Source organism: Ruminococcus sp. J1101004sp1_RTP21198st1_B9_RTP21198_201120, assembly GCF_040924245.1.
Classification (GTDB): domain Bacteria; phylum Bacillota; class Clostridia; order Lachnospirales; family Lachnospiraceae; genus Blautia_A; species Blautia_A faecis.
Genome location: NZ_JBCOMI010000030.1, coordinates 1 through 48977, shown reverse-complemented (window position 1 = coordinate 48977; position 48977 = coordinate 1). Strand labels below are relative to the sequence as shown.

Below are 48977 nucleotides of genomic sequence, written 5' to 3'. Positions count from 1 at the left end.
AAACGAAAGGGCAGTTAATGAAAAGTCTCCATACTGCTTTTTCGTTTGCACCACCTTCGATTCTTTCCTTAACGATTATACAGGCATTTGGGGCGTAAATTCCAGAATTAAGGTCAAAGGGCAGAAAACTGTCCTTTAATTTCCCGTTAAAAAACTGGTTACAGTCAAATGGAATCGTGTCTTTTGTTCCGGCCGTAACCCTTTGGTATAGGTTGTCACAGCAGAGGAGGGACATTTTAGGCACCAGCTGCACCAGTCCTTTTTTTAGGGCACGTTTTAACTCTTCATAGCAGGCATGAAACTCATCATCGTAATACCTGCTTTTGGAAACAATACTTGCAAAGGCAAGCATGGCAAGATATTCCTCCCCTGTGGAGCCCCCTTTTAAAACCCCGGGCATTTTTGTTGTATCTCCTCCGTCCGGATCTTTTTTCTTTCTGATCCCACAAAACCTTCCATTCCGGAAATTATAGGTCATGACACAAACTTCTTCATCCAGTGGATATTCCATACAAAAATACCGGATGGAATTTTCTACATTCTGGATCCCGGCAGCTCCCGCCTCCGGCTCTTTTTGTTCCTGCATGGCAATAAGCTTTAAAACAGCAGACAGAGTCGGCGGATGGAGTTTTGCTGATTTACCCTGGGTCCGCGTATTATACTGTGAACAATGGTCTGCTTCATAGCTGATTCTTTTTTTCTTAGTCTCTTCTAAAATCTGCTCAAATTTCTCCGGCAGTGCCAATTGATAGGTCCATGGCTCGTAAAAACAAATTTCCGGCATTTTCATTCCTCCCATAGGAAAAGCAGGGCATGGGAATCTGTTTCCCCATATCCTGCCCTTCTTTGTCCGTTATGCTGATTTCTTTTCCTGTTCCAGATAGGCTTCGTAAATTTTCCGGATCCGGAGCCCAAACATGGTATTGCGTTTACTCAGCGTATCATTCTTAATGGCGATTGCCATTGCTTTTTTACTTCCGACTATGATCACCTTCCGCTTTGCCCTTGTAACAGCTGTATAAAATAGGTTTTTACGGAGCATCCGGTAAAAACTGGTAAGCATCGGCAGAATCACAACCGGGTATTCATCCCCCTGAGCCTTATGGACTGTGATACAGTAGGCAAGATTTAACGGCCATATATCATCATCTGTATATTCCATGATTTTTCCATCCCCAAAATCTACGCGCATGACATTTTTTCCATCTGCCCTGTAGATATTTAAAACCTCTCCCACATCACCATTTGCTACTTCCTCGATATTTTTCAGCTGCATGACAAGATCCTTTTCCCGGTATAAGGTCGTTCCATTTTTGATTTCCGGATAGCCGTACCGTTTCGGGTTTACAATATCCCGAAGAACAGGGTTTAATGCATCTGCACCGGCCCTGGTATCTTTCCGGAGCGGGGAAATTACCTGGATTCCTTCTGCCTGGTTTTCATTTTTTTGGAGTTCCTCCCTATAAAGCTTTTGGATCAGCTCCGATGCCTCTGTATCATCAGCAGCCGGGTAAAACCGGAACGTATCATCAAATACCAGGTTGGTTTTTCTTTCATTGATTTTATCTGCATTCTGGATGATCGTGGATTTACCTTCCTGACGGAAGCTCTCTGTTAATACCGTGACAGGGATCACACCAGATTCGATCATTTCCTTAAATACATTGCCAGGCCCCACAGATTCCAGCTGGTCCTTGTCACCAAGAAATACCATTCGCGCACCATTCTGAACCCGCGACAAAAACTTATCCATGAGATACATGTCGATCATACTGCATTCATCCACAATGATAAGTTCCGCCTGGATGGAGCATTCCTTGCTCCACTCTTCCTCGCCGGCTTCTCCCTTTAAACCTACAGCCTTATGGATGGTCAGAGCCGGATAAGCAGTGCAGTCACTCATACGTCTTCTTGCACGTCCAGTTGGAGCACATAAAAGAATCTCTGCATTTTTGTTAAGTGCTTCCTGGACGGCCATGATAAAACGGATGATGGTCGTCTTACCGCGTCCCGGACCTCCGGTAATAATCGATACCGGATTTTGGAATGCTTCCAGAATTCCTGCTTTTTGTCTGGCATTTAAAAGGATTTTTTCTTTCTTCTGGATATCCCGGAGGATTGTTTCCACGTTTCTTCCCATTCCTTTTTGCAAGCTGAATTTCACAAGGGAAGCAGCTGCCCCAAGCTCTGCTTCAAAGCTTTTTTTCGCGTAGAAGCCTCCTGCATTACACACAAGGGTTCCATCTTCGCGGATCATTTCATTTCCCACATCACGGATGGTTCTTTCTGTTACCTGACCATCTGCACCTTTGTGGTTTAAAAGCCTGCCTGTCCGTGTCAGAACCTGCTCACAGGATAAATATAAGTGTCCTTCCCCCTCAGCCTCGGACATGACATGCAGGATAGCCGCTTTGATCCGCATGGGCTCATCCGGTTTAAAATTCTTTGCTTTTACTGCAATGGGATCCACGGTCAAAAAGCCAAACCCTGGGATTTCACATAAGCGAAACGGGGTGTCCTGAATGATAAGAGGGGCTGCATTTCCAAAATGCTCCTGAATCTGCGTCACCTTCCTTGGTGTCACCCCAAAGGGAGATAATGCTACCATCAGCCGCCGCAGCGTCTCACTGCTTTGATATCCTTCCAGGATTTCCACAAGCTTTTTCTTTGTAATCCCTTTGATTTCCAATAGCCTCTCTGGGTCTTTCTCCAGAATTTCAAAGGTTTTTTCCTTATAATGGTCTACGATCCGTTCTGCGAGTACCGGGCCAATCCCTTTTATAAAATCTGATGCCAGATACGCCTTAATCCCTTCTGTGTTTGTAGGAAGTACCACCTGAAAAGACGATACTTTGTACTGCATCCCAAACTTTCCATCTTTCCAGGTTCCGTTTAGTTCCACTTCAAGCCCCTCCTCTGTTGGAAGCTCATTTCCAACAGCTGTAAACATTCCGTACTGGCTGTTTTTCTGGGTACTTACTTTCTCTGGAAGGGCTTCTTCTGTCACATAGGAGGCAACCGTGTATCCATTGCCTTCATTGTAGTAGATACACCTAAGTGCTTTACATTTCATTTTTTACTACCTCATTTCCAGGAAATCCATAGATAAGTACCAGAAGATCTGACGGTATAACCATCGTTTTTTAACAGCTTCACCAGAGTTTCTCTCGGCCGCCCTGCATAGCCTTTAAAAAAGCCAATACGGTGGTACCCGTTTTTTTCAGGTACCGTACAGATCCCATCCTTATTAACCGCCAGCTCTGTTTTTTTCTCGTAACCTGCTTTCTTCCGGATTGCAGCAAGCCGTTCTTTTCCTTCCTTTTCATACCAAAGTAATGTTTCCTGGCTTATCAGTTCTGGTTCTTCCTTCGTATTTACCGGTTCTGTCCGCGTTTCATCCGGACTTTTTGGAACACTGCCGGACAATTCAGCATGTTCGCATACTTCACCGGGAGCTGATTCTTTTGTTTCAGCATGATGGCATTTTTGTTCATTCTCATTCGTATTCTCCTTCTTCTCATTTAGATATTTGTAACAGCAAATCCCTGCTGCAATTGGAAGGCCAATCGTCAGGCTCTGCACAATAACAGCCAGAAACACAGGCCATAAAAAAGGAGCCAGAAGCAGCCCCATAATTCCGGTAACCAGGCAGGCTTTTTTATGCACCCGGCACCATTTTTCTACCTGTTCCATTTTTCCTCCTTTACCATCAGCAAAAATCATCCATAGCTTCACCGCCTGCGTTCATGAACTGCTCGTCTACGCTATAACTGTCTTGCGAATGTTGGCGTGAAGGCTGTGCGTTCTGGGTTCTGTTTCCGGTCCGGTTTGTCTTATTCTGATTACTGTTTTGGTAATAAGACGAATTCTGGTAAGAGCTCCTCTGATTGAACCGCCCTGTAGCATTCGAACTGCTGTTTCTTGATGACTGTGAGGAACTGTTGCGACCGGTATGCCCCTTTTGACTCTCACCTTCGCCCTTACTGTCGGCAAACTCAATATCGCTCACAATAAGTCTCATTCCATATACTTTTTCTCCCCTGTCATTCGTATAGTTATCATTATGCATCTCGCCTTCTAAAGCGATCCTTTTTCCTTTTTGAAAATACTTGCCTAAAAACTCTGCTTTGGTTCCAAATGTAACACAGCTGAAGTAATCTGCATTTTGGTCACCTTCCTGTCCATATTTTCGGTTAACTGCAACCCTGAAATATGCTGCTGTCTTTTTTCCTTCTGAAGCAACCACTTTAGGGTTCTGTACCAGGCAACCGATAAGTATGATCTTATTCATATAAATGCTCCTTTTCTTTTGGATAGCAAAAAAGACATTCAGAATAACTTCCAAATGTCCGTTACCAGATTCTTTCTTTTCGTTTCACCAGTTCTTCTGGCCTCCTTTCTTTTCTGATTTTTTGTTTTTCCTCCTTTCCGGGTATTGATCCGTATTTGTTTTTTGCAACAAAAAAAGGCCACTTAGAATCCATTCTAAATGACCTTATCCATCACAAAAGGCAGGAACCATGTCCCTCATAATTTTTCTTTCGGGCTTCCCCGAAACAAGAACTTCTTACCTGTTTTTACAGGTACAAATACAAATCTCAAAGTCATAATAACACAAGATATAGTATGCGTCAACAATTCATTTTCTGTATTTTGTGTTATAAACAATATGTTTTTCATTTTTACCACAAGAGTCAAATTCTTGCCAAAAGTTCGGTTGGTATAAATACTATAACTTTACTTTTGGTAAAATCCTTCAGATTTCTTGTCATGATATAATCTGCATGAACAGATTCCTCCGTCGCACTCTGCACTGCAAATTCAAAAATCAGACTCAATTTACGAAATATCTCTTCAATCTGATCTGGTGTCAGCTGTTTTCTCATCACATACATCATGTTTGAAGTGGATTGCAGAACACATACCTTATTGTACGGATCCACAAAAACCAGATAGTAAAGCCTCAATCAATATCCGCAAAAATTTCTGCCAGCGCCATACTGATATTCGGGAATTCTTTTAATGTGATTACGGTATCTGCATTATAATGCGCTTCCTCTGGAACTTGACATACCCCTCAATACTCATACATCTGATATTGACCAACTGTTAGCCAAGTCTTCGAATGCATCAGAACATACTTTACACTTTTTATACCACTCAAGATCGTAACTGTCAGAAGAAGTATCGGCATTAAAAAAATTTCCATCTTATTGCCAAAATCATCTGCTGCTCCATTTCCAGCAAAGTGAACGGGAATAATCTCCGGTAAGAAAAAGAAGCTTATTATTGCAATCGTAATGCCAGCGATGCAAATTCCCCATGTTAATTTCCTGCTGCTTACACCATCCATAACAGTGTCCTCCTCTCATATGTTAGATACTGGTACTTACTCAAATCCCTCTAATAAGCTTATTTTTTGAGCAATTCTATAGCAACCCAGCATGTAGCTACTGTTTGCATCAGAAAAAAGAAATCACACACAAATTTCATTCCAAATTTCAGAGAAGAGCCTCCAATCAATCCAAAGCCTATGCAAGTCGCCCCTATGCTGAATATCAAAGCCAAAATAGAAATAAATATTCTATATTCTTTTTTCATATCCCGTTTTCCCCCCTATATTAAATTGTTGATTAAAATTTAAGGTTTCGTAGTTCTATTTTACATAAAGAATATGCTGCCTTGCCTCATCTGGTATGATATCTAATAAATATGTTTCATTAGAAGAAATTTTTTTAAGAAGTCTTTCCGGTAATTTTCCTTCCTTACCTTTTGCTATTGGCAAAAGTACCTCATACATAACCGTAGGAATTCCAATAGAATATTTTTCTCCCTCATATGCGAGTGAACCAAATGTCCAGTTTTCCTGTTTCTCTGGACGCAATTCAATAATTAACTCAACAATAGGCAAATAATGATATATTTGCAGGAAACTTAAATTAACTTCAATCTGTTCCATTCCACCCTCTGGGTCTTTTTCCGTTATCTCTATTCTCTTTCCTGTTACGGTCATTACAACTAAAGAGTTTTTTGGAGGTTTTCCATTTATCCTATCTATTGATTTTGCTTGAATATAACCACGTTCCATAGCATTTGAATCATAAGCGCTATAACCTTTTGATTCGAAAACACCATAATAACGGTTCGAATTGTTTATTGCTATTAGATCCGGTGATTTGTATGTAGTTTTACCATTAGCTGAAAAAAATCGATGTTTTTTTATGAGTGGATGTGAACTAAAGTTTGATATCATCGATAAGTGAACCATATACTCATAACCATATTTTTTCTTTCCCAGTACAGTGATAAGTATCATTCCAATCCAATAATTAATTGCACCAATTTCTGTACTATCCAAATAGACTTTTCTTGCAGGATCGAATAAAAGTTCTCCGTTTGGCAATAAAGCAACATATGTTTCAAACAGTTTAATTTTGAAATATATCTCCTCTTTACGATTTCTTTTGTTCGCCTTGTTCAAATATATATCTGGCATCCCAGCTGACACAATAGCATCCATTAGTTCCACTCCGGTAAATGACAATGTTCCATTGCTTCTTTTATTGTGGTCAGAAATTTTTCCAGGTTCCAGATACAACTCTATATAGTAAATATCTCCGCGTTTTATCTTCATCGCCTGATTCCTCGCAATTAATCGTATTCAAATTCAATTAGTTTCCATATCTACATAAAGCATATTTTTCAAAGAATTGAAAATCTTAATATTCGTAAGAAACAATAATCTTTCTGCAAAAATCACAATTATAGGCAGCTATGCGATCTCCAGATATCCTTGCTACTAACTCTGGTTCCGTATTCAACCGCAAACTCTCAGAGCCTTCTTTCCACTCCAGTCCTGCCCTGCACCGACCGCATGCAACTGGCCTTCACGCATTTTTCTTTCACAATATGGACATCTCATGTTCACGTTATCTCCTTTAAGTAATTAAAACTCCTCTTGTTCCCGAGAATTATCCTGTTCCTGGATAGCTTGTATATCTTCTTTCGCATATAATTTTTGCCTAAATGTTCTTTTCTATTTTTTCTCGTTTCATACGTTCTTTCATCAATAAAACAAATTGAACGGTCCATATTACACACGCTGCCAAACACCCGATTCCACTGTATAATAAATCTATGGCTGCACAGGCTACAAATGGCAGTGCCATCCACATCATCCGATTTCCATATACTCTGCACATTTCTTTTTCATCATACTGTTTTCGTTCTTCCGTAGATTTCATATTATAGCCAGACAGAAAAGCAGCTGCCTTTCCATTTGATTTTACAAAGCTGATTTCAAATAAAAACATAATCACTGCCATTCCCAAATCAAAGATAACACAGAATCCCATTGCAGACACCTCACTTCCCACTTTGGCCATCAAATAAAAAAGCCAAACACAAAAGTAAAACTTATTATGTTTGGCTGGGTCAACTTGTTATTTTTTTATCACTTCTTATGGTTGTATTATACTATATATTTCTCTATAGTGAAACAATTTTTTATATTATTTTTTATTTTAATATTTATATTTCTACTATCATCAATTTTTCAGATATTTTCAAGGCATAAACTATACTATTATCACTATTAGCTACAATATTTCCAGAAAATCCATCATAGGTCTGTGTTGCCACAAAGAAACGCTGGCTCTGAAAATCAAAGCCGTCGTTCCAAATTGTCTGCTTTTTCTTTTGCCGTCGCACGGCAGATAACCAATTCGTTCTATTTTGAACTTCTTTTATGCTACCTGATGTCTGCAATAGGAATGAATCGCCAAGAATGTAAATACAAATAATTCAATTCCTGCCGAAATCAAAATAACATGCGGTGTCCAGAAACTCATTCCACCGATATTCAGATAATTGAAATTTGCAAGCTGAGAAAGGAAATTGTTCTGCATACCAATTCCGGCAGATGGAAGTATGGTAGAGAGCCATGTTGCTCCTATCGCCACATAAGCAAAAAGCGGCATGAGAAGAACTACAATAGAAATCAGCAAAACTGTCAATGTGTCTTTACATTTTGCAGACAGGAACAACGTACAGCTAACCGTTGCTAATACAGAAAGTAAGCCCGCTGCTGCAAGAATTATCTGCAACTGCCCCAGATTGATGTTTGGCAGGTTAATGATAGAGTATAGCATCTGAAACGATGTTTTTAAGCAATCCGTCCCGAACGCTGCATCTAAAATCAGAATGTGTACCGTAATCCCGACAAGGAAAGTAACAACGAGTTCCATGCTTACACTCCTTTCTTTTGCTTCGGCTGAACAATAAAAAGCCCTTGTTCGATAATCATTGTACCGAACAAAGGCTTTTCAATCTCAAAAATCACACGCTTAAATTCCTAAGTAATTCCTAAGATCACATTCTTATTTTCCTAAGCGGAAAGGGGTAATATAATCACAAAGTCTATGGTTTCGTTTTGACTGGATGCAGTAATCTTTCCACCATGTAAATGTATAATTTCTTCCGCAATAGAAAGACCAAGCCCCGCACCACCTGTATTGGAAAGCCGGGCTTCATCCAACCGATTGAATTTCTCAAATATACTGTTAAGCTGTTCCTGTGGAATTGTTTTTCCACGATTTTCAAAAGTGATCTGTATATCATGCTCTAACCGTTTGGCGGATATAGTGATCTCTGTCTGCGGGTAGCTATATGACGCTGCATTTCGTAAAAGGTTACTGAAAACTCTCGCCAGCTTTTCGGGATCAGCGTTCACATATAAGTTGTCCTCCGCAGTAAATACCGCCGTGTTGCTATTTACAGAGAGTGTCGGGTATATTTCATCTATTACCTGCGCAATCAAACAATGTAAATCTACATTTTCTTTTTTGATAATGACCGTATGTGCATTGTACTTGGTAATTTCAAAAAGCTCATTGATAAGTCTTTCAAGGCGCTCTGCTTTGTCCAACGCGACCTTCACATACTTTTCCTTTTGCTGCTCAGGCATATCAGGGGCTTCATGGAGCAGGCTCAAATAGCCGATTACCGTTGTGAGAGGGGTGCGTATATCATGTGCCAGGTACATGACAATTTCATTTTTCTTTTCTTCTGCCTGCTTTGCAGCCTGCTTGCTTAACAGAACAGACATTTTGATCTGATTGAGCTGTTCCTCCAGTTCTTTCAACGGATCAGACAACGATACGGTATGGCTGTTCTGCTCATAGACCGTTTGGGTTGCGTCAATTACTTCATCCAGATAGTCCCACGGCTTTTTCCAATAGTAATTGAAGATACATACAAAGCCTATCACCAGATACAGAATAAACAGCGGACCAAGCCGCCAATAGAGCCATGCAAAAATACCGTTATCAAATTTTGAAAAGATGTAGTCCAAGATAAGGGTCAAACCATATCCAACAACGGTATAAACCAGCAATGATAGGTATAGGCGCACTTTAAGGCGCTTTTCTGTTACCATTTCTTTATTCGACATGAATACACCTCCTACCGATTAGCAAACAAAAGAAAGCCAAGCAGGCCAATCACGACAACACTTACTATGCCTGCCAGAATGGAAAACAGTCTGTTTGCTTTTATTCTATTTCCGATTAACCGGGCTGCTATCGAATATACAGCAAGTCCCAAAAGACCGCCTGCCGTATTTGTGAGTACATCGGTAATATCCGACCGTCCGACTGCTAAGATATACTGCATAGTTTCTAATAAAAAACTTGTTCCAGCAATCAGCATGAATTTCACATATAATTTTGTTCCTGGCAGAAGCATTTGAAGATAAATCCCCATAGGCACAAATATCAAGAAATTATCGAGCACCTCTGTTAAGTGAAATGCTGCTCCAATTTCCTTGTCATAGTGAAAAGGAATTAAGTTTATACTTCTTATCTTGTCCAGATCACTAATTGAAAATTGTAATTTGAAAAGTATGATCCAAACCAAGAGTGCCAGATAAATTAAGAATAAAATGGTTACGAAGCAATTTGATTTTCTCTTCATAGCGTTCTCCTTTCGCTTAAATTTTGTAGCCGACACCCCAAATTGTTTTAATATACTGCGGAGTATCGGAAGTATCGTTCAGTTTCTCGCGCAGATGCCGGATATGCACAGTAATTGTGCTGCTGTTTTTAGAGTAGTATTCATCTTTCCAAACCGCATGAAACAGTTCCTCAATGCTTACAACATTTCCAGCACTTGACAAAAGGACTTGGAGAATAGAAAACTCTGTCGGGGTTAGAGAAACAGATTCCCCATCCAACAAACATTCGTGGGTTTGAACATTCAAGCACAATTTGTTATAGGAAAGTTCCGATGGAACTTTCTCTGTGATGATACCGGGCGAATATTTCTTGTAACGTCTTAACTGCGCTTTCACTCTGGCAACTACTTCAAGTGGGCGAAAAGGTTTTGTCACATAATCGTCCGCGCCCAATGTCAGCCCCGTTATTTTATTCGTTTCCTCAATTTTAGCCGTTAGCATTATGATTGGATAAGTGTATTTCTTTCGGATAAGCTGGCAAAGTGTAAAGCCGTTCATATCCGGGAGCATAATATCCAGAATGGCAAGATCAATGTCACCGCTTTCAATACACGACATGGCATCCGTTGCGCAGTAAAATTTATAAACGACGTAATTTTCGTTTTTCAAGTAGACCTCCAACAGATCCGCTATATCTTGCTCGTCATCTATAATCAATATCTTTTCAGACATATTTTCAACTCTCCTTTTTGCTTGTACTCGATTAAGTATAACAAATACAGCATCTAAATTCACAATGGATTGCCTGAGAAATTATTAAGATTTTCCTAACTTTCAAATTTGGGCAACTCAAAATCGCTAAAGCAGATGATATATCGTTTTTTATGTATGTATTATACATCTAAAAACGTTTCGTCATATAATTCCAGAAACATTTTGTCAAGGACTTTTTCATTAAATTTACATTAAATTTACAAAAAGCTCGCATCTGCCGCACCTCGTTTTTCAGCATCCGTTTGATTTTGTCGCTCATGGTTTCGGTGCTGGTGGTGCTGAAATGTACGCGCACCTTTGTAGGTTGTCTTTCCAATCTTCCGTACCAGCGCCGGGACGTTCTGCTCCGTCTGAACGGTCGTTGTATGGGGTGTATTTTCAATGTTCATCTACATAGCTTTCTATAGGTGACACGATCTCTTTTGCCGCCGTTCTCGTTGCCGTCGCGTTTTCCTTCCTGAAGTTCTTTCTGGCAAAAATGAAAAATCAGCAGAACAGCATTTATCGAGTGTTCCGCTGATTTATTATCATTTGTGTTTATTCTTCGCGAATGGCAGATAAAATTCCGGTTTTCCTTAATTCAGCTTTTGCGTATGCCGTGAAAATCATATAGATAACTACCATTGCAGCAATAAGTGCTATGAGGAACAGCCACGGTAGTTTTAATGATATACAATGATTTACTGCCTCCAAACGCTGGCAAGCTATGATACTGATAAGTGTACCCAGCGCAAGTGACACTGTCAGCGATCCACCTAGGTAGATACCAATTTCTCGGCTCAACATAGCTTTTAGCTGCTTTTGTGTTGCCCCGACAGCTTCCAGCAGACCAAATTCCCGTTTTCTATTCTGAAAATCAACCATCAACATATTCATAAGGCTGATACCGCCAAATGTAAACAGGATCGCTGCTGCCATGTATAGTGCCTTTATCGATGAACTGTACCGATACTGAATGTTTTTAATCGTCTGCTCAATCGTATTGACCGATATTTTTCCGTTTTGCTCTGCAATTTCCTGAACAACGTTCAGGACTTCGTCAAAATGATCGGGCGTGACCGTAAGTGCCAAGATACCAGTCTGTTCCGTTATACCTGTCAGATTCTTTGCCATATCGTACGTCATCATAAAATACGGACTGCCTGGAACAACCGGACTACGTTCCATCAAATCGGTTGGGTTATAGGTGCCTACAACAACTGCGTCAACATTAAATGTGCTGCCATCTGGAGAACGCCCTTCCAATTGCAAAGTGTCGCCAACATTCGCAATGTTTTCGGATACCAGTATTCCATATTTTTCAGTCATAACATCGTAATCTGCTGTTCCAGACGATAGAACTGCTTGCTTTTCTGCCAGTTGTTCACGATTTAAGGTCGGGAAATCGTTCATAATACTGGTAAGGGAACCACTTCCGCCGGGAAAGGTAATAGACATCTGGACGCTGTTAAATGCAGTTACGCTTTCTATTCCGGCAGTATTTTCTAAGTTGTGCCGCAGTGTTTGACTTTCAAGCGGGTTTTCTTCCAGTTGCAGTTTTGAACTTCCGTACGGCTCAGATTCTTTATCAAACGAACTTTCAACGTGATTCTTCACCTGCAAAAGAATACTGCCAGCAGGATAGTATTTGAAAGCTGCCTGTTTTTCTGGATCGATAGAACCTGCAACTGTAGATGCACCCAGCAAAAGCGCACCGCTCACACCCAGCATTACTAACGTCAAAATAGCTTTTTGCCGATTTCGTTGAATATTGATTTTTGCAAGATTGTTAGGTGACAGCTTGCGATGCAGCTTTGAACTGACCTTTGCTTTCCCGGAATAGGCAAGGTATCTTGCGCCCTCAACGGGAGAAGTGTTCATTGCGACTCGAACCGGCTTGAAAATTGCAATATTCACCATTACAATGCCCACTATAGCAATCAGTACCGCATAGACCGTCGCCGTTTTGATTTGAAATCCCTTCGGATACGCAGCGAACCCAATCAGCAAGCCAGCAATTAGTCCAAGAGGAATACCAGTAAAAGCATACCGGAGTCCTTCTTTTTTTGCCATCCGTTTTATTTGCTTTTTTGTCATTCCAATTGTCTGCAGTTGGCCGAACAACTGCACGTTTTTCGCAATCTTTGTGTAAAAGACACCATATATAATCGTTGCAGCCAGCACAGCAGTCAATGCAGCCAGCAGAGGGATAGGGAGTTGAATGCCGGACTGAATAACCCCCGTCATAACGGCAGAATACTCCGTAAGATATATCTGATCTTCTACAATGCCAGTGTTTTCAATGATTTTATCCGTAAAGTCAAGGATGGCATCAGACCGGATTGCATCTGTATTCAGACGGGTATATGCTGTTACTTGAAGGTGATCCATCAGGCTCATGGCGAGATCTTTGCTCAGATAGACAAAATACCCATTGCTCTTGCAATCCTCGTTCAAAATGCCTGAAAGTGTATATTCTGCTTCATCCCCCGTACCGGTCACATCAAAAGTAATGATATCGCCGGGACGATATGATTCTCCCAAAAAGTCAATATAATTTTGCGGGAGCATGATTTCATTTGCCTTTTGTGGGATGCTGCCTTGTAAAGACATTTCCTCCTGATGCGTAAAATAATCTTCGCTCCCATAAGCAACCGTAATTGTCTTATTGCCTGAATAAGATAGTCCGATTGCAGCATACTCGCCAATCCATTGAACGTCTTTACTTTGACGCAAACTGGATAGCTGGTCGTCGGTTATTCCCAGAATTGCGATCTGCGCTTTAGTGCGCTGTGTATTCTTAAACTCTTCCTGCGCACCTGCGGATATTAAAATGATTGAAAAAATCATGCAGACAGAAAGCGCAATCGTAAGGAGCAAAAAGGCTTTGCTTCGCTTATCTGCTTTCCTGCTCCGTTTGGCCAGCTTATTTGTGATAGCACTGGTATCATTCTCAAAAGGCCATGTCATACTGCGTCATCCCCCTTATCCCACGATTTTTCCGTCCTCGATGCGGATAATACGATCTGCAAGGCGGGCAATATCATTGTTGTGCGTAATCATAACGACCGTCTGCTTGAACTCAGCGCTGGTGCGCTTGATAAGTCCCAATACCTCGGCGCTGGTCTTGCTGTCAAGGCTGCCCGTCGGCTCATCGGCAAGCACGATAGCAGGTTTGGTAATCAGAGCCCGGGCAATCGCTACGCGCTGCTGCTGTCCGCCGGAAAGATTATTCGGCAATTTTTTCAGTTTATCTTCCAAACCTAACAAATAAACAATCTCGTTCAAAAATCTCTTATCCACTGTGTCGCCGTCCAATTCGACAGGCAAGACAATATTTTCATATATGTTCAGAATCGGAACGAGGTTGTAATTCTGAAAAATGAAACCGATGTTGCGGCGACGGAAAATAGTGAGTTGTTCGTCATTCTTCTTTGCCAATTCCTCACCGCGGACGATCACGGTTCCACTGGTGGGCGTATCCAGTCCCCCCATCATGTGAAGCAACGTGGACTTGCCCTATCCTGTCAAGTAATATCCAAAAAAAATTGTCGATTTTTGCAATTAAAAGAAACCATTCTTATCGCTTCTTCTGTACTGGAAAAGAATTTTTCCTTTCCAACTCCTGTCCTTGCATTTCCATCTTTTTTATGAAGATGTGCTGCTGACTGTCAGTTTCATATTGAATTGCCACACCAAGATCTTTTTTCATAAATGCAGCAACTCCCATATCCGCAAGAACCTCCTGCCCTTCTTTCTCCTGAAAGCTGATTTTAGGGAAAGCCTCGGATAATTTTTCTGTAATATACAGTTCCATTTTTTCCAAACTCTCAAATGGCATAGCCTGTACTCTTTGTAATATCTCCTGCAAACGTTCCTCTCTCATAATACATCTGCAATGATCTACACCAAATACCATAGCAAGGCTGTGTCCGCAATCCCAGGATACATGAATCTGTCCGGCATCATCTACAAACTGTACGGTTCCTAAATCACCGGGACTCAGTTTTACATACGGATCAGCCTCCATATCTTCCAACTCTACCCGACACCCCGGTGGGTACATATTTCTTAACACAATTCTCTCCGCATTACTTATCACTGTTTTCTTCCTTTCTCCAATCCGGCTACCGTCCCAAAGATTTCTCTGGAACATTTCCCTCCAATAAATGCTCTCTTTCTTTATTCCATTCCAGCACCTTTTCCATAGCAGCTTCCAACTGATCTTCTACCGGTTCTCTTGTATAGGTTCTATATTCCTGAAAATATTCTTCCAAAGTGTTCTGCTGTATCTCCAGTTCCTCTTTATCATAACAATCCGGCTCTTCCAGTTCCTTCAACTCCTGCAAGATTTCCCAGCATTCCAAAACTCTGTCTATCTCCCGCATTTCAAGCAGATAAGATAAAAATGTTTCCTCTGGCATAATACTGAAATAGCACCGATCAAACCATTGCTCAATATACATGCGTTCATCAGAACCATTGGTATGTGTACCACAAATCAAATCTGCAACAAAGTTTTCAAACAGTTCACCAATTGATAGCCCAACTTTTCCAGACTTCCTACAGAGCTCTTCTACCTCATCTTGATACAACCTGATAGAAACAATTCGCTTCAGGCTTTTTTCATAGGGGTCTATATCTTCCCCTGTCTCGCAGAAATGCAGATATGTATCCGTATAAATGTTTTCCATATCGCAAAATCTCCGGCTCATTGCCACATAATCCTTACTTTCCCGGTCCCATTCCAGTCGGTAATGATGTTCCCTTGCATGTTCCTCTAAATCTTTCCGTATAATATTTCTGGTTGCTTCCGGCAACTCTGCAATAAAAATGCTTGTATCTGGAACTGCTAATACTCTTTCTTTTACCACATTTGTCCTCCCTGTTTGTAAACATTCCTTGCCGCCGGCTGGTTTCCCAATACGTCCATATAGAGGATAATTCCCTGCGGGTCCAGATGTACGGTCATAAATTTCTGTATTTCCTGTAACAGAGCATGATCGGAAAATCCAGCCGGACAACCAATAAAATCCCTGATTTTTTCTACAATGTCCGGTTTACGGAACTCCTGCAACACCAAAATCGGAATCGTGTGCTGCCCTCCCATAGCATCATAGGGCAACGCTTTCCGCAATTCTTCTAAGAGATGCCGGTAATAATCAACTACCACCTGGTCTGTTTTCCAGGACTTTTCCTCACAATCCCGGAGTAAAAAATCATACCCTTTTTTTGCCTGTTCCATTTCTTTCAGGATTTCTACTGCCTCCACAGAGCAATACCCTTTCTCTTCTATCAGTTCCATCAGTTCTTCCATAGAATATGTTTCAAGATACATGGCTCTTCCCCCATCTTCTTTGCCAAATTTTCTCCTAATACAAAGAAGAGGAAGACACCGCAGCGTTTTCCTCCTCTTTTATGAAATCTCCTTTACTGGAATCCAGGACAATAAGCTCTCCTGGTTCTTTCTTTTTTATCCTGCTGTTTCCAGAAATTCGTCCCTGTATTTCCATACAATTTCAATATGTTCCGGATCATAAAAATTTATGACTTCAATCAGCTCATGCAGAACTTCATAAGATAGCTCTTCTAATCCCTGATATTTTACAAAAAGTTGTAATCCTTCTGATTTCTCCTTTTGTTTTTCCTCCTCCCCTTTTAAAATTCTTGCTTCTATCTCCTGTATCTTTTGCTGATAAGCTGCTATTTTCTCCATACAAGTTTGTTTTCGTGCCAGGTAGTCCTTCAGGGAAATCTGTTCTTCTGCATATTGTTCATACAGTTCCATTTTCTCCTGTTTACAAAGTGCCAATTTCTTTTCATATTGCTTTTTTCGATATCGGAGTTTCGGAATATTCAAAGTCTGATTGGCTTTCTTTAACTGCTTTATGGTATCCTCTGCAAGGGCTACCTGCTGTCTTATCATAATTAGCACCAGTTCTTCCAACTCTTTCTGCTTATATTTCTTTGGATAACAGGAAGCATTGGGGGCTGTCGTAACACTTTTACAATAAATCGGCTTTTCTTTGTATTCTGTCCGTATCCGCATTTTCCGACCACAATGCCCGCAACGGATCAAGCCTGCAAAAATATTCTCAGAAGACGGTGTAGACCCATGATATTTTCTGTCCTTCTGTACCATGTCCTGGATCTCCTGAAGCTCCTGTTCCGTTACAATCGCTTCGTGTCCTCCTTTTACGCAAATCCAATCCTCTCTTGAAATATATCGGTACTCTCTTTTTGACGGAACCCTGGTTTCTGTTTTCCCTCTTACCGTCAGTCCTGCATAAACCGGATTAAACAAAATCAGCTTTACTAAATTTCCGTCCCAGAATTTCACAGATTTCTTTGCTTCCGGCGCCCAGCCTTTCCTTTGAAGATATACGGTAGGTGTTTCAACTTCTTTTTTATTCAGGTCCCTGGCAATGTCTGCATAGGTCTTTCCTTCCAACCTTTGGTCGAAAATCCCCCTTACAACGGAAGCTGCCTCCATATCCAGATGAAGTTTTGTATGAACACCGTCATGGAAGCAATATCCGTATGTTGGGATTGAACCATGATATTGTCCCATTTCAGCCTGTTTCCTCATAACTTTTTTGATATTGTCGGAACAAATCTGGGGATAAATCCCATTGATCAGGTTCTTAAATTTAATCTCCGTATCCTTTCTTTCGGAAGGTTTCTGGCTGCTGTCATAAAAATCATTGATTGAAATGAAACGCACCCCAAGGAACGGAAATATTTTTTCGATATAGTTTTGTGTTTCTATGGTATCCCTTCCCAGGCGGCTCAAATCTTTGACAATGATACAGATCCGTTTTCTCCTGGTAATCAGCCCCATCATGCGCTTAAATTCCGGGCGGTCAAACGTTGTACCGCTGTAACCGTCATCTACAAAGAAGAAAAGCTTTGCCCCTGCAAACTCCGGCTGGTTTTCTACAAAGTGCTGAATTAAAAGCCTTTGATTTTTAATGCTGTTGCTTTCCTCCATTTTTTCTTTATCATCTCTGGAAAGACGCAGATAAGCAAAAACAAAATCACACTGCATACGGAAGACCTCCTTCCATATTGTCCAGTTCTTTTTCCAGCTCCTTTTCAAATAAATCCCCAAACCAGAACACGATTTCCACATAGTCTTTGGAATATACCGTAATCTTTTCAATAAAACGGTCCGCAATTCCTTTCTCTATCTTCTGAAATCTTTGGTACTTTAGAAGTTCCTCTGTCCAATCCATTCTTGCCTTCACCTGATCTAACAGGTGCTGTCCACGAAGCTGTATCTGCTTCATATTCTGCCTGGCTGCTTGCTGTTCTTCCTGATAGATTGATTTAATCTCCTGATATTCCTTGCAGTCCAACAGCCCGGTAGCATAATGCTCAAACAAGGTTTCCAGTTTTCTTCCATATTTCTCATACTTCTGTCTGGCATTTTTTATTTTTTCTGCTACCTCCTGCTCCAGCTTTTGATAAAACTCTGCACCATAGGTTTTCTTACTTTCTACAGCAAGCTGGATCTGGTAGCGGAGTGCTGCCTTGACTGCCTGATTGATGTAGATTTCATTCACCGTCCGGAAACATTCCGTATGATCGGTAAGGGAAAAGGAAGGGCATTTATAAACCATATATTTGTGTTTCTCATTGCCTCCGCTCCTGCTCCTTCCAAGACGTCTTCCGCAATGCCCGCAGAAAATCCTTCCCTTAAAAGGGCCATCTGCCCCCTGTTTTTCTTTTGGGTTTGCAGCCCAGTTATCCAACGTATCTTTCCAGCGTTCCTTTGCAATTTCCTGTGCTTTCTCATAAATCGCCCGTTCCACAACTGCTTCCCAGGCATTTTCACACACTTCCCACTGCTCTTTTGGTATCATCTGAAGGGGAATATTCTGCGCAAGCATCTGTTTTGTTTTCCCATAAACAGCAGCACCTATATAAACGGGGTTCTGTAAAATCTTCCTGATACCGTCTGATCTCCATAACCGCCTTTTTTCCGGCTCCTTTCCCTGTTTCCTTTTCTGGTAGCTGTCCTCCGGTCCTAATACCTTTCTGCCATTCAGTTCCCTTGCTATATCATAGCTTGACATTTCTTCAAACACATACCAGTAAAAAATCTGCCGGATTATTTCTGCTTCCTCTGGTTCCGGCACCAGCTTCTTACTGTTTTCCTCTGCTCTTTGGTATCCATAAGGAGGTCTGGAACCCCAAAACTCTCCCCGTTCCCTGGACAGCCGGTGCGCCTGTACCAGTTTCTCTGAAACTTCCCTGGCATAATAATCATTCATAAAGTGTTTCAAAATATTGGTGGTCCTGTTTTCTACACAAGCTGGGTTTGCGCTGTCATATTCGTCCATAACGGAAACAAACCGGATATTTAAGGTTGGGAAAATCACATCAATCAAATCTACAGCATCTAAGGCGTCCCTTCCAAAACGGGCAAAATCCTTTACAATGATGCAGTCAACCTTTTTATTTGCCACATCTTCCATCAACTCTTCAAATGCGTCCCTTTGGAACGTTGTACCTGTCACACCATTATCCGCATAGACTTTTACCACCAGCATTTCCGGGTGTTTCTTTGCGTAGTCTTCACAGATCTGTTTTTGGATATAAATGGAATCCCTTCTGCCATGCCCTCCGTCCTTTTCGGAAAGCCTTACATAAATATAGGTTCTCAGATACTTAACTTCTGGCTTGCTGCTTTGTCTTCTCTGTCCTCTTTTGCTTACCTTAGGCACTTGCTTCCGCCCCCTTTCCTTTCAGGAAGGCTTCCACACGCCGGTCCGGCTTTGCCCTGTTTACCGTTTCCAGCAGTCCCAATACCTTTTCAAATTCATCTTCAAACCAAAAATGAATGATAATGCGCTTCTGTTCATATACCTCAATCCGCTTGACCAGATTTACCAGCATTAAGCGGTCCACTTCCGTCCGGTCCCGGTATTCCAGAAAATATTCCAGCCACTCCTGCTGTTTTTCAAGGGTTTCCTGCAAGTTTCGGATTTCCCTTTGCTGGCACTCCATTGCCTGCCGGATTTCCTCTAAAGACTGGTCATACTTTGCTTTGAAGGTTTCAAATTCTGTCCGGTCCAGGATTTCTTCTGCAAAACTGTCATACAGTTTTACTTTAATGTTTAAAATCCTCTGGCTCTCCTTTTCCAGCATCTCCAGTTTTTTGTCTTCTTCCAAAAGCCGCTGTCTTGGGATTGAGGCAGTTTTTACATACGCCAGTATCTCTTTCAGCTCCACCAGAACAGAAATATAATGCAGGATTGCCTCTGTCACAGCTCCTACCAGTTTTTTCTCACTGATACTATGGGAACTGCACTGCTTTTCATAAAGGGAAGTCGAACATACATAATAGTGGTGGACTTTATCCGGGCTTTTCAGTACCATGCTTTCTTTACAGTCCCCACATTTTACCAGGCCGGAAAGAAGCGCCAGCCCCTTTGCACCCCTCATGGTATCCATTTTCATCAGGTTGCCTACCACTTCATATTGATGTCTGTTGATAACCGGCTCAAAGGCATTTTCATACCGTATCCACTCGGCTTCCTCTTTGTGGATCACAACCTTTACTTTATGGTTTGGCGTTGTTGTTTTTCCCTGTATCAGCACTCCGGTATAGCGTTCATCAAGAAGGATACGGCGTACCATAGTTGGCATCCAGACCGGTTTTTCCGTCAAGCGGAACCCTGTCTTTAATTTCTGTTTTAAATATACCTGCTTATACCGAAGAGGCGTCAAGATCCCACGCCGGTTTAATTCTTCGGATATATCCGTTAGGCTGCAGCCCTGCATTTTCATGTGGTAAATATCCCGTACAACAGAAGCAGCCACTTCGTCCATAACTAGCTTATGTTTATCCTCTTCGGATTTCAGATAACCATAAAAAGCAAAAGGCGCTACACACTGCCCGGCTGTCATTTTGACATACAAATGAGAGCGCACACTTTTGGAGGTATCCGCAGGATAAAGGTCATTGATTAAACTTTTAAATCTCAGGGTAAGGAAATCACGATTTGGCGTGAGGCTGTCATAATTGTCATTGACAAGGATCAGGCGCACACCCATTTTCGGCAGGATACGTTCCACATACTGTAAAACACCGGAAAAGTCCCTTCCATAACGGGAAAGGTCTTTGACAATAATACAGTCTGCTTTCCCCTCTTCCAGCATACGCAGCATTTCCTGAAAACCGGGGCGGTTAAAGTTTGTGCCGGTATATCCATCATCTACACATTCTTTTACCACCTGAATTTCAGGGTGGCTCTTTAAGAAGCTATGGATTAGTATCCTCTGGTTTGATATGCTGTCGCTTTCCCTGTTATCACCATCTTCGTCAGAAAGGCGCAGGTAAACAACCGCACGATAGATTTTTTTAAGTATTTGATTTTTCATTGTATTCGCTCCTATCATTTAGATTCGTCAGCCGATTCCCTAAATGATAGAGGCTACTGGGTCCTTGCCATCATCCTACCATAGTCCAGAAGGTTTGTCCACCCTGTAATCTGCCAACAATCCGCTTTGTTCCCTATCCCTGTCGTGGCTTTACCATTTCATCTGCACAAGGCTTTGCATGGCTTCCTCTATGGTACGGTTGGTAGAAGCAAACCCAATCTTTATGGTGATCCCCTTATATTTCAGAAAATAAGGGTTCTTTCCGGACTCCAGGATTTCCCGGATCTTCTCCGGTTTGCTCTTTTTTACATCAATATTCAGTTTCTCTACATCTTGTATCTCTTTCGGGTCAATGTCCTCAAATGTCATTTCCCTCATCTTCAGCAGTTCTGCCCGCGAGAGCATTATATCCTTTCCCTAGTACAGCAGCTGCACAGATACGCATCTAACTCCTGCTCAAACTGTTCCTGTTTCTCCCAGGTGTGCATTAAATACTGTTTCAGTCTGGCATAATCTAAAATCCCATAACCGATACAGTCTATCTGTACCTGGAAAGACTGGAGCATTTCCATTGTCTGTAAAATTTCTTCCGGACAATAGGATAACCTGCTGAGTCCGGATACCACAATCACATCAATCATGCCTTTTCGTGCAAGCACTGCCAGCCTCTGCCAGTTTTCTTTTTCTATGGAATAATCACACCCTACACCTTCCAACAAAGTAACCACCTGGTATGTCTGCTGTTCACAGTAATGTAGGCTTTTTTCTTTTTCATAATACAAAAGCCCGGCACAGGGAATGGGAATATCCAGATACACTGCCGCACGCTGGGGAATATTCCTATTTTCTATCTCTTCTTTTCCTTTGCAGATCCATGTAGGAAACAGCATTCCTCCCTGAAAGATCTCTTTATCTTCTGAAAACAGTTTCTGTAACCTCTCTCTCTTCATTGCTCTGCCTCCTCTTTCTTTTGCTCCTGTTTTCATTCCAGGGCTATAAGGAAACCTGTTGTTTCCCCATAGCCCTAAAATGAACCTGTTTCACACACCATACCGGCAGGGCTTTCCCTGCCAGCATGATTTTTTCATTTTCTCACCCCGGTGTGAACGGGAGCATGTAGGACCGGCCCGGCTGGCCGCCTGACACCCTGCAGCCCCCTTTCTCGCTACAGCATGTCCCAGACGCTACCCTGGTTGCAGTGTTTTTATGCAAAGGTATCATTATCATTCGGCTTTCAGGCTGCCTGCCACCAACAGCCTATGTCTGGGCGCTGCTCACACTTTTCCTTCATCTTCTACGATTCCTTGTTTGATCCGCTTCTTTTCTGCCTTACCTGCTGCCACTGCGGACAAATGTATCTTCGCACAGCTCATGACCCTGCATCACACAAAATAGAATGTGCCGAAATGTTTTGTGTCCTTTAAGATATTTCTATATTTTAGCGTCAGAAATGACACGTTTGTTTCAAAAAAATATCACCATACCGATATTCAGTTTTCAAGGTTCTCTCCGGCTGAAAACATCAGCCTGCCAAAAGACACCATAACCCTGATGTGTTTTGGCAGACTGTTTTCTGTCTGCATTTCTCTTTATTTCTTTAACCGGATAATCATATCTGCCCAGAATTCTGTGTATGCCTGCCGCATTAACTCCAGAAGCCGGGCTTCGGTAATTCCTGTAATTACATTTTCTTCTTTCTTTTCCGGTTTTGGTTCCTGTACTTCCAGTGCTTCTTCCCGTATTTTCATCGTAAGCATGGATAAGGAAGGGGAATTGGCACAGTTGATAAAACCGATATAATGGTTCACCACATCATAATCACCTCTGCAACTTCGGACAATATCAAACGCATGACGGATTGCCCGTTCTACCCTCTGTCCTGTCGTGCCATGTTGCTGGGCCACCTTAAAATACAGATATGTCGTTTTAATCTTGCTGTCTTCTTCCAGAAGCAAAACACCGTCTACGATATAACCAAATCCTTTTACATTGGCAGGCATTCCCATTTTAAATAATACTGCTTCCACCTTTTCTCTTGATAACATTTCCCTTTTCCTCCCTATCTGTATTCTCACTTCCTGCTGTCTTGCTGATATTTCTTTAGCCCTTTCTTAATTCCCTCTATGGAATAAATCAAAAGGCTAGTTTCCCTTTCATCACAATCCTGTACCAGATACCAGATTTTTTCTTTCAGCATCATATCTTTTTTCGCTGTCCCCATGTGTATAAAGTGTTCTTTTATGGGAATATCCATAGCTTCCAACAGCCGGATATAAGTTTTCATTCCCATAAGTCTGGCATGTGTTTCAATCTTCGCCAGATGTGATACGGAAATATCTGCTTTCTCTGCAAGCTGCTCCTGAGTCAGTCCCCTGGATTCCCGCAAGGCTTTTATGGCATCTGCTACAATATAAAGTTCATTCTGCATTCTTTTATCTCCTCGTTGATTACAGGCTCTATTATAATTACAAATCCTTTCCCTGGTAATGGACTATGGAGGCAAGATTTCCCAGTTTCATTACCATTTCTTTCCTTTTTGGGTTTTAGAGATTTATTATATCTGAACGAGTTGAAAACGATTTTTGCACCATTTACGAAAAAGCACTGCATTATCTCTTCAATTAGGCATAAAAAAGGAGAGAACGTCACATATCGACTCCTCTCCAATAGCTTCTATTCATCTAAGATATTTGCCAATACATAGGCTTACTTGTTTTTTCTTTCCAGGAACCTCCGTATCTCTTCCACACTATCTAATATGGGAATGAACGGGGCAGACGGGCTGCATACTGGATCTTGACTGGACAGTTCCAGTGCATTAATAAATGCTTCTGCCTTTTTGGGGTCTTCAATCACAAGCTCTGTAAGGATACTTGATGTAGCCATATAGAAAGCACCTCTTTTCTCTCATATCTTAAAAAATTCTTTCGTAAGAAGATCCTGCAGTATTTTCTATACGCCAAGACCTGTACTCTCCATTTTTATTTATGTAGTAAAGTTTGATCCAGCATGTTTTTAATTTCATCTGGAAGACCGTCTACCGTTGCATTTTCATCTAAAAACAGTAAATTTGTATATTTTTTCGCATCATTCGGCGCTGAAAAAATATGAGTTACTGTATATGCTGTTCTACTTTTAGAAAAGCAATCTTCATCTCGCAGCGATTCTACTACAAAGCAATCGCCCTTTTGCTGCCCCTTATCATCATACTCTTTATTTAAGCATAGAGTAAAATTAAGATCTGTTGTGCCAAACTTATAAGTTCTCGTGTCTGTGACAATCTCTTCCAGCATAAATCCTTCTGAGCCAGCCAGCATTGCAATCTGTCCGATATGCTTAATCTTACGCTTACACAATGAAAAAGGGTGCTGCGGTGTAAAAAATATCTGCGAAGCCTGAAGCATTTTTTTTGCTGCATAACTATAAAACTTTTTTGCTGAAAGGTTCGTGGCCACACCTGTCAAGTGCCTAAAATTGGCAGCTTTATAAAGCACCTCAATATATCTGCCTTCAAATACATATAGAAATCTTTTACCTACTAAATGCTTCCTATACAGATCAGCAGCTACTTTAATCTCCTGTACAATTTTCTCTCTATCCTGTTGTTTTCCCATCTATCTTTTCCCAATCATCACTATAGTATAAAAAAACAGCACTGGACAACTTTTTTGTTATCCAGTGCCCATAATCTTAAAAAGCGGTTTTATGCTGGCTGTCAGCCGCGACATCCTTCCGAATGTCTAAAATGTCGCCGGTATCATTGAGTCCCCGGCGCGGACTCACCGTATCTCCCTGGTGTGGGCGTAATACCCTTCCGAGTATCAAATAGTCCCAGTAATTACCCTGCCCGGGCACAGTACAGCTTTTACGTGCCGCTACACGAAACCTTTTGGCTTAATTATATTATATGCGATACCCTAAGAAATATCAATAGTTTCCACAAAAAATTGATTGGTTGTATCTTATTATAACCCGTTACTTACCGTTTCAATAAACGCTCCCTAGAAGCTGTATCCAATACTATTTTATGAAAATCCAGCATTGCGTGCTCTTGCATCAGTTTCTCACCAAGTTTCACAAGAGGATTGGTTTCCCATTCCGAATCAATTCCTGTTTGATGATAGTATCTTGCATAAGCAAATCCCTCAGCTACCGCATCTGAATTTTCAAATATTCCCACTATTGCATCTGTAAACTGTACAATGATTGAGCTCCCAAAAATCCCCTGCAATTCTTCCGCATTCGCATCATCATATTTCTCTACATCAAAAGACAAAGAGAAATCATACGTATTCTCTTTTCCGTCTTCTGTTTCATAAGAAATTGTTCCAAAAATATCTCCCTTGCCAGACGGAAGTTCGATTGACTCTGAAAGCTCTAATTCATATTCAATGTTATTGAACACTGTCGTTGCTTCAAACATTTGTGATATACAGGTACCTTCTTTTTCATAAATATCTTTCTGTAAAAAGGAAATAGGATTATACTCCATATTTTCCCATATCTGTTTTCCCTCCACTGTCCGTTTACACAAGGAATCTAAAAGCAACATCATTGTTTCCTGATCTATTTCTTCATATACGTTCATAGTCAGCCTCCTTTTTCTTTGGATAGTCCACAAAAGCTCTGTAAGAGTTTATCTCAATTTCTAGTTACAACGTGATATTTAGTCAAATGACGTATGTACGCGCTTTCTTATAGTTGCCAATATTATATGGCGTATCTCCCAAAAATTCAATCAGAATATAAAAACTTTTACTCACACTATCCTGCCTTTACATCTTTTTTAGTCTATACCCTACATTGATCAATGTTTCTATAATATCATGCCCCATCTTTTTTCGTATCTTCCATACTACGTGTTCCACTGTTTTGTACGGAATCTGATCATCATAATAATTACTCTCCCAGACCGAACAATAGATATTCTTCTTTGGAATAACCCAATTTGGCCTTTGGGCTAAAAGATACAGAACTTCAAATTCCCTGGGCGTTAAATCTATTTCCTTTCCTTCGTAAATAACCTGATAGGACATTGGATTTAACTGCAGTTTTCCATCGCCCAAAACTACATTCTCTTTATATTCTGGAAAAACATACTTCATCTGTATGCCTCCTCTTGATTTATAAATTTCTAACTGTTCCCATTCCAGAAAGAAATACCGAACGAAATATCCAACATCCGGCACTTTTTTAGTTATTTTTACTTTTTACATAATTTCTATCTCTGCCATCTTTTCTATAATTGTGAACTTCCTGAAAAATTAACTCTCATTTTCTAAAAATAGTTTATTTCAGCCGTTTACAGTGAATTTTATAAATTCCTCGTAGAGTTAATTAACTCTCAGAATTTTACTTTAAATCCGATGGAAACATTGAAAACACTCAGTTGTTTCAATCGAGCGTTAATTTTCACAGAAGTTCACAATAATATGAATATGCTTCTTACTTTTCAGATTAGATATGTTCCGTTTTATGCAAGCGCCTAATTTTAAAGTTGTGCATATCCACCGAATATTCATCCTATAAATAATTGTTGGGAAATGTTAGAACAGCAGCATTTCTCTCTATTTCCAAAAGGAGAGTAGGCATCATGCATTACCCTTTATTTTTTAGGTTCTCTTGATTATATAAATCTTGATATACACTACAATTTTTCAATAACTCTGCATGTGTTCCTATACCTACTATTTTACCCCCATCTAATACAATTATTTTATTAGCATCCTGTGCAATTTTTACTCTATGGGTTATATATATTGCTATCTTATTTTTACTCACCTCAAAAAAACTCTTAAAAATTTTGGTTTCTGCTGTTACATCTAATGCGGAACTAGGCTCATCCAACAAATATAAATCTGCATTTTTATAATAGGTTCTTGCTAACGCTATTTTCTGCCATTGACCACCTGATAATTGACCTCCTTCATCAAACCAATTTCCTAATCCTCTTTTTAGTTCGTATCCTCTTTCGGTTTTTAAAAAATCAACGTTTGCTTTGCACAATGAATTTTTAATTTTATTTTCATCGACTTCTGTACTAATATCTCCTATATAAACGTTCTCTTCCAATGTACCTTCATACTTTAAAAAATCTTGAAAAAGAACAGATATACAATTCCTGTAACTCTTTACATCAATATTCTCCAAATCAAGATTATTAACAAATAGCTTCCCACTAGTAGGTTTATATAACCCACATAAAATTTTAAATAAAGTGCTTTTCCCAGATCCATTTTTTCCTACAATTGCAATCTGTTCGTTTGATTTAATTTTTAAATTAATGGTAGATAGTGCCATTTTACATTGAGGATAATCGAAAGATACGTTTCTTAGTTCAATTGTCTTTATATTATCTACTTTTGTACCACCTAACGCATTCTCCCCTTCTTTTATTTCTAAAAAATCTTTTAGTAATTGTATATATAAATTTGCGTTATAAATAGAATAAACATTAGAGGCAATGCTATTTGTAGCATTTTGCATCATGGACACAGCATTTAAATATGACATAGTGGTTCCTATCATTTTTTTCCCTACGTAAGCCAAATATATTGCAATAATCATTATAATTATACAAACTATATCTTGTATAAACGAAATAATCATATTTAAAACAGCTCTGGTTTTTTCAATTTCATTGGCTTGTTTTATGAAAGTTTTGACTAAGCTACAATATTTATCCAGCAAATATTTTTTTAATCCATATGCTTTTACCTCTTTAAATGCTGTATCATGTGTAAGTAAATATGTATAATACCACGCTTTTCTTTCTTTTCCACTGCGCTCATATCTCATTAGAAATTCTTTATTACCAACATAAATTTGTCCTATAAACATTAATATTGACACAGCAATCATTATAATCACAAGAATTGGATTCCATGAAAGTAGTATCATTGCGGCTGAAAATAACGAAACTAAATTAGATGCTAAGCCTAATACCCCTTGCATGGTCTGATATGGTTTATTTCCAATTTCTTGTTCTAAACGATTTATCATATCATATGTTTCTGTTCTCTCTAACATTTCCAATGATAAATCCCCACATTTTTTCATAAGAATGTAATTTATTCCATAAACTAAATGATTGTTTAAATTGTTTAAATTATAGCTTGCTAAATTCTGTAAAAGCGATTCCGAGATAATTAGCCCGAAATATAAAATCAAAAGATACACCACATATTGATATGATTGTGTCTTGTTTTGTATTTCATTTAACAACTGTTGCATTACCAATAAGGACGAAACAGGAAGAATTCCATTTATTATAGACAAAATAAATGCCAGAATAAATTTTGCTTTACATATTTTACAAATTAATCTTATCGTATAATAAATCAAAAAAATATTCCTTTTTATTTTTTTTAGCATGATTTTTCTCCTATATAGTGAAGGCGTAGCACATATAGTACTACGCCTTCGTTTTTACTACCTCTTAGAGAGTACTAGAACGGAATGTAGCAACAGCATTTACTCTGTTACCTGTACGATACTCTCCTTCGCCACCACAGCCACAGCCACAATGAACACAACCATCATCATTGCCTCTGTAACCTGCATATCCATCAGTACACATGCATGCTCTCGGCTGCACTCCTGATCCAGGTGTTCTTCCAATTGGATTTACAAACTTCATAACGATTCCTCCTTTCTTTGTAATTTAAATACATCTATGTAAATATAAACGTATTTACCTTTGTTAATGAATTTCCATTTCATTATATTGTTCCAATTCGCTTGGATTTGCCTCCATTAATGCATGATATCGTCTTAAATTGTCTTCCAAATACTTTCTTTCGTTTCGACATGAATTATGTCGATATGAAAGATGTAATCCATTAGCATCGTAGCAATTAACATAACATAATGTACATAAATTAACTGCCCAACATTCTTTACAATACTCTTTTGCTTCTTCTATAAAGTCTTCAACATAAAGTTTCTTAATTTTTTCTTTATCAAATCCCTCATTCACATTGCCTAAACAAGGTATATTTCCTACTTTTTCACAATGTAAAAATTCACCTTTTGTAGTGACATAAATCCTTCTTTGTCCCGGCACGCAGCATCCATTCATTCCATACTGTTGAATAGGTGTTTCTGTCAACAAGCGTTTGTGTATAATCATCATTCCCTTATCCATATAACCATCCGTAAACAAAGTTTTTTCTGTATTATCTGGATTTGATTTATACACTTCTTCCCATTTCATTAAAGGTTCATAAAACTCTTCCATAAACCATCTATCTTCTTTTCCTTGCGGTAAAAAGTAATCACTCTCTGACGGTCCATGATCTACCGTTGCAGTCAAAATCATAACGTCTTTGGGAATCCATTCACTTTTTTCGATAAACTCCTGAATTTTTGTATACTGTTCAAGATAACCTGGTCCCGATACAACCATATTAAATCCAATCTTAGAACTCTTTCCTTCCTTATGGAATGCTTCAAATAGTTTTTTTGCTCCCATAACTGTTTTTTCAAAGCTACCTGTCCCATTAACCATAAGCCGATTTGCATCGTGCATTTCCTGAGGACCATCCAAGCTAATAATAATATTGAAATTATTTTTGGCAAAATACTCTGCGATCTTATCATTTACCAATGTTGCATTTGTAGTGATTGCAAAGGACATATCCTCGCCAAATAATTTTTTAGCATATTCAACTGCTCTTTCAATAAGTTCAAAATTTAGTAAAGGTTCTCCACCATAAAATCCAATGTGCCTATTTTCTGCATTTTGGGAATGCTCTTTTAAAAAATCAATAGCTTTTTTTGCAACATCCCATTTCATGTTTTCATGTCCGAACGCCCTGTATTCTGGATGAGAAGGATGATAAATACAATATTTGCAACGTAAATTACATTTTTCAGTAACTTCAAGAGTAACATTCTCAACCTTATTTTCAAGAATATCATCTAACTCTGTTACTGCATCACCTGTCAGCGTTTTTAATGGTGGAGCTTGTAAAATATGTTCATTTTCCATTGCCGACTTAATTTCTGAAATTGCATCCTCAAACTCACTTTTACTTAATTGAAGATTTTTAATATCTTCGACTGGCATTCCCTCCAATAAACTTTTCAGTACAATGTAAACGTTCGAATTTAATTTGGCAACTTTTCCAGTTCCTGTATCATAAAAATAATAATTTTTTTCTGTCTTAAAAACTTTACCCAAGCGCCCAATTCTTCCATTTTTTTCGATTTCAGATACCAGCGATTCTAAAGATATTTTTTTCTGCTCTTTCACTCTAAACACTCCTTTCATTTGGATTTTTTATTATGAACCGATTATATCAATAAATCCCCCAAAATATATTTTGATGTAACAATTTCGATACTTGATGTAATAAATCCTCTATACTTTATGAATATAGCCCTTTTTCCTTATATTTACATCTGGTGCCTACAATAAGTTCGAACTGTAAGAAATAAGAAAACAGGAATCTCAATCAATGCGGAAATTAATATAGTATACGGTGTCCAAAAACTCATTCCCCCAATATGTAGGTAATTAAAATTGATAAGTTGATACAGAAAATTATTTTGCATACCAAGTCCCGCAGATGGAAAAATAGCTGAAATCCAATTTACCCCTAATGCTGTGTAAGCAAAAGTCGGAATAAGGACTATGCCAATAGCAATCAACAATACCGTCAATGTATCTTTGCATTTTGCTGATAAAAAAAAAGTACAGTAAACACAAGCTAAAACAGATATCAACCCTACTAACGAAATAACAATCTGCATCTGTGCTAAGTCCCAGTTTGGCAAGTTAATAATAGAAAACAACATTTGAACAGAAGATTGTAAACAATTTGTTCCAAATGTGATATCTGAAATTGCTAAGTGCAGTGTAATACACATAGTATACACAACCATCACAATCATACTGGAAGCCAATATCTTTGTAATAGCTAATCTGGTACGACCATGCTTTGCACAACGCAAAATACTATCCGCGCCTGATTGATATTCACCAGAAAAAATAGGCGTGATAATGGAAACACATAAAATTGCCAAAATCATAATATAAAGCTCAACATAGTCAAACGCGTCTTTGGAATATCCTGCATAAAGTTGAAATGGCATATCGACTTTTTTATATTGTTCTAAGGCTTGTTGTTGTGCGGCCGGATGATTGCGTTGCTCATTCCTCATAACATCTGCCAGATGAGTTTCACATTTCTGATAATAATTTTGTGCAACATCTTCTGGATCAATATCCATAAGATCAGGTCCTATTCCAGTTAACGGATCAGCATATAGTTCTGGCAACGCTTTAAGCAATGGACGAATAGGTACAATCTGTTTAATACTGACAGAAAGCGGAAATGTGTCACTTTCCATAGGACCATATTCGTTTATCAAACTTTGATAAATTCTCAAAGCCTCACTCACTTTTTCTGGAGTAACTTCGCCATTTATAGCAGAATATAAATCACGCTTAAATTCGATTGCCTCCATACCATCAAGTTCTGTTTTTGTTCCATCTGGGTTTGGACGATTTATGGACTCAAAAGCAATCGGCAGATATGCCATAACAACAGACATAACCAGAGCCACAGCAATTAAGATAAGTGTGCGTCGTGATTTCAGGACACGCTTTACTTCTAAACAAAATAAACGCATATTATTTTTCCTCCCTTTCGACATCTTCTTGTGGAAACAACCATAAATACAAATCTTCCAAACGCGGCTCCGCAAGAATGGAACCCTCTACTTCGGAGTGCTCTGCAAGATAACGAATAGATATTTGATTATTGTCCTCGCCTCGCTGATTGATAATCCTCAGACGCATTTCATAGTCCATCATCTTATGAGCAGGAATCGCACAGCTCCATACTTTCCCCTCAATCTGTTTTACCAAATCGCTTGTTGTTCCCACATCAATAATCTTTCCAGCTTTCATAATCGCATTACGAGTTGCAATATATTCAATATCAGAAACAATATGCGTAGAAATCAACACAATACGGTCATGGGAAAATTCCGAAATGAAGTTTCTAAACCGTACTCTTTCTCCAGGGTCAAGTCCTGCTGTTGGCTCATCCATAACAAGAATTTTAGGGTCATTCAGCATGGCCTGTGCAATTCCTACACGACGTTTCATACCACCAGATAGTTGTGCAATTTTTTTTCGCTTCACATCAGAAAGGGTAAGAATATCCAACAGATAGTTGATTTTCTTTGTGGTTTCTCTGAGCGGCACATCCTTTAGTGCAGCAACATATTCCAGATAGTCTTTGACCGTAAAATCGCGGGAATAGCCAAAATCTTGTGGCAAAAAGCCAAAGATATTGCGATAATCTGCTCCCATTTTATGAATGTCTTTCCCATCCAAAGATATACGACCACTACTAGGTGTCATAATGTCTGCAAGTATTCGCATGAGAGTGGTTTTTCCAGCCCCATTTGCCCCCAATAATCCCCATACGCCAGTTGTTAATGTAAGGCTGACATCATCGACTGCAGTTTTATCTTTGAACTGTTTGCTGATGTGTTCAATCTTTAATTCCATAGGTGTACTCCTTTCTCTTAAACAAAAAACTGTCCTTGTTCAGTAACTATTGTACCGAACAAAAACAGTTTAATCTCAAAGATATGGAACAAAATCTCCTAAGAAATTCCTAAGATTTTACTTCTAAATGCCTAATCAGAAATGGGAAGCATAATCACAAAAGACACCATCTCATTTTCGCTAAACGCAGTAATGGTTCCACCATGTAATCGTATAATTTCCTCTGCAATCGACAGTCCTAATCCTGCACCGCCTGTATCAGAAAGGCGGGCTTCATCCAAGCGATTGAATTTTTCAAATATGCCAGAAATTTGTTCAGGTTCAATAGTCCGTCCATGATTTTCAAAGTTTATTTGAACGCTATTACCACAACGCTTTGCAGTTATAATAATCTCTGTATTAGGATAGCTGTATGCCGCTGCATTTTTCAAAAGATTACTAAAAACCCTTGCCAGCTTTTCCGGATCAGCATATACAACTAAATCATCATCAACCGTAAAAGCAGCCGAATTGCCTTTTGCAGATAAAGAGGGATATATTTCATCAACTACCTGTGCCAACAAACACTGTAAGTCTACCTTTTCTTTCTTTAACGAGACAGTGTGTGCATTATATTTTGTAATTTCAAACAATTCATTGATAAGCTTTTCAAGTCGTTCAGCCTTACTTAATGCAATTTGAACATATTTTTCTTTCTGTTTTTCAGGCATATCCGGTGCTTCGTGGAGTAAACTTAAATATCCAATCACTGTTGTTAGGGGAGTGCGTATATCGTGGGCCAGATACATAACAATTTCATTTTTCCTATCCTCAGCTTCTTTTGCTACCTGTTTGCTTAACAACACAGACAGTTTAATCTGGTTAAGTTGTTCCTCTAATTCTTTAAGGGGATCAGACAATGCTACAGGATGATCATTCTGCTCATAAACTGTCTGTGTTGCGGAAATAACTTCATCCAAATATCCCCATGGTTTTTTCCAGAAGTAATTAAATATACATACAAAACCAATGATTAGATAGAAAATAAAAATCATATCTATACGCCAGTATAGCCATGATAAAATTTTGCTATCGAATTTCGGAAAAATGAATTCTGCCAAAATTTCCAGTCCTATACCAGTTACAGTATATAAAAATAGTACTAAATATAATTGTACTCCAAGCCGCTTTTCCGTAGTAAGTTGCTTTTTTTTCATAAGCACGCCTCCAATCAATTTAAAAATAAAAGAAGTGCCAACAGACCGATTATGAAGGTGCTCACAATTACAGCAATAACCAAAAATAATTTATCTGCTTTTTCTCGACTTTTTAGCAATCGAGCCACAATAGAATATAAAGCAATACCCAAAAGACCGCCTGCTGTGTTAGTAATCAGGTCGGTAATATCAGAACTACCAATAGCAAGTATATACTGTGTAATTTCCAGCAATAGACTTATTCCAGCAATTATCAATAATTTCAAATAGGATTTGCTCTTAAACAAAAGCATTTGCAGATATATGCCCATTGGGACAAAAATCAATAAATTTTCAAGAACTTCTTTTATGTGAAAATCTACTCCAATCTCTTTATCGTAATAAAATGGAATAATATTTATCTTTCTTACAGTGTCTAAATCATTGATATTGAATTGCAGCTTAAATAATATTATCCAAACCAAAAGTGCCAGATAAATCAAAAAAAGAACTGACACCCCAAATTTTCGCTTTCTTTTCATGGGTTCTCCTTTCAGATTTTATAACCTACTCCCCAAATTGTTTTGATATATTTCGGGGTATCAGAAGTATCTTTTAATTTTTCACGCAAATGTCGGATATGCACTGTGATAGTGCTGCTATTTTTTGAATAATATTCCTCTTTCCATACTGCATGAAATAAATATTCAATGCTTACAACCGTCCCGGCATTTTCCAACAAAACATTAAGAATTGAAAACTCGGTCGGAGTCAGCGACACATTCTCACCATCCAATAGACATTCATGTGTCTGCACGTTCAATCGTAATTTATTGTATGAAAGTTCTGGCTTTATTCCTTCTTCACTTGTAACGGATGAATATTTTTTGTAGCGTCGTAGCTGGGCTTTTACTCTGGCAACCACTTCCAAAGGACGAAATGGCTTTGTCACATAATCATCGGCACCTAATGTAAGTCCAGTAATTTTATCTGTTTCCTCAATTTTGGCAGTTAGCATAATAATGGGGTAAGTATATTTTTCACGAATACGCTGACATAAGGAAAAACCATTTATATCCGGGAGCATAATATCAAGAATAGCAAGATCTATATCGCCCTTTTCAATACAAGGTATTGCATCTTTAGCACAGTAATATTTATAAACAATGTAATTTTCATTTTGCAAATAAACTTCCAGTAAATTTGCTATATCCTTCTCATCATCTATAACTAATATTTTTTCGCACATACCATCATCACCCTCTTTCCATAATTTGAATTATAACAAATTTCCTTTATTTATTCATTATGATTTTCATTAAAAACTATTAAGATTTTCATAAGAACTTTTATATATACAAACACTTCTGCCTTTTCGTGCTATTTAATTATAATCCTATTAAGAATTCTTGATATCGTTATATAAAGCTCTATTACTTACCAGATGTTTTTTGTACAAGTCAACATCTATCTTAATTTCCTCTATAATTTTTTCTCTATCTTGTTATCCCATGTCCATTATCTTTCAAAGCAATTTTATGCTGACTGTCAGCCGCGGCATCCTTCTAAAATTGATTTTTAAGCTAAAAGGTATAAAAGCAAGCTAAAGTTTTCCCTTTCTTTTCTCAATATTATGTGTTAGTGATTTCATGAGATGTCACAAGATTGCTCACATCAGTTGACGCTCGTTTGGTTAACTTTCTGTCACCAGTCAGTTAGGCAATACCGCCTGTTTCCAGGCGGTACCTGCTTTATGAAGTTACCATCCTAAGCATCTCGTGTTCCACAACGAACTTGATCATATAATCATCGATCAATCGTTTCTGATTTTGAAACGCATACATCAAAGCTTTTTCACAGACACGGTTGATCATCCGTGGGATTCCTGCAGATGCCTTATGGATCTCATCCAATGCCTTGGTTGTAAATATCTCTTGCTTACATCCTGTACAGTGCATATCGATGCGTTGACGGATGACTAACTGTTTCTTCACACGCTTTCCTTTTGTATGCTGATGGCAGTATACAGGTTAATTCAGAGACAGGCAAGTAAATCAGTTGTTTGATGATTCATGAGGTCAACAACAATTATGGTATCTTTGTATTCCGAAAAAATATTCTGCATCTTTTCCTCCCACAACAGTCTTTTCTATATTTCTGTACAGTTTTACCATTTTAAATAAAAAACGCGGAAACAATAATATTTTATCATTCCCGCTAATTTTTCTCTTTTTCAACTTTATACTTTATGATGCCGATACATTGTGATATAAAAACGGTCAACGCTGTCAACGCAATCAAGGATAAATATTTTTTCATACCTAAAGCTGTACAACAGCCAGCAGCAATGAAAATAGCTCCTAGTATTTTACCTGTTACTTTTCGGCAATGTTCCTTTTCTTCTTTTTTCAACTCATGGTTAATGTTTTCTACAGGAGAAAGTTTCCATATACAAATGGAACTGACCAAAATAATCCCCCAAGCCACAAACAGCTCTAATGGATATTTGTTATTAATTTGCAAAATCATAACTTGAACAGTAACAGAGCATATAAAACAAGCCTTAAAGCTATTCAGATGTACACCACCAGCATAGGTTCTTAAAAACATAAAAACACCTGTAGACACAAGGAATTCTGGGATTGTATGCAAGTATATCGCTATACTCATACAGACGAATAGGCAAATTAACATCTCTAATCCAATCTGAAATCCATATTGATATACTGCATACAATTCCTCTGAAACTGCACCGGCATCAATAACGTATCTTGTTATTTTTTCCGATAATCTTCCCATGAAATTAAAGTTTCTTCATTTTTTTCAATGCTTCTGGCATCTTTGGCTGATGATAAATATAACAGCAAGCACTGTCCGCTGACATTTTACCAAGTTTCAGAGATAAATTTGCTAATACTTTTGCTGGCTGATTTTTTAAATTTTTAGATTTCATAATTAAAATCTCCTTTCATTTGTTTACCAATACATTACTACAAAAAATCTCCCATTCGGTTCTCTTGTAAAAAAACCGAGTATTGATGTAATTTTTCCCAAAAAGGCAGCAAAAAAGAAGCAATGTTTCTCCGGTTCTTTCTCAACATTGCCTCTTTTTTGCTGATGTATGTTTTTTTATATACCAATTCCATAAAATCAGGTTCTCTATCTTTTTCTTATATTTTCGTGTGTTATCTATTGTTTCTATATAATCGTAAGCTCCTGCTTTCAGTATAGAAAAAATATCCTGTATTGATCCCCCTTCGCTAATAGCAAGAATAGGCGTTAAATGCCCCAAACTCCCTTTTATTTTTATAATAGCCGCAAATGCCCTTTCCCTCTCTATTATCTCTTTAGTAAAATGGAAAATCACAACATCTGCCGTTGGATATCTATTGTTTTCCAACTGTTGATAAGTACACCATTTTAATTGGTGTTTTTTCCCAATAATCCTTTCAGTACTGTTATACAGTTTCTCATCATCACTAAACAGCAATATTTTCACGCTATCCATATATCAGTCCCCATACCGCATACCAAATTTATCTTTCCATTTTACCATTCTTTCCTTTCTCATTATTTTTTATGTAATTATTTCGAGTGTTCATGTAATTATTCCTGCACATTACTATATAAGACTATCCGAATTTTAAATTTTCCTGGTTCTGAATCCTCTATTACCACTGATCCATGATATTTTGCTACTGCCCGATACACAGAGGCTAAACCTACTCCATGATTTTCTGCATCTGACTTTGTAGATTTCAAGCGGTTATCTCTTGTTTTTAACAGCTTCCCTTTATAACTATTGTCTACGAACAATAATAGATTATTTTTATCAAATTTCATTTTGACATTTATATATCTATTTTCTTCAACCTTCTCTGCTGCTTCCACTGCATTTTCCAGTAAATTTCCCAATATCAGACTCAGATCAGCTCCTTTAAAAGGCATTATCATCGGAATACAAATATCCGTTTTAAAAATTATTCTTTTGTTTTGGGCAGTTACATACCAATATCCAATAAGTGAATCAATCACAATATTCCCACTATTCGATATTGAGGCAATCACCATACCGCCCTCTCCCATAATTTCTTCAATAAAACCTGTCATTTTTTCATATTCTTTATTTTCTGCATAAGCAAGAATGGAAATAAGATTATTCTTCATATTGTGTTTTATATCCCGCAACTGCAACATTGAAAGTTCTCTTTCTTGCTGATGACGTTCGCATAATTCCAGTTGCTGTTCATATACTGCTGCCATTCTCCTTAACCGCAAATCATCAGCCAACTTCATATAGACATAAAATATCAATATGTTCATACCAAGTAAAATAAGTACAGTAAATGTAGAGTTTATACGAGTACGTCCATTATTATTTGCAAATCCAAGCATAAATATATTGTTCATGATATAAATGCTTCCTGTTGGGATCAACACAAGTAAAATACTGTATCTGACCGGCAATTCCTTAATATCATCATCTGTGAACACTTTCTTTAATGCAAGAATTACTGCATTAAAAAATATTTTTGAAACGAAAGAGCCTACTTGGCGAACTGCAGCATATTGAGGGCAGTATGTTAGCAAAATATAGTTGCACAGGGTTTCCATCAACATCCAAATCGCATTAAAGGTAATTACAAATACACCTTTGTTCCACCATCTACCTTCATAAGTCATCATAACTGCCAAAAACGTAAACATAATCGTCACAGCAATATTGATGTAGGCAGGAAAACTAATAATCGTTGTTATTCCAAATTGCCAAATCACGAACAGCGTTATACCGATCACCGACAAATACCTTTTTCTCTTACGAGCAAAAAATATATCGAAATAAAAAAAGAATAAATATACTGCCCAAAGGCAAAGCAATATATCTATCCCACACATTAATACCCTATTCGTCCACATAAAACGTATCCTCCATAGAACAATATTGTTCACTAATTATCTTTCTCCGGTCTTCACTGATTGAAATTTTTTGTCCATTATCCATTACTACAGAATCATAAGATTGTCCGGATATATGTTTATAATTCACCAGAAAAGACTGATGAACTCGCAAAAAAGAAATTTTACATGTTTTAAGGGTTTCTTCAATCTCATTAAGTTTTCCGTACAGTTCAAGGATTTCTTGTTCCGTTACAATAAATATTTTTCGTTTGTTGCTTTCAAAATATAAAATATCCTTGATTGGTACTTTATGATTCATACGTTGATAACTATAGCGAAAATAAAAATCTTCACTATTAATGTCTTCATATACCGACTTAAAGCACTTTTCCATTATTTTATCTGTTACAGGTTTTACAAGAAACTGAAACGGTCTTACCTCAAAGGATTCCCTCATATAACTTTCATGGCTCGTAACATAAATAATTCGCACATTTTTATCGTATGTTCTAATTCTTCTAGCTGCCGAAATACCATCTTCTTTATCCATTTCTATATCCAGATAAATAACATCATACCTCTCACCTGCTGCGATAGCATCTGCTAAACTCTTTCCATTCCAGAATACTTCTATTTCAGTATCAACAAAATTTCTTTTAGCTATATCCTGGAGAAGTCTTTCGATTTTTCCAGTTATTTGAATATCATCATCACAAATTGCTATATTTAACATTCACTCCACTCTCTTCTGCATGTTTGCTGATTTTTTCTTCTCACTCGTTTTTTTTACTATTTGTATAATTGACCAAATCATCTCCTGATCACATGGATCTAACTCTTTATACACTTCCACTAAATCGTAATATTCGTCTAGTACTTCGTTCATTTTCATCTGCCCATTCAAATCTCTTTTTACATCTGAAACTCCCAGCAAATAATCTGTTGTTACATTGAAGTAAGCAGCAATCTTTTTCAGAATATCTACTTTTATTAACGTAACATCTCTTTCGTACTTACTCAACATTTGCTGTGTTATCCCTAATTCTACTGCAAGGATTTCCTGTATTAACCCTCTTTTCTCACGTAATTGTTTAATACGACTTTCCATAATTGCCTACCTCTTAATCATGTTGTACTATCATGCTACCCTATTTCATTCATAGCGATACAAATAATAGAAGTAATCAATTACGCAAAATATGCAAAATACGAAGACGAGCAGTGCAATCGCACTGCTCAAATCTTATTCATGTAGCCATATAAATGATGTTGTTGCGGAATATATTTCCTGATAAATAATATCCGCCATTTCACTTTCAGAAGCTTCTTTATTTTTTTCTCCTATTTCTCTTCCCACTTCATTGTTATGTAAGTCCATATCTCTATGTGCTGTTTTTGGATATCCGTCTGATTCTGTTCCTGTAACATCTTTGTCTTCATGAGCAGTTGCAAATAACTCTGCTCTTTCTTTTCCTATTAAAACAGTCATTTCAGCATTCCAAATTCCATGACGAAAAGCATCACTTCTATTTCCTAAACCATTTGTCCCAAATTTTGCCTCTGTCTGCGAAGTAGCAATATTTTTTGCTTTATTTACCTTTAGGGCATCAAAAGGATAACGAATACATAGTTTCTTTTCTGAATCTGTAAGCGCATTCCAAATATCTATAATCCCCCTTTCCACATCTTGATGATTGGCTTCCAAAAAAGACATGAGCATTTCTTCTGAATAATCTGGGTGAGTAGCCTTAATGTTCTGGATTTCTGCAATCAATTTTTCAAAATCCCTTTCTTCTGCACCAATCAAATCACTTCTTTGCTGGTCATTTTCGCTTGCCATAACAGAGAATGGAAAAGCCATTATCACCACCAGCATTAGGCTGAATACTTTAAATAGTTTCTTCATAGAATATACCTCCGATCTCATATTATGATTATATTTTACCATATTTAATGTACTATCCCATCTACATGTAATTTTTTCGATTCCCTGTGTAATAATTCCCATAGAGGCATTTTCAAAAAAAAGAATGGCAGTATTAAACAACCGCCATTCCACTCTTCATATACTTTTTACCACAGTAAAATGCAACCAAACCTGTATCTTCCAAATTTACCCATTTTTAGCATTTTCTATCTTTATTTCACTTCTATTTTTACTGTTCCTGAAAAATCATTACCTACAATCCCGATATAATTACTGCCATCTGGTAATGTTATTGTATTTTCATAAGTACCTGTTGTTTTTATTAAAGTTTTAGGTTCATTGCTACCAGAAATAATGAATATTTCAGCTTCTCCTTTTGTTATTTCTAGGTTACAAAACAATTCAACCTGCTTCCCTGCCGCTCTTTCTATTGTTGTTCCTCCAAAAAGATATTCTGTATCAGAAAATTTTTTGTACTCTGCTTGATATGTCCCCGTATAATAATCTTCCCCATAATCTCTTTTCCCTTGCAGGTTTATATCATTGGTTAATTGTACTTCTCCCACCTTTTCGACTACTGCATTATATTTTTCCAACACCTCCTCTTTTGAACACCCAGACAATAACAAGCAAAACATTAGAATAAAGAAACAACTTTTTTTCACTTATAACCACCCTTTCTTTGGTTTGACTTTTTTTGTTTTTGTACGAGTTTTTTTGTTCTCCTTTTCTTTCATTGTTGCGACTAAAATTACAGAAATAGCGACAATAATTATCAAGCTACATAAACACAATGGAAAACTCCATTGTACGGATGTATCATAACTTCTATACCCAATTAATCCCAGACTTGCAGTAATAGGATATATATTAGCCAATGTCATATTTCCTGCTGCAAACATACCTCCATATCCATACACAAAAGCAACAATGACACCTATCATAAAGCCGCCTGATAGTCTGCTTGTTATAACAATAATTGGTAATACCGCTAGATACAAAAGTAAATTTTCCAATGTTATTTGTACTAGCCCTTGGATTACCAAATTTACTGTAAATCCAGGAAAACCAACTATACACTCTGCAATTAACGTAAATATCGTACAAATAAGCCCAAATAATATTGATAACATTGCACATACAATAAGTTTTCCTACCAACAACTTTTTAAATGAAATTGGAATGGTAATAATATTCTTCAAAACATCGTCTTTTTCTTCCCGCGATATAATATATCCAGCAATCAAAGCTATGCACATTGGGAAAATCATTGACATATTATTTTTGATTACCTGCTCTATTAAGTATCGAAAATCCCATACAGATCCATCATTAGCCATAGAAGTAAAAAGTGTCAATAGAACAGAGAGTAGCATAAGAGCTATCCCCGCCCATATAATATGATAACGTTTTAATTTCAATAATTCTGTTTTTACAATAGTCCTCAATTTTATTCCCCCCTTTTCTTGTACAAACAGTCAATTAATAGTATTGAAATTCCTGCCATAATCCCAAGAATTAATATTACTTGAAAAGTTGAAGGAATTAATCCATTCATTTGTACAAGGTTCATATTAATTCCATGTCTTTTCATATCTCCAGCACTCCAAAATGTTGTAAGCGGCGTAGGAAGTAACCATAATATTGTCTTTGGTAATGCATCGAAAAGTGCTGTTGCACTCATATTTAAAACGCTATAAAAAATACATAATAAAACAGAGAAAACATAAGTACGACTAAAAAATACCACTATAACAATCAATGGTAATGTTCCTGCGGTAATAAATATTCCTGTTTCAACCGCCAGAAATATTTTGTATCCTAAACCGTATACATCTAACGTAAACATACCAACCAGAACTGTTGCTACCGTTGATGCTATGCAAAATACAACGCCTATAATAAATAGCACTATAATTTTTGCTGTAACTACTTGCGTACTGGATAGTGGGATTGTTTTAATATTTTTAAATGTATCATTATCACGTTCAATAAAAAACAACATAGCAGCTACTACTCCGATAATACAGGGTAATAAAAATTGGATTCCATACCCCAATACCATATTAAATAGTCCGTCAAATGCGTCCGCTTTATCAATATATTGCTCCATCATAGCTGGTGTTGTCATTAAATAAGCCAATGGAAGCGGAAACATAAATGCAGCTAAAGTTACTAAAAGAATAAACTTTTTTCTTTTCAGTTTTTGAAATTCAACCTTAACTAATTTAAGCAATTCCTTCACCTCCGGTCACCCTTTTAAAATAATCTTCCAATGTTTCTTCGCATAAATGAACTTCTGTAATTTCCAATCCTTGCTTTACAAAAACATAAGTAATTTCTGATCTAGGGATTGTTGTATTATATAATTGAAGTCTATTTTTATCACATATTTGAAAATCATCACATTCAAATTCTTTTCTTAAAATTTCCGCTGCGCGCTGGCTATCCGATACCATAAAATTGACATAGCGACTATTTTTTTTCGCCAATTCTTTCATACTTTCTTCTTCAAGTAAAATTCCCTTATCAATAATCCCTATATCATCTGCCAGTAATTCTATCTCTGATAATATGTGACTAGAAATCAAAATAGTTTTTCCCTGAACATCACATAACTCTCTAATAAACGAACGTACCTCTGCAATACCTATAGGATCCAAACCATTAATAGGCTCATCTAATATCAGCAAATTGGGATTGTGCATAACTGCCAATGCAATGGCCAGTCGTTGTTTCATCCCAAGTGAATATTCCGCAAATAACTTTTTATCACGATAGGGCAAACCGACAACTTCCAAAGCATCTCTTACACACTTACTTTTATTTAATCCTCTAAGCTCCGCAAAAATACGAAGATTTTCAGTCCCAGTCAAATTAGGATAAAATCCTGGTGATTCTATTAAACTACCTATATGCGGTAAAATATCTTTACTATTGGTTTCCATACTTTTCCCAAATATTTTTATGTTTCCCGATGTCGGTTTTGTTAATCCTAACAGCATTTTCATTGTAGTCGTTTTTCCTGCTCCATTACGTCCCAACAGTCCATAAATTCTTCCTTTTTTCACATGCAAGTTCATTGCAGAAACACTCTTTTGCTCTCCATACTGTTTTGTTAAATTATTGGTTTGAATAATATATTCACTCATTTTTTTATACCTCCTTTTTTTATACTGTAATTATATACCAACTACATTGAGATTTCCTTGAAGTAACCTTGAGGTAACCTTGAGATTTTCCTCTTTCTCTATACTTCTTTTTCCACAAGATGTATAATAATTTAAACTATAAAATTTTAGGAGATAAAAATATATGTATGATAAATTTATACTTATCGTTGATGATGAACAAGAACTACTCACCCTTATTAAAACAATATTTGAAAGAGCAGGCTATACAAAAATAATGACCGCAACATCTGGAGAAATGGCTTTACAAATAATAAGAGAAACTCTACCTGACATGGTTATTCTTGATGTTATGTTACCTGGTATGGACGGATTTGAGGTATTGCAAGAAATCAGAGCCCTCAGTAAACTTCCGGTTCTTATGCTGACCGCCAAAGATGCAGCCGAAGATCGTTTTTCTGGTTTTGAATTGGGAGCAGATGATTATTTAATCAAACCATTTTTGCCTAAAGAACTATTGTTACGTGTTCAAGCTATTTTAAAAAGAAGTTATCCTACAGAGAAACGAATTATAGAATTAGAAAATTCTTTTATAGATATTGATAAGGCAGAAATACATCGTGAAAATAAAATTATTCCTTTGACTGCTAAAGAATACAATATATTATTAAAACTTGTAGATAATGCCAATCACATTGTAACAATAGGAACTCTTTGCCAAACTGCTTGTGGTGAAATGTGGCAAGGGTATGAAACTACCCTCATGACACACATTCGGCATCTTCGAGAAAAAATCGAAAAAAATCCTTCTTCTCCTGTTTCACTGCTAACAGTTAAGGGGCTAGGATATAAATTGCTAGTGAAAGGAGTAAAATAATGAAGCTTGCCAAGCGTTTTTTTAAAAAATATCTTCTTTCCACCCTTATTATATTGATTTTATTTTTTGTACTAAATATTATTTTAATATGTGGGACTTTACTCATGGCATGGAATAATTCTACTGATCCAGATATACCCGTCCAAACCATTAGCAAAAATATCACGCTCAATGTAGATGGAACAATTTCTTCTACTGATTATATAGAAAATATTCTAAAAAATAAAAGTGCCTGGGCGATGATTTTAAACGAACAAGGAAATGTCATTTGGGAAAAATTTTTACCCGAAGAATTGCCAAGAACCTATTCAAATTTACAAATAGCCAAGTTTAGTCGGTGGTACTTACAAGAATATCCTGTTTTTATCCAAGAACATTCTGCCGGCTTATTGGTTATCGGGTGCGAACCTAATAGTATAACAAAATACAATTTTTCAATAGATATTAATTATATTCACAGCCTAATAGTCGGTATCTTTTTAATGATTTGTTTTAATATATTACTGATATTTATATTATTCTGGCGTAATACACATAAAATAGAAAAATCTATAGTGCCAATCATTGACGGTATTGACTCTATTGCTCAGGGAAAACCCATTACCCTTTCAGAAACAGGTGAACTTTCAAGTATAAATGCTGAACTAAATAAGGCTGGAAAACATCTTCTACAAAAAGAACAGGCGCGTGCCGAATGGATTAATGGTGTTTCGCATGATGTCCGGACACCTCTTTCTATTATTTTGGGATATGCTTCTGAAATCGAAAAAAATGAAGATGCTTCGCAACCTGTACAACTACAAGCAAGTATAATTCGTAAACAAAGCGAAAAACTCCGTAGCCTAATCGCAGATTTAAATTTAACTTCAAGACTAGAATACTCTATGCAGCCTTTAATAAAAACCAGTTTTTCTCCTGTGGAAATTGCCCGCCAAGTAATCATTGGCTTTATGAATGGACCAATAGACAACAAATATTCTTTTGATTTTCATTCATCATCTGATACGATTCCAGTATTGATCAAAGGAGATACGGAACTTTTTTCAAGAATGCTAAGCAATCTAATTCAAAATTGTATTAATCATAATCCTCATGGTTGTGAAATAACAGTTGAAATTTTAAAAGAAAATGATACCTGTATTATTTCCGTCATTGATAATGGTGGCGGTATGACTTCTACACAAATAGAAAAAATGAATAGTGGTATTTTTCCTAATAATATGTACAATTCAAATGGGGAGTCTGTTCATGGATTTGGTCTAAAATTGGTTTACCAAATATTAACCGCCCATAACGGAAATATCAAATATGAAAATATACTTCCTCATGGCTTAAAGGTCATATTAGAGATACCTATTGAACATATTGATCCGTATGAAGAAAAGATCTCTTAAAAGAACAGGTGAAAGCCATTATCTGACTTTCACCTGTTCTTAATTATTTACACTATCATAATATGCGCCCTTTAACTGAAGTAGTTCCACATGTGTTCCGGATTCAATTATTTTTCCTTTTTCAACTACGTATATTGTATCAGCATCTTGTATGGCATTCAGTCTATGTGTAACTACAATCTGGGTAATATGTAGTTGTTTCAAATTATTACATATTCTTCGTTCTGTAAGAGGATCTAAGTTGCTTGTGGCTTCATCAAAAATAATAACTTCCGGTTTCAGTGCCAATGCTCTTGCTATAGCAATACGCTGTTTTTGTCCTCCTGAAATGTTCTGTCCATTTTCTCCCACAAATGTATTAAGTCCCAATGGGAATTTTTCTATATCATCTTTCAGTTCTACTAAATCTAAATAATGATATATTTCCTCATCTGTCAACGTATTTGTAATATCCACGTTTTCTCTAATTGTTCCATTCATTGCCATTGGAACCTGAGTAACTATGGCAAATATCCGATCTATATCCTCTTTGCATATTTGTTTTATATCTTCCCCGTTTACTAAAATTTGTCCTTGATAATGAGAAAAGACGTTCAATAATAATTTTGTAATTGTAGTCTTTCCACTTCCTGAACTTCCTACAAATGCTATCTTCTCCCCCTTTTTTAGCATCATACTAACATTCTCTACATCTGGCTTCGTGCTTCCATAGTAAGAAAATGTTACTTGCTGCATTTCCATAGACTCAAATGAATTAATATGCTGAGTACCATTTTTACGGTTAGATTTATAATTCATTAACTCTTTTAAACGAATCATTGTTTCCTTTAAAACATTAATTTGAGGTACCACCAAAGATAGAGTTTGAAATGGACCTGTAAAATATCCGGCAAGTGTGACAAAGGCTATTAACGTTCCTAATTCCAACCTATTATCACAAACCAAGTATCCTCCTATAACGTAAAGTATCAATGAAGAAGCTATTGAAAAAGCCCCCACCACCGACTCCATAATATCACTTATTTGTACACGCTCACGTAATCTCTTAATTAAATGCTTATAATCCTGTTTCAGACTATCACTCAGCATATTCTCTATTCTCATGCACCTTATTTGCTGGATATTAGTCAAAGTTTCTACCATTCGTGCCTGTAATGCACTCTGATCTGCAATATAATTTTTAACCTTTATTCTAGCTTTTTGATTTAAAATCATTACTATTGTTATCTGTATAACAGTCATTACTATTATAACTGCAAACAATGGTATTGACTGTGTTATCATCATTATTCCGCAAAAAACAGCAGTAACCACATCTATCACTGTTGAAATTAGAGCTGTTGATATAAATTCGTATATATCACTGACACTATTAAAGCGATTTTCAATATCTCCTGATGAATGGCTTTCAAAATAACTTAAATCAATATCAAATATTTTATTCAGCATTAAAAATATAGTATCTTTGTATATATTATTCTGTAAAATAAGTATTACCCTTTTTTTAGCTAAATTTGCAAGTAAATAACTTAATGCCACTGATAATATCAGTAACGCATATTTTACAAAATTGAAGCCTAATGTATCATACGTTATTTCATTGACTATTTTTTTTATAATGAGCGGTGGAATCAATATAATTCCCTGTGTAACCAACGTTAGAATACTTGCCAGAAATAATTTGCTTTTATTTATAGGTATAAGAAAAGACTCACGTTTCTCACGTTTATAATTCTTTTCTGTTGGTCGAACACATACAAGTACATCTAAAAAATTCTTTTTAATATATGAATAATCAACCTTTTCTTTTCCTTTTAAAGGATCTAAAAGTATATATTTCCCATATTTTTTCTCCGCAACTACAACATAATGATTTTCTTTTGAACACATGATAATCGGTAAACATTTTATCAAATTTTCTTCGGTTTCGTAGTTTCCATACGCCTTGAATGAAAAATTATGTTCTTCCGTAATTTCTTTCATTTTTGCTAAAGACATACCATTTCTTCCAATACTTGTTGTAGCTTTTAATTCACTAATATCTATCTTATATTTATAATATTGGAAGATCATTGTCAATGCTGCTATACCACAGTCTGTTGTCCCCATCTGGCGAATCAATGGCACACTTTTTTTGTGCATAAATACACCTCCCTAGTATAATCACGACCACCGGCTTAGCCGGTGGTTTGCTTTGACCCTATAAGGGTCTATTACCGGCACTGGAGTCTAAAGACTCATCGAAATAGGTTCGCCAAGCGCAACATCATTTACCTACAAAGCCCTTTCGGGCTTATCTTTATTTGTTACGTTTTACTGGCTCACCCGTAAACGGGTCAATATACTCTTTCAGTGTCATTTGATCATATTCCAGATCATCCTGTAACTGATTTGCTATATATTCCTGTATTTTCTTTGCATTTTTCCCTACCGTATCTACATAATATCCGCGACACCAGAAATGTCTGTTTCCATATTTGTACTTCAGATTTGCATGTCTTTCGAATATCATTAATGTACTCTTTCCTTTTAAGTACCCTACAAAATACGATACACTTATGCTTGGCGGAATTTCTACTAACATGTGTACATGATCTGGACATATCTCTGCTTCAATAATTTTTACACCTTTTCTTTTGCATAACATACTCAAAATATCTGCTATATCCTGTTTAATTTTTCCATATGCTACTTTTCTTCTATATTTTGGTGCAAAAACAATATGATACTTACAATTCCACTTTGTATGTGATAAACTATTATTATCCATATGGATACCTCCTGTGTATATTAGTGCGGTTGGCGAACCTACATTAATTATACCACCGGAGGTTTTTTTCTGTAAGCTGAAGCAATGCTGACTCACCTGCATAGCACAACATCATAAACTTAAGAAAAAAATGGAAAGGAATCTGTTCGCAGGTTCCTTTCATTGTGTTAAAATATAGGCAGG

Annotated in this window: 53 protein-coding genes and 3 pseudogenes; 2 read left to right on the top strand and 54 right to left on the bottom strand. The window is 37.4% G+C overall.

What is annotated here, in order from left to right; translation table 11 throughout:
- The 52 genes and pseudogenes from AB5618_RS17260 to AB5618_RS17005 form a co-directional block, all read right to left on the bottom strand.
- On the bottom strand, positions 1 to 784 hold a 784-nt coding region (locus tag AB5618_RS17260), incomplete at its 3' end, for a hypothetical protein (RefSeq protein ID WP_368366930.1).
- Between the two features lie 69 nt (positions 785 to 853).
- Complete coding sequence (locus tag AB5618_RS17255; protein WP_148462686.1) at positions 854 to 3073, bottom strand: ATP-dependent RecD-like DNA helicase; 2220 nt, start codon at positions 3071 to 3073, stop codon at positions 854 to 856.
- A gap of 11 nt (positions 3074 to 3084) precedes the next feature.
- Positions 3085 to 3693, bottom strand: a complete 609-nt coding sequence (locus AB5618_RS17250) for a hypothetical protein (protein WP_148462687.1) — start codon at positions 3691 to 3693, stop codon at positions 3085 to 3087.
- Between the two features lie 16 nt (positions 3694 to 3709).
- Entirely contained in the window at positions 3710 to 4291 is a 582-nt protein-coding gene (locus tag AB5618_RS17245; RefSeq protein ID WP_117853791.1) for a single-stranded DNA-binding protein, read from the bottom strand.
- A 61-nt stretch (positions 4292 to 4352) separates the two neighbouring features.
- Complete coding sequence (locus tag AB5618_RS17240) at positions 4353 to 4484, bottom strand: hypothetical protein (RefSeq protein ID WP_270414173.1); 132 nt, start codon at positions 4482 to 4484, stop codon at positions 4353 to 4355.
- A 210-nt stretch (positions 4485 to 4694) separates the two neighbouring features.
- Positions 4695 to 4886, bottom strand: coding sequence for a hypothetical protein (locus AB5618_RS17235; RefSeq protein WP_243271374.1), 192 nt, complete (start codon positions 4884 to 4886; stop codon positions 4695 to 4697).
- A 191-nt stretch (positions 4887 to 5077) separates the two neighbouring features.
- A complete protein-coding gene (locus AB5618_RS17230; RefSeq protein WP_148462688.1) occupies positions 5078 to 5353 on the bottom strand; it encodes a DUF1648 domain-containing protein in 276 nt (91 codons plus the stop codon).
- 59 nt (positions 5354 to 5412) lie between these two features.
- The gene (locus AB5618_RS17225) at positions 5413 to 5601 is read right to left on the bottom strand and encodes a hypothetical protein (RefSeq protein WP_148462689.1); all 189 of its coding nucleotides are present in this window, start codon (positions 5599 to 5601) and stop codon (positions 5413 to 5415) included.
- Between the two features lie 55 nt (positions 5602 to 5656).
- A complete protein-coding gene (locus tag AB5618_RS17220) occupies positions 5657 to 6634 on the bottom strand; it encodes a hypothetical protein (RefSeq protein WP_148462690.1) in 978 nt (325 codons plus the stop codon).
- Positions 6635 to 7022: 388 nt separating this feature from the next.
- Positions 7023 to 7355: a DUF3784 domain-containing protein gene (locus AB5618_RS17215; RefSeq protein ID WP_148462691.1), complete on the bottom strand. Its 333-nt coding sequence runs from the start codon at positions 7353 to 7355 to the stop codon at positions 7023 to 7025.
- Positions 7356 to 7530: 175 nt separating this feature from the next.
- Entirely contained in the window at positions 7531 to 7767 is a 237-nt protein-coding gene (locus tag AB5618_RS17210; RefSeq protein WP_148462692.1) for a hypothetical protein, read from the bottom strand.
- On the bottom strand, positions 7746 to 8246 hold the full coding sequence (locus AB5618_RS17205; RefSeq protein ID WP_243271373.1) for a hypothetical protein: 501 nt from the start codon (positions 8244 to 8246) through the stop codon (positions 7746 to 7748). The genes AB5618_RS17210 and AB5618_RS17205 overlap by 22 nt, the downstream gene beginning before the upstream one ends.
- A gap of 140 nt (positions 8247 to 8386) precedes the next feature.
- Entirely contained in the window at positions 8387 to 9451 is a 1065-nt protein-coding gene (locus tag AB5618_RS17200) for a sensor histidine kinase KdpD (protein ID WP_148462693.1), read from the bottom strand.
- Positions 9452 to 9462: 11 nt separating this feature from the next.
- Positions 9463 to 9972 carry a VanZ family protein gene (locus tag AB5618_RS17195; protein ID WP_148462694.1) on the bottom strand — a complete coding sequence of 170 codons (510 nt, stop codon included), beginning with the start codon at positions 9970 to 9972 and terminating at the stop codon, positions 9463 to 9465.
- A 16-nt stretch (positions 9973 to 9988) separates the two neighbouring features.
- Positions 9989 to 10684, bottom strand: coding sequence for a response regulator transcription factor (locus AB5618_RS17190; protein WP_148462695.1), 696 nt, complete (start codon positions 10682 to 10684; stop codon positions 9989 to 9991).
- Positions 10685 to 10937: 253 nt separating this feature from the next.
- A pseudogene (locus tag AB5618_RS17185) lies at positions 10938 to 11115 on the bottom strand (transposon-encoded TnpW family protein); the annotation flags it as partial.
- A 148-nt stretch (positions 11116 to 11263) separates the two neighbouring features.
- Entirely contained in the window at positions 11264 to 13675 is a 2412-nt protein-coding gene (locus AB5618_RS17180; protein ID WP_148462696.1) for an ABC transporter permease, read from the bottom strand.
- Between the two features lie 15 nt (positions 13676 to 13690).
- Positions 13691 to 14233: pseudogene (locus tag AB5618_RS17175) on the bottom strand (ABC transporter ATP-binding protein); the annotation flags it as partial.
- A gap of 358 nt (positions 14234 to 14591) precedes the next feature.
- Positions 14592 to 14861: pseudogene (locus AB5618_RS17170) on the bottom strand (DUF4314 domain-containing protein); the annotation flags it as partial.
- On the bottom strand, positions 14833 to 15579 hold the full coding sequence (locus tag AB5618_RS17165; RefSeq protein ID WP_161275806.1) for a hypothetical protein: 747 nt from the start codon (positions 15577 to 15579) through the stop codon (positions 14833 to 14835). The pseudogene AB5618_RS17170 and the gene AB5618_RS17165, both read right to left, overlap by 29 nt.
- The gene (locus AB5618_RS17160) at positions 15573 to 16043 is read right to left on the bottom strand and encodes a hypothetical protein (protein WP_161275805.1); all 471 of its coding nucleotides are present in this window, start codon (positions 16041 to 16043) and stop codon (positions 15573 to 15575) included. Before AB5618_RS17160 ends, AB5618_RS17165 begins: the two co-directional genes overlap by 7 nt.
- Before the next feature lie 135 nt (positions 16044 to 16178).
- On the bottom strand, positions 16179 to 17753 hold the full coding sequence (locus AB5618_RS17155; RefSeq protein WP_161275804.1) for a recombinase family protein: 1575 nt from the start codon (positions 17751 to 17753) through the stop codon (positions 16179 to 16181).
- Positions 17743 to 19434 (bottom strand): recombinase family protein, encoded by a 1692-nt coding sequence (locus AB5618_RS17150; RefSeq protein WP_161275803.1) that lies wholly within the window; start codon positions 19432 to 19434, stop codon positions 17743 to 17745. Before AB5618_RS17150 ends, AB5618_RS17155 begins: the two co-directional genes overlap by 11 nt.
- Positions 19427 to 21094 carry a recombinase family protein gene (locus AB5618_RS17145; protein WP_161275802.1) on the bottom strand — a complete coding sequence of 556 codons (1668 nt, stop codon included), beginning with the start codon at positions 21092 to 21094 and terminating at the stop codon, positions 19427 to 19429. Before AB5618_RS17145 ends, AB5618_RS17150 begins: the two co-directional genes overlap by 8 nt.
- Positions 21095 to 21244: 150 nt before the next feature.
- Positions 21245 to 21499: a DUF6870 family protein gene (locus AB5618_RS17140; RefSeq protein ID WP_195191032.1), complete on the bottom strand. Its 255-nt coding sequence runs from the start codon at positions 21497 to 21499 to the stop codon at positions 21245 to 21247.
- Complete coding sequence (locus AB5618_RS17135; protein WP_025578821.1) at positions 21499 to 22044, bottom strand: recombinase family protein; 546 nt, start codon at positions 22042 to 22044, stop codon at positions 21499 to 21501. Before AB5618_RS17135 ends, AB5618_RS17140 begins: the two co-directional genes overlap by 1 nt.
- A 639-nt stretch (positions 22045 to 22683) precedes the next feature.
- Complete coding sequence (locus AB5618_RS17130; protein ID WP_117843860.1) at positions 22684 to 23139, bottom strand: sporulation initiation factor Spo0A C-terminal domain-containing protein; 456 nt, start codon at positions 23137 to 23139, stop codon at positions 22684 to 22686.
- A 26-nt stretch (positions 23140 to 23165) separates the two neighbouring features.
- The gene (locus AB5618_RS17125) at positions 23166 to 23522 is read right to left on the bottom strand and encodes a helix-turn-helix domain-containing protein (RefSeq protein WP_117689892.1); all 357 of its coding nucleotides are present in this window, start codon (positions 23520 to 23522) and stop codon (positions 23166 to 23168) included.
- Positions 23523 to 23800: 278 nt separating this feature from the next.
- A complete protein-coding gene (locus AB5618_RS17120; protein WP_118340128.1) occupies positions 23801 to 23980 on the bottom strand; it encodes a hypothetical protein in 180 nt (59 codons plus the stop codon).
- 95 nt (positions 23981 to 24075) lie between these two features.
- On the bottom strand, positions 24076 to 24708 hold the full coding sequence (locus AB5618_RS17115; protein ID WP_026648508.1) for a PBECR4 domain-containing protein: 633 nt from the start codon (positions 24706 to 24708) through the stop codon (positions 24076 to 24078).
- A 365-nt stretch (positions 24709 to 25073) separates the two neighbouring features.
- Positions 25074 to 25682, bottom strand: coding sequence for a hypothetical protein (locus AB5618_RS17110; protein ID WP_055056047.1), 609 nt, complete (start codon positions 25680 to 25682; stop codon positions 25074 to 25076).
- A 187-nt stretch (positions 25683 to 25869) separates the two neighbouring features.
- On the bottom strand, positions 25870 to 26199 hold the full coding sequence (locus tag AB5618_RS17105; RefSeq protein WP_055056048.1) for a winged helix-turn-helix domain-containing protein: 330 nt from the start codon (positions 26197 to 26199) through the stop codon (positions 25870 to 25872).
- Between the two features lie 493 nt (positions 26200 to 26692).
- Positions 26693 to 28468: an ABC transporter ATP-binding protein gene (locus tag AB5618_RS17100; protein ID WP_055056049.1), complete on the bottom strand. Its 1776-nt coding sequence runs from the start codon at positions 28466 to 28468 to the stop codon at positions 26693 to 26695.
- A gap of 64 nt (positions 28469 to 28532) precedes the next feature.
- Positions 28533 to 28733 carry an Apre_1838 family putative sactipeptide bacteriocin gene (locus AB5618_RS17095; protein WP_081019422.1) on the bottom strand — a complete coding sequence of 67 codons (201 nt, stop codon included), beginning with the start codon at positions 28731 to 28733 and terminating at the stop codon, positions 28533 to 28535.
- A gap of 63 nt (positions 28734 to 28796) precedes the next feature.
- Positions 28797 to 30350 (bottom strand): radical SAM protein, encoded by a 1554-nt coding sequence (locus tag AB5618_RS17090; protein WP_227159163.1) that lies wholly within the window; start codon positions 30348 to 30350, stop codon positions 28797 to 28799.
- Between the two features lie 143 nt (positions 30351 to 30493).
- Positions 30494 to 31732 (bottom strand): ABC transporter permease subunit, encoded by a 1239-nt coding sequence (locus AB5618_RS17085; protein ID WP_055056051.1) that lies wholly within the window; start codon positions 31730 to 31732, stop codon positions 30494 to 30496.
- Between the two features lies 1 nt (position 31733).
- Entirely contained in the window at positions 31734 to 32621 is an 888-nt protein-coding gene (locus tag AB5618_RS17080) for an ABC transporter ATP-binding protein (RefSeq protein WP_055056052.1), read from the bottom strand.
- A gap of 131 nt (positions 32622 to 32752) precedes the next feature.
- Positions 32753 to 33817: a sensor histidine kinase gene (locus AB5618_RS17075; RefSeq protein WP_368366929.1), complete on the bottom strand. Its 1065-nt coding sequence runs from the start codon at positions 33815 to 33817 to the stop codon at positions 32753 to 32755.
- A 14-nt stretch (positions 33818 to 33831) separates the two neighbouring features.
- Positions 33832 to 34338: a VanZ family protein gene (locus AB5618_RS17070; RefSeq protein WP_055056054.1), complete on the bottom strand. Its 507-nt coding sequence runs from the start codon at positions 34336 to 34338 to the stop codon at positions 33832 to 33834.
- 11 nt (positions 34339 to 34349) lie between these two features.
- Positions 34350 to 35045: a VanR-ABDEGLN family response regulator transcription factor gene (gene vanR / locus AB5618_RS17065; protein ID WP_055056055.1), complete on the bottom strand. Its 696-nt coding sequence runs from the start codon at positions 35043 to 35045 to the stop codon at positions 34350 to 34352.
- Between the two features lie 502 nt (positions 35046 to 35547).
- Entirely contained in the window at positions 35548 to 35790 is a 243-nt protein-coding gene (locus tag AB5618_RS17060; protein ID WP_055056056.1) for a hypothetical protein, read from the bottom strand.
- Between the two features lie 223 nt (positions 35791 to 36013).
- Positions 36014 to 36595, bottom strand: a complete 582-nt coding sequence (locus AB5618_RS17055; protein ID WP_117689887.1) for an accessory gene regulator ArgB-like protein — start codon at positions 36593 to 36595, stop codon at positions 36014 to 36016.
- Positions 36596 to 36599: 4 nt separating this feature from the next.
- Positions 36600 to 36749, bottom strand: a complete 150-nt coding sequence (locus AB5618_RS17050; protein WP_081019423.1) for a cyclic lactone autoinducer peptide — start codon at positions 36747 to 36749, stop codon at positions 36600 to 36602.
- Between the two features lie 141 nt (positions 36750 to 36890).
- Entirely contained in the window at positions 36891 to 37304 is a 414-nt protein-coding gene (locus AB5618_RS17045; RefSeq protein WP_026648511.1) for a hypothetical protein, read from the bottom strand.
- Between the two features lie 98 nt (positions 37305 to 37402).
- Entirely contained in the window at positions 37403 to 38713 is a 1311-nt protein-coding gene (locus AB5618_RS17040) for a sensor histidine kinase (RefSeq protein ID WP_117689886.1), read from the bottom strand.
- Positions 38700 to 39428, bottom strand: coding sequence for a LytTR family DNA-binding domain-containing protein (locus AB5618_RS17035; protein WP_026648513.1), 729 nt, complete (start codon positions 39426 to 39428; stop codon positions 38700 to 38702). The genes AB5618_RS17040 and AB5618_RS17035 overlap by 14 nt, the downstream gene beginning before the upstream one ends.
- Entirely contained in the window at positions 39429 to 39803 is a 375-nt protein-coding gene (locus AB5618_RS17030) for a helix-turn-helix domain-containing protein (protein WP_055056059.1), read from the bottom strand.
- Between the two features lie 135 nt (positions 39804 to 39938).
- The gene (locus AB5618_RS17025; protein WP_117689885.1) at positions 39939 to 40601 is read right to left on the bottom strand and encodes a hypothetical protein; all 663 of its coding nucleotides are present in this window, start codon (positions 40599 to 40601) and stop codon (positions 39939 to 39941) included.
- Between the two features lie 233 nt (positions 40602 to 40834).
- On the bottom strand, positions 40835 to 41221 hold the full coding sequence (locus AB5618_RS17020; RefSeq protein WP_270844445.1) for a hypothetical protein: 387 nt from the start codon (positions 41219 to 41221) through the stop codon (positions 40835 to 40837).
- Positions 41222 to 41287: 66 nt separating this feature from the next.
- Positions 41288 to 42070, bottom strand: coding sequence for an ABC transporter permease (locus AB5618_RS17015; RefSeq protein ID WP_117689884.1), 783 nt, complete (start codon positions 42068 to 42070; stop codon positions 41288 to 41290).
- A 2-nt stretch (positions 42071 to 42072) separates the two neighbouring features.
- Positions 42073 to 42858 carry an ABC transporter permease gene (locus tag AB5618_RS17010; protein ID WP_117689883.1) on the bottom strand — a complete coding sequence of 262 codons (786 nt, stop codon included), beginning with the start codon at positions 42856 to 42858 and terminating at the stop codon, positions 42073 to 42075.
- Complete coding sequence (locus AB5618_RS17005) at positions 42851 to 43774, bottom strand: ABC transporter ATP-binding protein (RefSeq protein ID WP_055056064.1); 924 nt, start codon at positions 43772 to 43774, stop codon at positions 42851 to 42853. The genes AB5618_RS17010 and AB5618_RS17005 overlap by 8 nt, the downstream gene beginning before the upstream one ends.
- A gap of 163 nt (positions 43775 to 43937) precedes the next feature.
- Here AB5618_RS17005 and AB5618_RS17000 point away from each other — a divergent pair, with 163 nt between their 5' ends.
- Both AB5618_RS17000 and AB5618_RS16995 read left to right on the top strand, forming a co-directional pair.
- Positions 43938 to 44630 (top strand): response regulator transcription factor, encoded by a 693-nt coding sequence (locus tag AB5618_RS17000; protein ID WP_055056065.1) that lies wholly within the window; start codon positions 43938 to 43940, stop codon positions 44628 to 44630.
- Complete coding sequence (locus AB5618_RS16995) at positions 44630 to 46024, top strand: sensor histidine kinase KdpD (protein WP_117689881.1); 1395 nt, start codon at positions 44630 to 44632, stop codon at positions 46022 to 46024. The genes AB5618_RS17000 and AB5618_RS16995 overlap by 1 nt, the downstream gene beginning before the upstream one ends.
- A 39-nt stretch (positions 46025 to 46063) precedes the next feature.
- On the opposite strand, the gene AB5618_RS16990 is transcribed toward AB5618_RS16995, so the two are convergent.
- Together AB5618_RS16990 and tnpA are read right to left on the bottom strand one after the other, a co-directional pair.
- A complete protein-coding gene (locus AB5618_RS16990) occupies positions 46064 to 48166 on the bottom strand; it encodes a peptidase domain-containing ABC transporter (RefSeq protein ID WP_055056067.1) in 2103 nt (700 codons plus the stop codon).
- Positions 48167 to 48323: 157 nt separating this feature from the next.
- Positions 48324 to 48794 carry an IS200/IS605 family transposase gene (gene tnpA / locus AB5618_RS16985; protein WP_118408900.1) on the bottom strand — a complete coding sequence of 157 codons (471 nt, stop codon included), beginning with the start codon at positions 48792 to 48794 and terminating at the stop codon, positions 48324 to 48326.
- Positions 48795 to 48977: the final 183 nt, after the last annotated feature.

What these genes read in the sequence shown, in the direction of transcription:
- AB5618_RS17160 (WP_161275805.1), bottom strand. Translation starts at nt 16,043, where the DNA reads ATGTATCTTGAAACATATTCTATGGAAGAACTGATGGAACTGATAGAA.
- AB5618_RS17005 (WP_055056064.1), bottom strand. Translation starts at nt 43,774, where the DNA reads ATGAGTGAATATATTATTCAAACCAATAATTTAACAAAACAGTATGGA.
- AB5618_RS17045 (WP_026648511.1), bottom strand. Translation starts at nt 37,304, where the DNA reads ATGGATAGCGTGAAAATATTGCTGTTTAGTGATGATGAGAAACTGTAT.
- vanR (WP_055056055.1), bottom strand. Translation starts at nt 35,045, where the DNA reads ATGTGCGAAAAAATATTAGTTATAGATGATGAGAAGGATATAGCAAAT.
- AB5618_RS17225 (WP_148462689.1), bottom strand. Translation starts at nt 5,601, where the DNA reads ATGAAAAAAGAATATAGAATATTTATTTCTATTTTGGCTTTGATATTC.
- AB5618_RS17200 (WP_148462693.1), bottom strand. Translation starts at nt 9,451, where the DNA reads ATGTCGAATAAAGAAATGGTAACAGAAAAGCGCCTTAAAGTGCGCCTA.
- AB5618_RS17030 (WP_055056059.1), bottom strand. Translation starts at nt 39,803, where the DNA reads ATGGAAAGTCGTATTAAACAATTACGTGAGAAAAGAGGGTTAATACAG.
- AB5618_RS17235 (WP_243271374.1), bottom strand. Translation starts at nt 4,886, where the DNA reads ATGAGAAAACAGCTGACACCAGATCAGATTGAAGAGATATTTCGTAAA.
- AB5618_RS17125 (WP_117689892.1), bottom strand. Translation starts at nt 23,522, where the DNA reads ATGCAGAATGAACTTTATATTGTAGCAGATGCCATAAAAGCCTTGCGG.
- AB5618_RS17035 (WP_026648513.1), bottom strand. Translation starts at nt 39,428, where the DNA reads ATGTTAAATATAGCAATTTGTGATGATGATATTCAAATAACTGGAAAA.
- AB5618_RS17040 (WP_117689886.1), bottom strand. Translation starts at nt 38,713, where the DNA reads ATGTGGACGAATAGGGTATTAATGTGTGGGATAGATATATTGCTTTGC.
- AB5618_RS17070 (WP_055056054.1), bottom strand. Translation starts at nt 34,338, where the DNA reads ATGAAAAGAAAGCGAAAATTTGGGGTGTCAGTTCTTTTTTTGATTTAT.
- AB5618_RS17230 (WP_148462688.1), bottom strand. Translation starts at nt 5,353, where the DNA reads ATGGATGGTGTAAGCAGCAGGAAATTAACATGGGGAATTTGCATCGCT.
- AB5618_RS17075 (WP_368366929.1), bottom strand. Translation starts at nt 33,817, where the DNA reads ATGAAAAAAAAGCAACTTACTACGGAAAAGCGGCTTGGAGTACAATTA.
- AB5618_RS17255 (WP_148462686.1), bottom strand. Translation starts at nt 3,073, where the DNA reads ATGAAATGTAAAGCACTTAGGTGTATCTACTACAATGAAGGCAATGGA.
- AB5618_RS17140 (WP_195191032.1), bottom strand. Translation starts at nt 21,499, where the DNA reads ATGCTCTCGCGGGCAGAACTGCTGAAGATGAGGGAAATGACATTTGAG.
- AB5618_RS17050 (WP_081019423.1), bottom strand. Translation starts at nt 36,749, where the DNA reads ATGAAATCTAAAAATTTAAAAAATCAGCCAGCAAAAGTATTAGCAAAT.
- AB5618_RS17250 (WP_148462687.1), bottom strand. Translation starts at nt 3,693, where the DNA reads ATGGAACAGGTAGAAAAATGGTGCCGGGTGCATAAAAAAGCCTGCCTG.
- AB5618_RS17130 (WP_117843860.1), bottom strand. Translation starts at nt 23,139, where the DNA reads ATGTTATCAAGAGAAAAGGTGGAAGCAGTATTATTTAAAATGGGAATG.
- AB5618_RS17100 (WP_055056049.1), bottom strand. Translation starts at nt 28,468, where the DNA reads ATGCTAAAAAAAATAAAAAGGAATATTTTTTTGATTTATTATACGATA.
- AB5618_RS17240 (WP_270414173.1), bottom strand. Translation starts at nt 4,484, where the DNA reads ATGGATTCTAAGTGGCCTTTTTTTGTTGCAAAAAACAAATACGGATCA.
- AB5618_RS17000 (WP_055056065.1), top strand. Translation starts at nt 43,938, where the DNA reads ATGTATGATAAATTTATACTTATCGTTGATGATGAACAAGAACTACTC.
- AB5618_RS17190 (WP_148462695.1), bottom strand. Translation starts at nt 10,684, where the DNA reads ATGTCTGAAAAGATATTGATTATAGATGACGAGCAAGATATAGCGGAT.
- AB5618_RS17220 (WP_148462690.1), bottom strand. Translation starts at nt 6,634, where the DNA reads ATGAAGATAAAACGCGGAGATATTTACTATATAGAGTTGTATCTGGAA.
- AB5618_RS17110 (WP_055056047.1), bottom strand. Translation starts at nt 25,682, where the DNA reads ATGAACGTATATGAAGAAATAGATCAGGAAACAATGATGTTGCTTTTA.
- AB5618_RS17095 (WP_081019422.1), bottom strand. Translation starts at nt 28,733, where the DNA reads ATGAAGTTTGTAAATCCAATTGGAAGAACACCTGGATCAGGAGTGCAG.
- AB5618_RS17085 (WP_055056051.1), bottom strand. Translation starts at nt 31,732, where the DNA reads ATGCGTTTATTTTGTTTAGAAGTAAAGCGTGTCCTGAAATCACGACGC.
- AB5618_RS17105 (WP_055056048.1), bottom strand. Translation starts at nt 26,199, where the DNA reads ATGAAGTATGTTTTTCCAGAATATAAAGAGAATGTAGTTTTGGGCGAT.
- AB5618_RS17180 (WP_148462696.1), bottom strand. Translation starts at nt 13,675, where the DNA reads ATGACATGGCCTTTTGAGAATGATACCAGTGCTATCACAAATAAGCTG.
- AB5618_RS17115 (WP_026648508.1), bottom strand. Translation starts at nt 24,708, where the DNA reads ATGGGAAAACAACAGGATAGAGAGAAAATTGTACAGGAGATTAAAGTA.
- tnpA (WP_118408900.1), bottom strand. Translation starts at nt 48,794, where the DNA reads ATGGATAATAATAGTTTATCACATACAAAGTGGAATTGTAAGTATCAT.
- AB5618_RS17145 (WP_161275802.1), bottom strand. Translation starts at nt 21,094, where the DNA reads ATGAAAAATCAAATACTTAAAAAAATCTATCGTGCGGTTGTTTACCTG.
- AB5618_RS17055 (WP_117689887.1), bottom strand. Translation starts at nt 36,595, where the DNA reads ATGGGAAGATTATCGGAAAAAATAACAAGATACGTTATTGATGCCGGT.
- AB5618_RS17195 (WP_148462694.1), bottom strand. Translation starts at nt 9,972, where the DNA reads ATGAAGAGAAAATCAAATTGCTTCGTAACCATTTTATTCTTAATTTAT.
- AB5618_RS16990 (WP_055056067.1), bottom strand. Translation starts at nt 48,166, where the DNA reads ATGCACAAAAAAAGTGTGCCATTGATTCGCCAGATGGGGACAACAGAC.
- AB5618_RS17120 (WP_118340128.1), bottom strand. Translation starts at nt 23,980, where the DNA reads ATGGCTACATCAAGTATCCTTACAGAGCTTGTGATTGAAGACCCCAAA.
- AB5618_RS17025 (WP_117689885.1), bottom strand. Translation starts at nt 40,601, where the DNA reads ATGAAGAAACTATTTAAAGTATTCAGCCTAATGCTGGTGGTGATAATG.
- AB5618_RS17245 (WP_117853791.1), bottom strand. Translation starts at nt 4,291, where the DNA reads ATGAATAAGATCATACTTATCGGTTGCCTGGTACAGAACCCTAAAGTG.
- AB5618_RS16995 (WP_117689881.1), top strand. Translation starts at nt 44,630, where the DNA reads ATGAAGCTTGCCAAGCGTTTTTTTAAAAAATATCTTCTTTCCACCCTT.
- AB5618_RS17135 (WP_025578821.1), bottom strand. Translation starts at nt 22,044, where the DNA reads ATGAAGAGAGAGAGGTTACAGAAACTGTTTTCAGAAGATAAAGAGATC.
- AB5618_RS17215 (WP_148462691.1), bottom strand. Translation starts at nt 7,355, where the DNA reads ATGGGATTCTGTGTTATCTTTGATTTGGGAATGGCAGTGATTATGTTT.
- AB5618_RS17155 (WP_161275804.1), bottom strand. Translation starts at nt 17,753, where the DNA reads ATGCAGTGTGATTTTGTTTTTGCTTATCTGCGTCTTTCCAGAGATGAT.
- AB5618_RS17080 (WP_055056052.1), bottom strand. Translation starts at nt 32,621, where the DNA reads ATGGAATTAAAGATTGAACACATCAGCAAACAGTTCAAAGATAAAACT.
- AB5618_RS17205 (WP_243271373.1), bottom strand. Translation starts at nt 8,246, where the DNA reads ATGGAACTCGTTGTTACTTTCCTTGTCGGGATTACGGTACACATTCTG.